51 protein-coding genes, 2 tRNA genes and 1 pseudogene (1 of these 54 running past the window's edge) are annotated in these 57671 nt (G+C 48.4%); 35 read left to right on the top strand and 19 right to left on the bottom strand.

Going from position 1 to position 57671, the window contains the following annotated elements; all coding sequences use genetic code 11:
* The 9 genes from Q366_RS14170 to Q366_RS14130 form a co-directional block, all read left to right on the top strand.
* On the top strand, positions 1–1096 hold the 3' end of the coding sequence (locus Q366_RS14170) for a type III restriction-modification system endonuclease (RefSeq protein WP_035240137.1). The gene continues 1910 nt to the left of window position 1, outside the view; 1096 of the gene's 3006 nt are visible here — the last part of the coding sequence; its start codon lies beyond the left edge, outside the window; its stop codon occupies positions 1094–1096.
* 22 nt (positions 1097–1118) lie between these two features.
* Positions 1119–3569, top strand: a complete 2451-nt coding sequence (locus Q366_RS14165) for an AAA family ATPase (protein ID WP_035240150.1) — start codon at positions 1119–1121, stop codon at positions 3567–3569.
* Positions 3566–4804, top strand: coding sequence for an exonuclease SbcCD subunit D C-terminal domain-containing protein (locus Q366_RS14160; protein ID WP_035240136.1), 1239 nt, complete (start codon positions 3566–3568; stop codon positions 4802–4804). The genes Q366_RS14165 and Q366_RS14160 overlap by 4 nt, the downstream gene beginning before the upstream one ends.
* Before the next feature lie 11 nt (positions 4805–4815).
* On the top strand, positions 4816–8067 hold the full coding sequence (locus Q366_RS14155; protein WP_035240135.1) for an AAA family ATPase: 3252 nt from the start codon (positions 4816–4818) through the stop codon (positions 8065–8067).
* Between the two features lie 16 nt (positions 8068–8083).
* Complete coding sequence (locus tag Q366_RS14150; protein WP_051958069.1) at positions 8084–8524, top strand: DUF6880 family protein; 441 nt, start codon at positions 8084–8086, stop codon at positions 8522–8524.
* 96 nt (positions 8525–8620) lie between these two features.
* Positions 8621–9931 (top strand): ISL3 family transposase, encoded by a 1311-nt coding sequence (locus tag Q366_RS14145; RefSeq protein WP_035240134.1) that lies wholly within the window; start codon positions 8621–8623, stop codon positions 9929–9931.
* Complete coding sequence (locus Q366_RS14140; RefSeq protein WP_245619968.1) at positions 9906–10871, top strand: tetratricopeptide repeat protein; 966 nt, start codon at positions 9906–9908, stop codon at positions 10869–10871. Before Q366_RS14145 ends, Q366_RS14140 begins: the two co-directional genes overlap by 26 nt.
* A complete protein-coding gene (locus tag Q366_RS14135) occupies positions 10868–11458 on the top strand; it encodes a plasmid pRiA4b ORF-3 family protein (RefSeq protein WP_035240132.1) in 591 nt (196 codons plus the stop codon). Before Q366_RS14140 ends, Q366_RS14135 begins: the two co-directional genes overlap by 4 nt.
* Positions 11455–12009, top strand: coding sequence for a RhuM family protein (locus Q366_RS14130; protein WP_084691838.1), 555 nt, complete (start codon positions 11455–11457; stop codon positions 12007–12009). Before Q366_RS14135 ends, Q366_RS14130 begins: the two co-directional genes overlap by 4 nt.
* 247 nt (positions 12010–12256) lie before the next feature.
* On the opposite strand, the gene Q366_RS14125 is transcribed toward Q366_RS14130, so the two are convergent.
* From Q366_RS14125 to Q366_RS14115, 3 genes are all read right to left on the bottom strand, one after another.
* Positions 12257–12982: a class I SAM-dependent methyltransferase gene (locus Q366_RS14125; RefSeq protein WP_035240130.1), complete on the bottom strand. Its 726-nt coding sequence runs from the start codon at positions 12980–12982 to the stop codon at positions 12257–12259.
* Entirely contained in the window at positions 12969–13733 is a 765-nt protein-coding gene (locus Q366_RS14120; RefSeq protein WP_051958068.1) for a class I SAM-dependent methyltransferase, read from the bottom strand. Before Q366_RS14120 ends, Q366_RS14125 begins: the two co-directional genes overlap by 14 nt.
* A gap of 67 nt (positions 13734–13800) precedes the next feature.
* Positions 13801–14682 (bottom strand): DUF1835 domain-containing protein, encoded by an 882-nt coding sequence (locus tag Q366_RS14115; RefSeq protein ID WP_035240125.1) that lies wholly within the window; start codon positions 14680–14682, stop codon positions 13801–13803.
* 115 nt (positions 14683–14797) lie between these two features.
* Here Q366_RS14115 and Q366_RS14110 point away from each other — a divergent pair, with 115 nt between their 5' ends.
* The 6 genes from Q366_RS14110 to Q366_RS14085 all read left to right on the top strand — a co-directional run bounded on the left by Q366_RS14110 (position 14798) and on the right by Q366_RS14085 (position 20577).
* Complete coding sequence (locus tag Q366_RS14110) at positions 14798–15466, top strand: MalT transcriptional regulator family protein (RefSeq protein ID WP_035240123.1); 669 nt, start codon at positions 14798–14800, stop codon at positions 15464–15466.
* 2 nt (positions 15467–15468) lie between these two features.
* A complete protein-coding gene (locus Q366_RS14105; RefSeq protein ID WP_035240121.1) occupies positions 15469–16899 on the top strand; it encodes an AfsR/SARP family transcriptional regulator in 1431 nt (476 codons plus the stop codon).
* 80 nt (positions 16900–16979) lie between these two features.
* A complete protein-coding gene (locus Q366_RS14100; protein ID WP_035240119.1) occupies positions 16980–18410 on the top strand; it encodes an amidohydrolase family protein in 1431 nt (476 codons plus the stop codon).
* 89 nt (positions 18411–18499) lie between these two features.
* Positions 18500–19639, top strand: a complete 1140-nt coding sequence (locus Q366_RS14095) for a Gfo/Idh/MocA family protein (RefSeq protein ID WP_035240117.1) — start codon at positions 18500–18502, stop codon at positions 19637–19639.
* A 199-nt stretch (positions 19640–19838) separates the two neighbouring features.
* Positions 19839–20249 (top strand): nucleotidyltransferase substrate binding protein, encoded by a 411-nt coding sequence (locus Q366_RS14090; protein ID WP_035240114.1) that lies wholly within the window; start codon positions 19839–19841, stop codon positions 20247–20249.
* The gene (locus tag Q366_RS14085) at positions 20221–20577 is read left to right on the top strand and encodes a nucleotidyltransferase domain-containing protein (protein ID WP_245619967.1); all 357 of its coding nucleotides are present in this window, start codon (positions 20221–20223) and stop codon (positions 20575–20577) included. The genes Q366_RS14090 and Q366_RS14085 overlap by 29 nt, the downstream gene beginning before the upstream one ends.
* A gap of 83 nt (positions 20578–20660) precedes the next feature.
* Here the strand turns inward: Q366_RS14085 and Q366_RS20415 are convergent, their stop codons facing one another.
* Both Q366_RS20415 and Q366_RS14075 read right to left on the bottom strand, forming a co-directional pair.
* On the bottom strand, positions 20661–21104 hold the full coding sequence (locus Q366_RS20415) for a DUF1850 domain-containing protein (RefSeq protein ID WP_245619971.1): 444 nt from the start codon (positions 21102–21104) through the stop codon (positions 20661–20663).
* 94 nt (positions 21105–21198) lie between these two features.
* The gene (locus tag Q366_RS14075) at positions 21199–22173 is read right to left on the bottom strand and encodes a TAXI family TRAP transporter solute-binding subunit (protein ID WP_035240110.1); all 975 of its coding nucleotides are present in this window, start codon (positions 22171–22173) and stop codon (positions 21199–21201) included.
* 280 nt (positions 22174–22453) lie between these two features.
* Here Q366_RS14075 and tilS point away from each other — a divergent pair, with 280 nt between their 5' ends.
* The 5 genes from tilS to Q366_RS14050 all read left to right on the top strand — a co-directional run bounded on the left by tilS (position 22454) and on the right by Q366_RS14050 (position 28289).
* Positions 22454–23551 (top strand): tRNA lysidine(34) synthetase TilS, encoded by a 1098-nt coding sequence (tilS, locus tag Q366_RS14070; protein ID WP_035240108.1) that lies wholly within the window; start codon positions 22454–22456, stop codon positions 23549–23551.
* Between the two features lie 77 nt (positions 23552–23628).
* On the top strand, positions 23629–25656 hold the full coding sequence (gene ftsH / locus Q366_RS14065) for an ATP-dependent zinc metalloprotease FtsH (RefSeq protein ID WP_035240106.1): 2028 nt from the start codon (positions 23629–23631) through the stop codon (positions 25654–25656).
* 33 nt (positions 25657–25689) lie between these two features.
* Complete coding sequence (gene folP, locus Q366_RS14060) at positions 25690–26562, top strand: dihydropteroate synthase (protein WP_035240104.1); 873 nt, start codon at positions 25690–25692, stop codon at positions 26560–26562.
* A gap of 49 nt (positions 26563–26611) precedes the next feature.
* On the top strand, positions 26612–27505 hold the full coding sequence (locus Q366_RS14055) for a CdaR family protein (RefSeq protein WP_245619966.1): 894 nt from the start codon (positions 26612–26614) through the stop codon (positions 27503–27505).
* A gap of 16 nt (positions 27506–27521) precedes the next feature.
* Positions 27522–28289: a type III pantothenate kinase gene (locus tag Q366_RS14050; RefSeq protein WP_035240100.1), complete on the top strand. Its 768-nt coding sequence runs from the start codon at positions 27522–27524 to the stop codon at positions 28287–28289.
* Between the two features lie 63 nt (positions 28290–28352).
* Here the strand turns inward: Q366_RS14050 and Q366_RS14045 are convergent, their stop codons facing one another.
* The 3 genes from Q366_RS14045 to Q366_RS14035 all read right to left on the bottom strand — a co-directional run bounded on the left by Q366_RS14045 (position 28353) and on the right by Q366_RS14035 (position 32152).
* Positions 28353–29180: an EFR1 family ferrodoxin gene (locus tag Q366_RS14045; protein ID WP_035240098.1), complete on the bottom strand. Its 828-nt coding sequence runs from the start codon at positions 29178–29180 to the stop codon at positions 28353–28355.
* Positions 29181–29254: 74 nt separating this feature from the next.
* Positions 29255–30010, bottom strand: coding sequence for an anaerobic ribonucleoside-triphosphate reductase activating protein (locus tag Q366_RS14040; RefSeq protein ID WP_035240096.1), 756 nt, complete (start codon positions 30008–30010; stop codon positions 29255–29257).
* 21 nt (positions 30011–30031) lie between these two features.
* The gene (locus tag Q366_RS14035; RefSeq protein ID WP_035240093.1) at positions 30032–32152 is read right to left on the bottom strand and encodes a ribonucleoside triphosphate reductase; all 2121 of its coding nucleotides are present in this window, start codon (positions 32150–32152) and stop codon (positions 30032–30034) included.
* Positions 32153–32309: 157 nt separating this feature from the next.
* Between Q366_RS14035 and Q366_RS14030 the strand changes: the two genes are divergently transcribed.
* On the top strand, positions 32310–32558 hold the full coding sequence (locus tag Q366_RS14030; RefSeq protein WP_035240091.1) for a hypothetical protein: 249 nt from the start codon (positions 32310–32312) through the stop codon (positions 32556–32558).
* Between the two features lies 1 nt (position 32559).
* On the opposite strand, the gene Q366_RS14025 is transcribed toward Q366_RS14030, so the two are convergent.
* Positions 32560–33135: an NUDIX hydrolase gene (locus Q366_RS14025; RefSeq protein ID WP_035240089.1), complete on the bottom strand. Its 576-nt coding sequence runs from the start codon at positions 33133–33135 to the stop codon at positions 32560–32562.
* Positions 33136–33405: 270 nt separating this feature from the next.
* Here Q366_RS14025 and htpG point away from each other — a divergent pair, with 270 nt between their 5' ends.
* The 6 genes from htpG to Q366_RS13995 all read left to right on the top strand — a co-directional run bounded on the left by htpG (position 33406) and on the right by Q366_RS13995 (position 39786).
* Positions 33406–35328, top strand: a complete 1923-nt coding sequence (gene htpG, locus Q366_RS14020; RefSeq protein WP_035240087.1) for a molecular chaperone HtpG — start codon at positions 33406–33408, stop codon at positions 35326–35328.
* The gene (gene rimO / locus Q366_RS14015; RefSeq protein WP_035240085.1) at positions 35325–36656 is read left to right on the top strand and encodes a 30S ribosomal protein S12 methylthiotransferase RimO; all 1332 of its coding nucleotides are present in this window, start codon (positions 35325–35327) and stop codon (positions 36654–36656) included. The genes htpG and rimO overlap by 4 nt, the downstream gene beginning before the upstream one ends.
* The gene (locus Q366_RS14010; RefSeq protein WP_035240083.1) at positions 36653–37636 is read left to right on the top strand and encodes a polyprenyl synthetase family protein; all 984 of its coding nucleotides are present in this window, start codon (positions 36653–36655) and stop codon (positions 37634–37636) included. The genes rimO and Q366_RS14010 overlap by 4 nt, the downstream gene beginning before the upstream one ends.
* A 2-nt stretch (positions 37637–37638) precedes the next feature.
* Entirely contained in the window at positions 37639–38955 is a 1317-nt protein-coding gene (locus Q366_RS14005; protein ID WP_084691837.1) for a hypothetical protein, read from the top strand.
* 54 nt (positions 38956–39009) lie between these two features.
* Positions 39010–39085: transfer RNA gene (locus Q366_RS14000), tRNA-Val, on the top strand.
* A gap of 155 nt (positions 39086–39240) precedes the next feature.
* A complete protein-coding gene (locus tag Q366_RS13995) occupies positions 39241–39786 on the top strand; it encodes a YkgJ family cysteine cluster protein (protein WP_035240079.1) in 546 nt (181 codons plus the stop codon).
* An 11-nt stretch (positions 39787–39797) separates the two neighbouring features.
* Here Q366_RS13995 and Q366_RS13990 read toward each other — a convergent pair whose 3' ends face one another.
* Genes Q366_RS13990 through ftsE form a run of 5 tightly spaced genes read right to left on the bottom strand, consistent with a single transcriptional unit; the run spans position 39798 to position 45399 of the window.
* Positions 39798–41042 carry a divergent polysaccharide deacetylase family protein gene (locus tag Q366_RS13990; protein ID WP_035240077.1) on the bottom strand — a complete coding sequence of 415 codons (1245 nt, stop codon included), beginning with the start codon at positions 41040–41042 and terminating at the stop codon, positions 39798–39800.
* Positions 41029–42339, bottom strand: coding sequence for a S41 family peptidase (locus tag Q366_RS13985; protein ID WP_035240075.1), 1311 nt, complete (start codon positions 42337–42339; stop codon positions 41029–41031). The genes Q366_RS13990 and Q366_RS13985 overlap by 14 nt, the downstream gene beginning before the upstream one ends.
* A gap of 3 nt (positions 42340–42342) precedes the next feature.
* Positions 42343–43839 carry a peptidoglycan DD-metalloendopeptidase family protein gene (locus Q366_RS13980; RefSeq protein WP_035240074.1) on the bottom strand — a complete coding sequence of 499 codons (1497 nt, stop codon included), beginning with the start codon at positions 43837–43839 and terminating at the stop codon, positions 42343–42345.
* Positions 43806–44681, bottom strand: coding sequence for a permease-like cell division protein FtsX (gene ftsX, locus Q366_RS13975; protein ID WP_035240072.1), 876 nt, complete (start codon positions 44679–44681; stop codon positions 43806–43808). Before ftsX ends, Q366_RS13980 begins: the two co-directional genes overlap by 34 nt.
* A 19-nt stretch (positions 44682–44700) precedes the next feature.
* The gene (gene ftsE, locus Q366_RS13970) at positions 44701–45399 is read right to left on the bottom strand and encodes a cell division ATP-binding protein FtsE (RefSeq protein ID WP_035240070.1); all 699 of its coding nucleotides are present in this window, start codon (positions 45397–45399) and stop codon (positions 44701–44703) included.
* A gap of 263 nt (positions 45400–45662) precedes the next feature.
* Here ftsE and Q366_RS13965 point away from each other — a divergent pair, with 263 nt between their 5' ends.
* Positions 45663–46469 carry a TatD family hydrolase gene (locus tag Q366_RS13965; RefSeq protein ID WP_035240068.1) on the top strand — a complete coding sequence of 269 codons (807 nt, stop codon included), beginning with the start codon at positions 45663–45665 and terminating at the stop codon, positions 46467–46469.
* A gap of 93 nt (positions 46470–46562) precedes the next feature.
* Here the strand turns inward: Q366_RS13965 and Q366_RS13960 are convergent, their stop codons facing one another.
* Both Q366_RS13960 and Q366_RS13955 read right to left on the bottom strand, forming a co-directional pair.
* Positions 46563–47756 (bottom strand): vWA domain-containing protein, encoded by a 1194-nt coding sequence (locus tag Q366_RS13960; RefSeq protein ID WP_035240065.1) that lies wholly within the window; start codon positions 47754–47756, stop codon positions 46563–46565.
* Positions 47757–47766: 10 nt separating this feature from the next.
* Positions 47767–48618: an AAA family ATPase gene (locus Q366_RS13955; protein WP_035240062.1), complete on the bottom strand. Its 852-nt coding sequence runs from the start codon at positions 48616–48618 to the stop codon at positions 47767–47769.
* A gap of 305 nt (positions 48619–48923) precedes the next feature.
* On the opposite strand from Q366_RS13955, the gene tatA reads away from it, so the two are divergent.
* The 7 genes from tatA to Q366_RS13920 all read left to right on the top strand — a co-directional run bounded on the left by tatA (position 48924) and on the right by Q366_RS13920 (position 55568).
* Positions 48924–49112: a twin-arginine translocase TatA/TatE family subunit gene (gene tatA / locus Q366_RS13950; RefSeq protein WP_211251902.1), complete on the top strand. Its 189-nt coding sequence runs from the start codon at positions 48924–48926 to the stop codon at positions 49110–49112.
* 390 nt (positions 49113–49502) lie between these two features.
* Positions 49503–52136 carry a [protein-PII] uridylyltransferase gene (gene glnD, locus Q366_RS13945; protein WP_035240144.1) on the top strand — a complete coding sequence of 878 codons (2634 nt, stop codon included), beginning with the start codon at positions 49503–49505 and terminating at the stop codon, positions 52134–52136.
* A complete protein-coding gene (locus tag Q366_RS13940) occupies positions 52123–52461 on the top strand; it encodes a P-II family nitrogen regulator (protein ID WP_035240060.1) in 339 nt (112 codons plus the stop codon). Before glnD ends, Q366_RS13940 begins: the two co-directional genes overlap by 14 nt.
* 82 nt (positions 52462–52543) lie before the next feature.
* The gene (gene glnA / locus Q366_RS13935) at positions 52544–53956 is read left to right on the top strand and encodes a type I glutamate--ammonia ligase (RefSeq protein ID WP_035240058.1); all 1413 of its coding nucleotides are present in this window, start codon (positions 52544–52546) and stop codon (positions 53954–53956) included.
* 246 nt (positions 53957–54202) lie between these two features.
* Positions 54203–55099 carry a lytic murein transglycosylase gene (locus Q366_RS13930; protein WP_035240056.1) on the top strand — a complete coding sequence of 299 codons (897 nt, stop codon included), beginning with the start codon at positions 54203–54205 and terminating at the stop codon, positions 55097–55099.
* Between the two features lie 76 nt (positions 55100–55175).
* Complete coding sequence (locus tag Q366_RS13925) at positions 55176–55391, top strand: PLDc N-terminal domain-containing protein (protein WP_035240054.1); 216 nt, start codon at positions 55176–55178, stop codon at positions 55389–55391.
* A 102-nt stretch (positions 55392–55493) separates the two neighbouring features.
* Positions 55494–55568, top strand: a tRNA-Glu gene (locus Q366_RS13920).
* A gap of 87 nt (positions 55569–55655) precedes the next feature.
* Here Q366_RS13920 and Q366_RS13915 read toward each other — a convergent pair.
* The 3 genes and pseudogenes from Q366_RS13915 to Q366_RS21595 all read right to left on the bottom strand — a co-directional run.
* Positions 55656–56582 carry a tyrosine-type recombinase/integrase gene (locus Q366_RS13915; protein WP_211251901.1) on the bottom strand — a complete coding sequence of 309 codons (927 nt, stop codon included), beginning with the start codon at positions 56580–56582 and terminating at the stop codon, positions 55656–55658.
* The gene (locus Q366_RS21760; protein WP_211251900.1) at positions 56569–56934 is read right to left on the bottom strand and encodes a hypothetical protein; all 366 of its coding nucleotides are present in this window, start codon (positions 56932–56934) and stop codon (positions 56569–56571) included. Before Q366_RS21760 ends, Q366_RS13915 begins: the two co-directional genes overlap by 14 nt.
* Before the next feature lie 348 nt (positions 56935–57282).
* Positions 57283–57671: pseudogene (locus Q366_RS21595) on the bottom strand (TraX family protein); the annotation flags it as partial.

The following is a 57671-nucleotide window of genomic DNA, read 5'->3' as shown; positions in this document are numbered from 1 at the left end:
CGGTGTCGAGGCCTCCAAAAAACTGTGGGGTCACCTGAAAACCGCCGGTTACATTGATAGCAAAGGCAAAGTTCAAGACGCCTTGAAAACAGCCTTGAAAAGCGGCGAGCTGGAATTGCCTGAAGAATTCAAAGCGTACGCCTCGCAAATTGCTGCGGTGCTGAAAAAAGTTTCCGGAAATCTCAACATCAAGAACCGTGACGACAAGAAAAAGGTAAAGCTGAATAAAGCTGTATTTTTAAGTCTGGAGTTTAAAGAACTATGGGACCGAATCAAGTACAAGACCACCTTCAGGGTGGATTTTGATGCGGAGGCTCTTGCCACAAAATGCGCTGAAGAGATCAACGCGAATCTGCAGGTGGGAAAAGCCAGGTTTATTTATCGAAAGGCCAGGGCCGAGATTGACCGTGGCGGCGTTCACGCAGAGCAGGTTCAGGAAACTGCCAGCGTTTATGAATCACGATCTTTTGATCTGCCGGATCTAATCACCTATCTCCAGAACGAGACCAATCTGACACGCCGGACAATCGTTAAAATTATCAACAACAGCGGCCGCCTTGAGTCATTTAAGAACAATCCGCAAAAATTCATCGAGCAGGTATCGACCATTATCCAGCACCAGATGCGCCTCTTTGTGGTCGACGGTATTAAATATCATAAGATCGGTGATGATCATTTTTACGCTCAGGAACTGTTCAGCGACAACGAGTTGTTTGGCTATCTGCAGAAGAACATGGTTGAAAGCCGGAAATCAGTCTTTGACCATGTGGTCTACGATTCCGATATAGAGTTGGAATTTGCCACTGCCTTTGAAGGAAGCGACGACATTAAACTGTACGCCAAGCTCCCGGGTTGGTTCAAAATCGACACCCCACTTGGGACCTATAACCCGGACTGGGCCGTGCTGATTGAGATAGATGGCAAAGATAAACTCTACTTTGTTGTTGAGACAAAAAGTACGTTGTTCACCGATGCATTACGCCCAACTGAAAAAGCCAAAATTGCATGCGGCAGGGAACACTTCAAGGCTCTGGGCAAAGAGGTTGAGTTCGCCGTGACCAATGCATTTGAGGAATTTTCAGGGAAGTACGTTTAATCAAAAGGGAGGCCAAATAGCGATGAGTGGTGAGATAAATAAAATTGAATCGATAAAAAACATGGCGGTTTTTAAGGACTTCCGTTGGGCGTCATCTGTAAGGGATGGCGGCAACAACATCGCAGAATTTAAAAAGATCAACATTCTTTATGGTCGGAACTACTCCGGTAAAACAACGCTTTCGCGGGTTTTCAGAGCTCTTGAAACCGGTTCTATCTCAGACAAATATAGTTCACCTGAGTTTCAATTGGCTTTTAATGGCGGCAGCACTGCCTCGCAAAATTCATTAAGCAATCATGGTCAGGTCGTTCGGGTTTTCAATGAGGACTTTGTCCGGGACAACCTGCGTTTCATTGTTGATGACGAACAGACCATCAATTCATTCGCTATCTTGGGTGAAGACAACACAAAGCTTGAGGAAGAAATTGAGAAGCATGAAGCCGAACTTGGCAGCGAAGAGGACAAGTCTGGACTGCTGGGGGAGTTCCTTGGTGCTGAGGAGAATTTCAAAAAAGCCCGAAAAGACCATGGCAACAAGTCGTCAGAATTGGAGGGAAAGTTACGTGATAAAGCCAATAAGGCAGGCACTGGTATCAAGCACAATAAAACGTTTGGTGATGCCAACTACAATGTTCCTAAAATAAAGACAGACATCTCGACTGTTACCAAAGACACTTACTCTCCGCTTTCTGATGAGCAGGTAGGCAAGTTTCATGACCTTCTAAGAGAAGAACCCAAATCGGAAATCCCTGAGTCATCAACTTTCAATCTTCAATACTCTGCAATCGCTTCAACGGCTAAAGAGTTAATCGAAAAAAAGATTCAGGCATCTGATCCAATTCAAGAATTGCTAAACGATGCGGCTCTGGCCACGTGGGTGAGGACTGGTCGGGGCCACCATCAAGAGAAAAGAGATAAGTGCGCATTTTGTGGCAGCGACCTTCCTAAAGATTTATGGGAGAAGCTGGACAAACATTTTAATCAGGAATCTGAGGCGCTTCGTCAAGCATTGGAGAATCTGCTTGGATCAATTGAACGTGAGAGCTCTCGAGTTCCCAATTTACTGAAAATCAAGAACTCGGATTTCTACTTCAACTTTACCGCTGACTTAGATGCGCTGGCAGAACAGCTATCGATCATATCAACGTCTTACTGTGAGAGATTGGACTCCATAAAAGAACAGATCGAGAAGCGAAAAGAAGATATATTTACACCTCTCGAATTTATTGTGCCTGAATCGGTTGAAGATGCTCTGAATGCAATTAGGTGTTCTTTTGAGCAACGCAGAAACGAATCAAACCAGTTTACAGCCTCGCTTAGTGCCGACCAATCAAGAGCTCGTGCGGCCCTCCGTCTCCATGAAGTCTATACATTCATAAATGATATTAAATATGGTGATGAATGTACGGCCATTGCTGCGCTGAATGAGGCAATGGGCAAGGCGGAAGCATCTAAGAACTCTGCAAAGGAAAAGGTCGATGCAAAGCGAGCAAAGATCAATGAACTGAAGGCGATGCTAAAAGATGAAAACAAGGGTGCTGACCGGGTAAACGACTATCTGAATAACTTCTTTGGCCATCAGTCCCTTTCCCTCAAAGCCATTGAAGAGAAGCCCGGGGATGCGTCATCTGGATATCGGTTTGAGGTAACTCGGAACGACAAAAAAGCATTCTACCTCAGTGAGGGAGAATGCAGCCTGATAGCCTTTTGTTACTTCATGGCAAAGCTTGAGGATATAGAAACTAAAGGCAACCAGCCGATCATCTGGATCGACGACCCTATCTCCAGCTTGGATGCAAATCATATCTTTTTTGTCTACAGCCTTATCAATACTGAGATTGTAACGCCTGAGAAATCTGAAGATGGGGGTGAGATAAAAAAACGTGATCGTTTTAAGCAGCTATTCATTTCGACTCACAACCTGGACTTTTTGAAGTATCTGAAGCGACTTCCAGGCGCTTTGAATAAAAATAACTCTCAATACTTCATCATTACTCGAACGAATCAAGTCAGTGACATTACATTGATGCCTCGGTACCTGAAGGACTACGTCACAGAGTTCAATTTCCTGTTTCATCAAATTTATAAATGCGCCCACGCCCAGATCGCGTGTGATGAGAATCATGATTGCTACTACAACTTTGGGAACAATGCCCGTAAGTTCCTTGAAGCATTCTTGTACTACAAATACCCCAATGCCGTAGAAAAAGATGACAAGTTGGCGCGTTTTTTCGGAGATGATGCATTGGCCGCGTCACTAACGGATCGTATCAACAATGAGTTCTCTCATTTAGCGGGTGTATTTGAGAGAAGTGTTTTACCTATTGATGTTCCAGAGATGAAGACTACAGCAAATTTCATCTTGCGGAAAATCAAGGAAAAGGACCCCGATCAGTATTCGGCCTTACTACAAAGTATCGGCGTGACCGAGGAACCTTCTGAAGATCTTCAAACAGCAGCGGAGGCTCAATGAAAATCCTTCACACATCAGACTGGCATTTAGGCCGCTCCCTTTACGGCAGGAAGCGTTATGAGGAGTTTTCAGCGTTTCTGGATTGGCTGGTCCAGACCATTGAAAGTGAAAAGATCGATGCCCTGCTTGTCGCCGGTGATGTGTTCGATACCAGCACACCCAGCAACCGGGCGCAGGAGCTCTACTATCGTTTCCTCTGCCGGGTTGCGGCATCCTGCTGCCATCATGTTGTTGTGATTGCCGGGAACCATGATTCGCCGTCATTTCTGAATGCTCCCAAAGAACTGCTGCGTGCGCTTAATGTGTATGTGGTCGGCTCCATGACCGAAGCCTTGAAGGATGAGGTCTTTGTCCTTCACGCAGACGATAAGCCGGAGGTCATTGTCTGCGCTGTGCCTTATTTACGCGATAAGGATATCCGCACGGTCGAGCCGGGAGAAACTATCGACGATAAAAACGCCAAGCTCGTTGAAGGGTTGAAAAACCATTACGCGGATGTCTGTACCACTGCTGAACAGAAACGGGCCGAATTCAAAAGTTCCGGGCATGATGGTATTCCCATCGTTGCCATGGGACACCTGTTTACTGCAGGCGGCAAGACGGTTGACGGTGATGGTGTTCGAGAGCTGTATGTGGGATCGCTGGCGCATGTCGGTGAGGACGTTTTCCCCTCGTCAATTGATTACCTCGCCCTCGGGCATCTGCATGTGCCTCAGGCGGTCGGCAGCACGGAGCACATCCGCTACTGTGGTTCACCCATTCCCATGGGCTACGGCGAAGCGACTCAGAAAAAGAAGGTTGTGCTCATAGACTTCAACAGCACCACGCCAAATATCCAAGAACTCCCTGTGCCGTGTTTTCAGGAGCTGGTCCGCATTGTCGGATCGCTGGATGATATCCATGCCAGGCTGGAGGAGCTCAAAAAGGAAGAAAGCTCTGCTTGGCTTGAGATTGAATACACCGGCAGCGACATCATCGGCAACCTGCGCGAGATGCTCAATGAGGCCATGGTCGACTCTGCCATGGAAATCAGGCGGATTAAAAACCGGCGTGTCATGGACATAGTGATCAGTACGCTCGCGGAAGATGAAACCCTCGATGATCTGGATGCCGGGGATGTTTTTACCCGCTGCCTGGATGCCTTTGGGGTACTGGATGAGGACCGAGAGGAACTGACGGTCTCCTATAACGAAATAATCAAGTCTCTCCATGAAGACGACATAAACGCAGAATAGAGAGGCTGATTATGAAAATCCTTGAACTGCGATTTAAGAACCTCAACTCCCTCTATGGCGAATGGGTCATAGACTTCACCGATCCCGAATATGTATCCAACGGGATCTTTGCTCTGACCGGTCCGACCGGTGCGGGCAAGTCGACAATTCTTGATGCCATCTGTCTGGCCCTCTATGGCGCCACACCCCGCCTTGGAAAAATCACCAAGAGCGGGAATGAGATAATGTCCCGCCAGACCGGTGAATGCTACGCCGAGGTACTCTTTGAATCCCAGGCTGGCCGGTTCCGTTGCCACTGGGAACAGCGCCGCGCACGGAAAAAGGCCGAAGGCAACCTGCAGGATCAGGAACACCAGATTGCAGACGATGCTACGGGCAAGCCTATCGAAACCAAGAAAAGCCTTGTAGGTGCGGTTATTGAGGAAAAAACCGGGATGGATTTCGACCGTTTCACCCGCTCCATTCTACTGGCACAGGGAGGCTTTGATACCTTCCTCAAGGCTGACGTTGAGCAGAAGTCCAAGACACTCGAGCAGATCACCGGCACCGAAATTTATTCAGAAATCTCACGACGGGTTCATGAACGCCAGCGTGATGAGCGGGAAAAGCTGAATATCCTGAACGCCGAAACATCCGGCATTGTAATTCTGGAGCCGGAACAGGAAAAAGAAATTCAGGATGACCTTACGGCCAAGCAGAAACAGGAGACTGAACTCGCTGGAAAAGCGACCGAAACCGGCAAAGCCATCACATGGCTGACCACCATTGAAGAGCTGAAAAAGGAGATCCTCAGCCTTACGGATGAAGCCACCAAACTGAAGGCCGATACCGAAGCGTTTAAGCCGGAGAGGGCTAAACTTGAAAAGGCCACCAAGGCCGCATCTCTGGACGGAACATACGCAACGCTCGCATCCTTGCGCAAGCAGCAGTCTGACGATGAGACCGCCTTGAAAATAGATGAAGCCGCACTTCCTAAGTTAGAAACTGCCGCAAACACACAAGCTGACGTTCACAAGGCCGCTGAGAAGCTCACCCTCAAATCCAAAGAGGATCTCAAAACGGCTGCCCCGTTAATCCAGAAAATAAGGTCCCTTGATCAAAAGATTGCGGAACAGACAAAAACTGTATCAGAAGGATCTGATGCCTGCACCAGGGAAGCGGCCAAGATTGAGACAGACAAGCAGGCCCGGGTCAAGGAACAGGAAAAACGGACTGCCGCAGAGAAAAAAATGGGGGCTGCAGAGCTGTACCTCAAAGAGAATGCGCAGGATGAATGGTTGATCAGTGGACTTGCCGGTATTGAAGAACAGTTCGGCAACCTGCTCACCAAACAACAAGAGATCACCCAGAAAGAAACTGACCTCAAAAAAGCCGATACGGCCGTAGCAGATGCCACAAAGAAACTGGAGAAAGCCGCCAAGCAGTGTTCTCTCAAAAAACAGGCGCTTGCGACCACCGGAAGAAATCTTAAGCAAGTCAAGGATGCCTTGATCGAATTGCTGGGTGACAAACTGCTCCGGGAATATCGCACCGAGAAGGAGACCCTTCTTCGTGAGATGGCTTTTATCAAGAAAATCGAGGAACTTGAAGATCACCGGGCCAAGCTTCAAGACGGCAACCCGTGCCCTCTCTGCGGCTCAACCGATCATCCATTTGCAAAGGGCAATGTTCCGGTTCCCGATGAAATCGAGCAAAAGATAGAATCGTTGACCAAGCTGATCGACACGGCAGACGAACAGGAAGCCGCCATCAAAAAACTGGAACAGGCAGAAACCACTGCTCGTAACAATTTGAATAATAGTGAGAAGCTGGAAACCCAAGCCGCCAATGACAAGAAGACCGCGGAAAGAACGCTCGTTGAATTGAAAGATCTCTTTACGAAGCTTCAGACCGGCTTTGAGCAATTCAAACAGACAGTTACCGGGAAACTCCACCCACTTGGTATTATTAAAATACCGGAGTCAGAGGTCGAGTCACTGCTCAAATCTCTCAAATCAAGACTGAAGGCATGGCAGGAGCAGGCAAAACAAAAGACTGACATCGAAAAACAGATTGCTGACATCAACAGCGAGCTGAAGCGTCTTGATGCCGTGATTGATACCCAGGTCAAGGCTCTGACTGAAAAGCAGGAAAATCTGAAACGGCTGAAAAAAGAACTGGCCGACGGAACAGAAGAGCGAAAGCAATTGTATGGCGACAAAAAGCCTGATGAGGAAGAAAGTCGTCTGAACAACGTTATCGCCGTCGCCGAGAAGGCGGAGAAAAAAGCCAGAGACCTGAACACCGCGTTGCAGCAGAAGCTGGCAACGGCAAAAATTCATGTTGAATCTCTTAAGACGCGCATTGAGCAGAGAGCACCCGAACTGAAAAAAGCGGAAACCGACTTTTCAGCGGCTCTGATTCCGGCAGGTTTTTCAGATGAGAAATCCTTCCGCGAAGCCAGACTGCCTCATGAAAAACGGGAATCCTTAGCCTCCCGGGCAAAGGAGTTGGATAATGCGGGGACAGAGCTCAACGCGAAACAGAAAGACAGGGAAACTCGTCTGGCCATGGAGACCGCCAAAAAGCTCACTGACAAGACGCTTGGGGAGCTTGCGCCGCAGTTTAAGGCGTATGACGAATCCCTGAAAACACTCCGCGATGCCATTGCCGGTCTCAAACACCGCTTAAGTGAGAATACGACAGCCAAAGAGCGGATAAAGCAAAAGCAGTTCGCCATCGACGCCCAAAAGAAAGAGTGTGCACGCTGGGACAAGCTGCATGGACTCATCGGTTCAGCCGACGGGAAAAAGTACCGAAACTTTGCCCAGGGGCTGACCTTCGAACTGATGGTATCCCATGCCAACCGGCAGCTGGAAAAAATGACCGATCGCTATCTGCTGATCCGCGATGGACAGCAGCCGTTGGAGCTGAACGTCATCGATAACTATCAGGCCGGTGAAATCCGCTCGGCCAAGAACCTGTCCGGCGGCGAAAGCTTTATTGTCAGCCTGACGCTGGCGCTGGGGCTATCTCAAATGGCCAGCCGAAAAGTCCGAGTGGATTCCCTGTTTCTGGATGAAGGCTTCGGCACCTTGGATGAAGAGGCTCTGGAGACCGCACTGGAAACACTATCCGGGCTTCAGCAGGACGCCAAGCTGATCGGAATCATCTCCCATGTATCTGCACTGAAAGAAAGAATCAGCATCCAGATAAACATCACACCTGTATCCGGCGGCCGGAGTTCAATGTCCGGCCCGGGCTGTACAAGGGTTGGAATATGAATTAGAGGACAAGCAAATGACTGATTCCCGCCAACAAAAACTGATTGATCTGGGGCCGCACGCCCTTGCAGATGCCTTATTGAATCTTGCAGTCCATTCCGAGGAGGCGGATGACCTGATTGAACAGCTGATTGCCACCCCAAAGGAAAATGTTCAACGATTTAATAAGAAGCTTTCCGGCCTGAAGCATTCAAACCGCTTTATTGATTGGCGGGGAGCCTCCAGTTTTGCCCGAGAATTGGAAATGCTGCTGCAGGATTTAAAATCCGGTGTGGATGATCCGCTCACCGGCATTGAACTTGTCGCAGCATTTTACGAGGCTGACAACACCATTTTTGAGATGTGCGATGACTCCAGCGGAAATATCGGCGATGTTTTCCGCTATGATGCTAAAGAACTATTTGTGGACTATGCCTCACGCTGTAAAGACAAAGAAAAAAGGCTCATCGCGGATTAGTGTGAAAAAATGTAAGTTGGCTAATTTTATGCGAGATATTTGTAATCAAATCATATAATAATGGGAAAGGCCAATAATAACTAATGAGGTTTTCCCATGAAATTACTACCGTACATACCAACTTTTATAAAGGACGCATCAAAAGCCGTGAAACGAATTAGCAAGTCAGAATTCAAAAAAACGGCGGATAACACACTCACTGAATTATTGGGCATTGCGACCTTATTTGTAACAATGTATGCCCTTCGTCGAGAAGGGAATCACGAAATACTGCATCTTTGGTGTGCCCATCGAGATGATGTTGCTTTGTGCCCTCATTGTGGTTGCCTTTCACAGGATGTCCATCAAGAAGAAGAACGATCAATCCGACATTTAGATGTGTGGGGGAAAAAGACTATTTTGCATTTTTTAGCCCGCCGTTTCAAATGCGAAGATTGTGATAAGATCTTTTCTGAGCAATTGCCTTTTGTAGATTCCCATCGCAGACAATCAATTGCCTTTGAACTACATGTTTACCAGTCCTGTCTTGAATCGACCCGTAAGGCTGTTGCTGTACGTAATGGGCTGAGCCACTCTACGGTTAAAGAAATATTCAATCGTTTTGCTGCATTGAAGCACAATTTAGATAGTTGCGATACAATCAGGGTTCTGGGAGTAGATGAGATTTCCCTTAAAAAACGTTACAAGCAATTTGTTCTTATTATTTCAGACATTTCAAGAAAATGTGTTCTTGCAGTACTGCCTAACAGAGAAAAAGAAACATTAGAAGCCTGGATTGAATCGTTGAGCCCTGAATGTCGAAAGTCAATCCGCTTTGTTTCCATTGATATGTGGAAACCTTATTATCAAGCTGCCCGTAGTAAACTTCCCCGTGCCAAAATTGTGGTTGATCGTTTCCATGTAATGAAACAACTCAATATGCGCTTGACGAAGCTCAGAACAACATATCAAAATCAATGTGGTCCCGAATTAAAAAAAGTACTTAAAGGCAGCCGCTGGATTTTAGTACGCAACCGATCTGAATTGTCAAACAAAGAGGAAGATCAGTTAAAACAGATATTTCAAGAATGCCCGGAGCTTCGTACTTTGTACTTGCTAAAAGAAGAATTCCGGACGATTTTCGAAAAAATAACATGCCGGGAGAAAGCTGCCCGGTTTCTTGATGCATGGTGTCGAAAGGCTATGCGAACAGGTAACAAGTTTATTGCAAAATTTGTAAATACTTTTAAAAACTGGCGAGATCAAATCCTTAATTATTTTATCGAACGAGTTACCAACGGATTTGTCGAAGGTACTAATAATGCACTGAGAGTAATAACACGCATAGCTTTTGGATACCGAAATTTTGAAAATTTTAGACTACGGGTACTCGCAGGGTTAGGTGTTTGTCACACTAATCCGCGATGAGCCAGAAAAAATTGCGGACATCATTCTCAAGGTAAATAAAAAGGACAATTACGGCATCCGGGACACTTTGATTGATTGTGCAGGAGTGTGTCTGCCTGAGGATGTTATCCGAACGATGATTACAACGCTTCAGCAAAGGGCGGACAAAGAAAAAGATGAATACGGCAAACGTCATCACCTGATGTTGATCGAATCACTGGCCCGCCAGATCAAGGATGCAAAGCTGTTTGAAAAGACGCGCATCGCTTCATGGGGAAATTTGTCCACAGCGGCGCTGATTGATATTGCCCGGGTATACCTTGAAAGCGGAGATGTTGAAACCGCCCATTCCTGGCTGAAGAAAATTTCGGAAGGTGAAACCTTTCAAGCATACGAGCGGGATAAGCTCCTTGAGGAGATCTACCATAAGCAGGGTGATTCTGAAAAGCTGACGGAGCTTCTGTACCAGAAATACAGATCCCATCATTCCACTGACACCTTGCAGGCGCTTCTCGATGTCATCGGTCATGACAAACGGAATGATATTATCAATGATGAAGTTGAGCAAATCCTGAAAACCGACAAACTCCGGGAATCCGATGCCAAATTCCTGATTGCAGTCGGGAAGATAGATGAAGCCGAAGAATATCTTCTGGGGCGTGCCGACCAGCTTGATGGTAATCATTACGGCAGTCTGCTTTCTCTGGCAGAAGCGATGGAGTCAGAAGATCGCCGTCTTGTCACCAGCCTGATGTACCGCAATCTGCTTTCCTCAATTCTGGAACGTGGGTACACCAAGGCCTATCCCCATGGTATTCGGTATCTAAAAAAGTTAGATAAGCTGGCGGCAAGCGTCGCCGATTGGAAAGAATTTAATCATCACGAAGCTTTCAAAGAGAAGATCATTCAGGCCCATGGCCGAAAACGAAGCTTCTGGTCAAAATATGAGGTGAAGAAATGAACGAACGATTTTATCTGCTAAAAATACAACTGATTGATATCGAACCGGCAATCTGGCGTCGTTTTGTGGTACCCGCCAGCATTACGCTGGACCGGCTGCAGGATGTCATTCAGATTGTCATGGGTTGGACCGACAGCCATCTGCACGAATTCACCATCGGTAATAAACGATACACGGAATACCCGGAATCGAAAGAAGACGGGTTGGTCTGCGGCAGATACCGTCTTGGAGATCTGATCAAGCAGAAAGGCCGCACCTTTCGTTATCTGTATGATTTCGGGGATAGCTGGGAGCATGAACTTGTTCTGGAGGAAAGCCGCTATTTCAATCCGGAACTGAGAACGGAGCTGGTCTGTCTTGAAGGCGAACGGGCCTGCCCTCCTGAAGATGTGGGCGGCGTACCCGGCTACTTTGAATTCTGCAACGCCCTGAAGGACCCGAGCCATGAAGAGCACGAAGGTTACATGGAATGGTCCGGTGGCGATTACGACAGTGATCGATTTGATTCCGATTCTATCAACTGGGAGTTGATGAAATACCTCCGTTGGTCCCGGGACAGGTATCAAAACTGGGGCGGCGTTGAATGAAGACGGATAAAAACAAGCAACTTCAAAAAGTTGGAAAAAAAGAGACTTCTATTGTTCGTTCCTCGGCGGCCGAGTATTTAACATTTGTTGCAGCCACAGGCAAGAGCGGTGTTGAGGCGGTATACGCAGACGAGAACATCTGGCTGACCCAAAAAATGATAGCCACGCTCTATGACGTTGATGTCAGGACGGTAAACTATCATTTGAAAAAGATATTTAGTGACAGCGAGTTAGAGGAGATTTCAGTTATCCGAAATTTTCGGATAACTGCCTCTGATGGCAAAAATTATAACACCAATCACTACAATCTCTCGGCCATCATCGCCGTAGGTTATAAGGTCAATTCGGAACGAGCCGTGCAATTCCGTAAATGGGCAACTCAGGTTATTCGGGAGTTCACCATCGAGGGGTATACCATGGATGATGAACGTCTGAAGAATGACGGCACTGTCCTTGGAAAAAAGTACTTTGAAGAACAGCTGGAGCGCATCCGGGAAATTCGCCTTGCATTATGGAGCGGAGACCTTTCCTATTTATACCGATGTATTTGAAATTTTGCAGCGAGGACTATGTCAAAATCGAAATTTTCTGAATACCGAATTCAACGCCCGGACTATTATTAATAGTTCTGACCATCAATCCACCGAAAAATAAAAAACCGGCACTCAATATTATCATCGCCCTCCTTCTGTCTTTGGCTGATCATAATTTGATAATCAAAATTGGCCGCAACGACGATCAAGGCCGGAATGTGCGTTTAAACACCCATTTGTCAAATAGACCATGGAAAAAACCAAATCACTTTGCGCAAATAATGGTGATGCACCCGTTTTCAACAGATTCCTCTGTTTTTTTAAAGCCGCTTTGGGATAATTGTTCAGTGATCCATTTTGGGGGCAACCGTAGTTTTCGGTAAAAGCTTTTATGAAGCGTCCAAGCGCCGTCTATTTTTTGATAGACAAGGTCATGCACCTTTACAGTGTCAGGCTCGTATTCAAGGAAGCATGTAAAAATGGTGTTCTCATCACTTTTCACAGGCAAAAACCTGTCTGTATCGGTTAATTCATAAGTCAGGTCCCGGAATGTCAGTATAAATTTGCCGCCGGGCTCCAATGCGGAAAATATTTTGCTGAACAGCGAGGTCACTTTTTCCTTTGATTCCAGATGAAGTATTGTATCTGTCATACAGACAATTAATTCAGCGCCGCTGTTAATTGTTTTGTCAAAATCAAGTAAATCAGCCTGCACCGTGGTGATGCCAAGGCCTTTTGACTGTCCTTCCAGTTCATGTATCAGCTTTGGGTCCAGGTCAATTGCCGTAACAAAATAACCTGCCTTTGCCAGGGGAATGGACTGGAATCCGCATCCGGCGCCAAGGTCAACAGCCACACCGGAACCTGTCGGGGCCAACCCGTGTTTATTGAAAAATTCGGTGTTGCGCCGGATACCTGTGTCAAATCCGCCGGACATCCATGAATAAATATCTGAAAGCAATTGCCCGTAATGTTCTTTAACACTTGCCATAATTTTTCCTTGGGTGCTGCTGGGTTTTTACCGCAGCCAATACAAGAACCGGTGGGCGTCTCAAATGATCTAAAAGCCCGGGCCTTTCAGCGACGGCATCCGGGGACGGCCCGGGTTCAAGGAGCCGTTGAATCGAAAAACCGGCGTCGATGAGTGTGTTTATGTAGGTTTCAACGGTTCGGTGGTATTTTATAACATCGTCAACAAACCAGCGGGATACCCGCAGGGTTTCCTTTTTATAGTCATCAACGGGCCAGTGTCTCTTGGTCCCGTCATCCAGGCTGCACCACCCCCTGAGCAACGAAGTGCAGATCGGATGTTCAACAGAAAAAATAAAATGCCCGCCGTCTTTGAGAGACAACGCCACTTTTTCACATACCGGCCGGATATCCTTTATGTAATGAAAACACATTGAAGAGACCGCCAAATCAAATGATCCCTGGTCCGCATCAAGATCTTCGGCCGCAATCTGTATAAAATCAGCCCTGGGGTCTTTTATGCGTTTTTTGGCTTCGGAAACCATATTCGCGGATATGTCCGTGCCCAGAACATATGCGGCTTTTTCTCCAAGACAATAAGAGGCAAATTTTCCAAAACCGCAGCCGATATCCAGGATGTCAAGCCCGTCAAGGGGCGGCAGAAGGCTGTAAATTGCCGGTTCTTCAACTGCGGCATTGAGGCCGCTTTCACTTGCCCGAAGCGCCATGTAATGTTCATAAAATTCCGGGTCATCATAAATATTTTGTTTCATACCATAGTTCCTCTTTTTCATGGCTGTTTAGGCGCAGATCAGTTTGATACAGGCCAACGGATCTGAATCAGGTATCAAACGCCTGGGATGTTTTGATGCTGAACGCCGTTAAAGGCACCTGGCTTTCCCACTGGGGCAGCCGGTTCATAGGCCCTTCAATGATGACCAACGGCGGCACACGGTTGGCAAGCCCATTGATCTTAGTCCACAATGTCGTATCTCCCCAGAATTGCGGGGGCGTTTCAGCCACGGTTACAGACCTGAAAATGTCGTCCGGTGTCTTGCAACCCGCCCGGATCGCTTCAAGAGCCAGGCTTTCCAGCCAGCCTAAACCGGTTACTGGGTCGGGCTGTTCTGCCAGCCACCGCCTTACTGCAGCCGGAATCCAGGGTAAAGACGGCGCATCCATCTTGGACAGTTCCGTGAACAAAACCGTGTCCTGGGTTGCAAAGGCCTTGTCCGCAAGGGCTGCAAGCTCAAATTGGTCGTCTGAAACAGGGCGCCGGCTCTCATAGAGCGACGCAAGCTGCCCGGGCTGCAACTGTCCGAGCCCGTGGAATGGCTCTATCCCGGGGAAAGCATCCACACAAAGAAGTTCAACTTTCCGGATCTCCTTATGGGACAGGCATGCAAGAATATGGACAAGCATGGACTGATCAAACAGGCACGCATCAAACCACAGAACAATGCGTTCATAAGACGCGGCTTGTGCAAGTTTTTGGTACTGATGATGAAAGGTTTCCAGAACAAGGTCTTTGGCCAGTCCGCCTGCCGTGTATTCTTCCAGGAACAATGCCCGGGCGTTGAGAACATTTTCATCCGGCCATCCCGGTTGTCTGGGACCGTCATAAAGAATATCATGCCAGACAAAGACCTCCCCCGGAAGGCCTGCCTTTGAAAGAAGTTCGCCTGCAATGTCCCCGCTTGTGAGATGAAGTATCCTGGTCATTCATTTTCCCCTTATTTCCAATTTCGATAAAAACAGGTTTATGATATCTATCTGCAGGCAAAAAATAAACTGAAAACATCCCCTCAAATGACTTGAATCCGGATGAATGACTGTGATGACCAACGCACACATACTGGCTTCCAAACTGTCCATTCCCATGCATCCGGATTTGTTTATTTCCTCCCGATTGTCGGGTATCCTGAAACATTTGACTGAAAAACGCCTGACCGTGGTAACCGCTGGTGCCGGGCATGGAAAGACCGCATTGACGGCCTGGGCCGTACGGCACAAGGATATCACGCCGGTATGGTACCATCTTGATGAACAAGACCGGGATTTTTCCCGGTTTATCCGGTATGCGGCAGCGGGTTTAACATCCTGCACCAAAAATCCGTGCCCCATGATGGAACGGCGCATTGCCCCTTTTTCAGCTATTCACAGGGAGCGGGCCCTGGCAGAGATTGTCCATGCCCTGGAAGCGGCTCCCGGCCCCAGGGTCTGCCTGGTTCTGGATGATTTCCATACTGTGCAGGAAGAAACGGCCATCTTGGAATCGGTTAAATTTCTGGTTGAAAACCTGCCCCCATGGTTTCATATCATCCTGCTGACCAGATCCACCCCTGAAATGGGGTTGTCCAGGCTTCATCTCACCGGCCAGGCCGTGGAAATAACCGAATCTGATCTTCTGTTTACATTGGATGAGACCCGCCAATTTTTGACCAAGCACCTTTGGCCCAGGCCACCCAAAAAGATATTTGCCGGGTACCTGATTCCCAGCACCTGAAGATGAAAAACTGGATCGGGTTTATACTTTGCTACCGGGACTTTGTTGCCGGGGATTTTAAGGCGGCTTATGCCGGTGCCTGCCGGAGTCTGGACTGGTATTCAAAAATGGATGCGGACATCATCATGCCCCTTTCATACCTGCATGCTGCATTGCCTGCCTATTTTCTGAACGAATTCAATATCGGTTACCGCTTGGCTGAAAAAGGGCTGGATCTTATCCGTGACATGGGTATTCGTGATAACCAGGAGGGATGGCTCAATTATGCGGAGGCACTTCACCTGTGCGGTCTGAAACGCCTTGATCAGGCCCTTGAAGGGATCCGAAAAGCCCTGGCCCGGTTTACACACCAGGCCAATTACTGGGGCCAGGCCCATGTTCATGATCTCATTCATTTTATCCGGTTAAAGCAGGGCGATTTCCGGGGTGCGGAAAAAGCCCTGGAACAGGGGCTGATGTTGCTGCGCCGGACAGGTCTTGGTATGACCCAAGGCATTCTTGAAACAGGCATGCTGGGTGTCTGGCTTGAAACCGGCCGGTTTGGCGCTGTGCTGGAAAAAACAGCCCAGGTCCTGGAAAAGGTCAGGGCGTCCGCTTTTTATACCTTTAAAATCCTGATGATATCCGCCCGGTGCCGGGTGCATTTAAATGACCGGACCACGGCACTGGCGGAACTGAACCAGGCAATTGATATTGCAGCAAAGTTCGGCTATGTGCACCAGGTGGCAGATGCCGGACCATGCATAGAACCGCTTTTATCGGCTTTGTATTCAAATGGTACCAAACAAGGGTTTATCCGGGAAGTTTTTCAGAAGATCAACCGGGTACATCTCCTGCCGGAACAAGGCATAAAAGAACCGGTTCCGCCCTTACGGATATCACTTTTAGGCAGGTTCCACATGATTTTGGGCGAACAGGATATGATGCCTGAAACATTTCACAATACCAATGCGTTGATGATGATTAAATATCTGGCGCTCAACCAGCGCAACGGATTTAAACACCGGGATGAACTCATTGAGCTGCTCTGGCCGGAACAGGATTTTAATAAAACGCGCAAGCGGTTCAACGTGGTGGTCACCGCTGTCCGAAAATTTTTTGAGCCCCACATCCGGCGCGGGGCGCCATCCCGGTATCTGAAAAAACAGGGGAGATCATTCCGGCTCTCCCTGGGCCACACAGGTACTGTTGATGTGCTGACATTCCGGGACGCGGTCCAAAAAGGAAACACGGCTCTTGAAATGGAGGCTGCCGTGCCCCATTATGAAGCCGCTCTGGCCGTCTATAAGGGACCGTTCCTGGCTGAAGATGCCTATACCCAGTGGTGTATTGAGAAACGGCAAAGATTACAAGATATTTATTTGTCGGTTCTGTGGAAATTGATCTGCTATTTTCTTGACAGGTCACAGAAAGTCACCCGTCTGGGTCCCTGATTTATTCCCGGTTTATCCGGTAACGCTATAATCGCGGTATGTGCAAGTTTTAACCGCTATTTTTACAAGGAGGCAGGGAATTGAATAAACAGACACACACACTTCTGGTCAAGAATGCCCGGTTGATCGACGGCCTGGGCAATGTGTACGAGGATCTTCAATCCATATACATCCATGAAGGGCAGATCGTGGAGATTGGGCACTGCACGTATCCGGACCATGTGCCGGTGCTGGATGTAAAGGGCGCAACCGTTATGCCCGGCCTGATTGATGCCCACGTACACCTGCAAAGTGTTCCCGGATCAGTGTTCCGCAAAGACGATGAATCACAGCTTAAAACCTACCGATACCATCAGCTGAAGTCATACCTGGCCTGCGGGGTCACCACTGTTTTGGACAATGCCATCTCCCCCCAGATGCTGGGTGAATTCAGCCAATACCTTAAGTCAGGCGGTGCGGGCCCCAGGATATTTGCACTGGCACCTGCGTTTTATCCGCCCAACGGATATCTGGACAATGACATGCTCACCGCTTTCTGGGGGCCCCACTGGCAGCCGGCAAAGACCCTGACAGATGTGGCAGTTCTGTTCCGGGAATATGAGGGGATGGACAATGTCATCGGCGTAAAAGCCATGATTGAAAGCGGATTTGGCAAAGCAAATATCTGGCCGCTGCTCTCCGGTGAAATACGAAATCTCATTGTTGATGAGGCCCGGAAAAGGAACCTGCCTCTGTATGTCCATGCGTATAAAAACAGAGAACAGGAAATCGGGCTTGATATGGGCGTTCACTGTTTTGTCCATTCCGGGTTTATATTCAAACAGCCCACGAACCGCTTTATCAGCCGGATGAAGGAACTGGGTACATACATGACCACCACCTTGTCCTGCACCTTTGACCAGATGCTGGTGCAGTTTGAGCGGGAACGGCTGGACAACCCGTATCTAAAATTGCGGGTTCCCGGAGAACTGCTGGAAACGGCAAGGGATGACCGGGCCTGGGACGATTACTATGACCGGTTTTTTAAGCTGTCATCTCCAAAATGGCTGCCCGGCTTTGTCATCCGGTCCCTGCCAAAGGTTGTGAACATCGAAAAATCAATCAGATCTTGTTTGAACAACGCATCCCGGGCAATCCTCACCCTTTATGAGGCAGGAATTCCCATTGTAGCCGGCACAGATGCCTCCAGCTGGCCCGCATTTCCCAATTTTTTCCACGGCACCAGTATGATCCGGGAAATGGAACTGCTCTACAAAATCGGCATCCGGCCCATGGACGTGATTTCATCGGCCACAAAAATTCCTGCCAGAATGATGGGACTATCGGACAGGATCGGCACCATTGAAAAGGGAAAATACGGAGATATGATCGTTGTCCGGGAAGATCCTTTAAAAAACCCCACCGCCCTGGAATCATTGATGTGGACAATTAAAGGCGGTGACGCCCGTACTCCAGAGGCGTGGATGACCGATAATTCAGCGAAATTATCAGACGTTGCTTTCATATCGTGAAAAACCCTATATAATTATGGGATAAAGAAAAAAAAGAAAGTAGTACGTGAAGCACAGCATTGCACGCACTGGAATCGTTAAGGAAAAAAATGGCTGGAAAAATTCTTCGGGTAGCACTTATCGGATGCGGTCGGATTGCCGCCAAACACATCATGGCCATAACAAAAAAAAACAGCGGCCTTTTGCTCTGTGCGGTGGCAGACACAGCCCCCGGGGCTTTCGACAAGGTGTTTGATTCCTGTAAGCTGTCGCTCAAAAGAAAGCATCAAATAAAGAAGACCGTAAAAACATATGCGGGTTATCACGAGATGCTTGACAGGGAAAAACCTGATATCACCTCAATAACGGCTCCGTCAGGACTGCATTATTCCATCGCAAAAGCGGCAATGCTCAGCGGCTCTCATATTCTCCTTGAAAAGCCCATGAGTATGAAAGCCAGCCAGGCCAGAGAGCTGCGTGATATTTCCGAACAAACAAACAGGCGCATTGCCATGGGGCATATCTTCCGGTATTTTCCCGTTGTCGGGAATCTGCAAAAAGATGTTGCTGCCGGACGGTTCGGTAAAATCAGTCACGGCTCGGTAATTGTGCGCTGGGGACACGATCAGGCATATTACGGCCAGGCATCCTGGCGCGGCACATGGAAACACGACGGCGGCGTGCTGATGAACCAGTGCGTTCATGCCATTGATCTTATCTGCTGGCTTATGAATGGCAATGCCATTGCTGCAAATGCCATGATCAGCAAACGCTTTCATGACATGGAGGCGGAAGATATCGCCCTGGGTACGCTTAAACTTGACAACGGCGCGCTGTGCCAGATCGAAGGGACAACCAACTCACCTCCCGGCGACCACGAGGCGGCGTTTTACCTGCTTGGAGAAAAGGGCGGTTTTCGCATGGGGATTCGAAGGGGCAGGCCATATTTTGATATAAGAATTAACGGTAAAAAGAAAAATCTCGAATACTTTATGAAAGAGATCCGGTCAAGGGGTCTTTCCAGCCTGTTATCCCTGACCAATCCCCATGCCGGAATATACGCCGACTTAAGAGGTGCCATCCTTAACGGAAAATATCCCATTGCCGATGCAAAATCAGGCATGATGTCTGTTGAATCTGTTCTGGCGTTATACCTGTCGGCAAAGGAAAAAAAGCAGATAACGATCCCCCTTGCAAAGGATTTCTCATCCCAGGAGATGTCGGAATATAGTTTTGGATCAATGTCATAAATTTAAGCATTGAGTATTTTATTTCACCATGAAGGACATGAAGAGCATGAAGAATATATGCCGGGAAATCAATCTTCATGTCCTTCATGCTCTTCATGGTTTTAATTCGGAAGCATCTTAACTTTATGACATTGAGTTTTGGATAACGGTCAAAATATTCACCTTTGTTCGAATCAGGTTCATCAAAAAAGGAAGAAAAATGAGTGAAGATATACGATGGAAACAACGGTTTTCCAATTTTAACAAAGCATTGACCCAATTGCAGAAGTTCATTGATAAAGGTGAATTGTCCGAACTCGAAGCACAGGGGCTGGTCAAAGCGTTTGAATATACATATGAGCTGGCCTGGAACACCATAAAAGATTTCCTTGAATTCAGCGGCCAGTCTGATATTTACGGATCAAGGGATGCCATTCGAAAAGGGTTTCAACTGGGTCTTATTACAGACGGTGACGGCTGGATGGATATGCTGAAAAGCAGGAATCAAACCTCCCATACATACAATGAGGATACGGCAAGGCAGATCAATAACGCCGTTGTCACCCGCTATTACGATCTATTTATCCGGTTAAGAACCAAATTTGAACAGCTCCGCGACAATGACCTGTAACCAGAAAAAAATCAGATTCGGGCTCAGCCGGGAAACCATAGAAAAAATCAATTTTGTTTTTCAGACATTTGACGAAATAGATGCAGCCGTTCTTTATGGTTCCCGTGCCAAAGGAAATTTTAGGCCCGGTTCGGACATTGATCTGGTGTTGAAGGGAGAACGGATAGACCTGCACCTGCTGAACAAGATCAGTCTTGCCCTTGACGACCTGCTGCTGCCTTATACCTTTGATCTCTCAATTTATCATCAGATCAATAACCCGGACCTGATCGACCATATTATCCGTGTCGGGAAAATGTTTTATACAATGAAGCGTTGTGATGGATAGGATTCTATCTTCCATATAGCGGCCCATCTTATGATCAACCCCGAAGACCTCTACCTGAGCTGGGTTTCTTCCGAACATATCGTTTATCTTGTGGGCTTGCGGCCCATGTGGGGTATATATAACAACAGGGCCTGGTCCTCCCACTGATTCAGGTTAATGGTCCGGCCCGGTACTTTGAGCCGGTTTTCATAATTTTTGTCTGTTCTGACCACCAGTTTCGGGATGGGACGCGCCATGTAAAGAACAAACCGGGACCCCTGTTTTTCCCATCTGATCCCGCCCGGTTCATCCGGGCTTGAGGGCAGTCCTGCACCATGGGCTGAAAAATATTCACAGGTCTGGATAATCTCTTTTCCCCGGATCTCATACTCGTCAATCACCCGGGTTTTGGATACGGAGTGAATAAAGGAGAGGGAAAACTGCGTTCCAGTTCCCAACGGAACCTGCATCAGCACCTCATTCCCCGGAAAGGTGGCAACAACAATCTGACCGGCTGCCGCAACCGGCCCGCAAAAACAGGAGCCCACCAGACACAAACATACAAGTCTCCCTAAAGCAAAATATCTCATTTTAAATCAGCGCCCAGGTTTGGCACAACGCTCCTGTTGGGACAAATATTACTTACTGAATAAGCCCTTTTTCCCGGTAGTATTTTTCTGCGCCCGGATGAAGGGGAATGGAAACAGACTCAAGGGCCTTTTCAAGGGAGATCTCCTTGCCTTTTACATGAACCTTGGCAAGCGTGTCTGTATTTTCATACAGGGCCTTGACAACATTGTATGCAATGGTGTCGTCCAACTGGTCATGGGTGGACCAGATGGCCCTGACAGCAATGGTTTCCACGTCTTCGGCTTGGCCTTTGTAGGTGTTGGCCGGCAGAATAACGCGGACATAATAAGGCTGAACCTTCTGCAGTGTCTTGATGGGGTTCCCGGCCAGGGGAAAAATCATAATGTCATGGTGATTGGCCAGTTCAAGAACAGATGCGGTGGGGGTGCCGGCGGTGATCAGGGCGGCATCCAGGTTACCGTCCTTGATCTTTTCAACAGACTGGGAAAAAGAAGAGTAGTCTTCTTTGATGTCGGTTTTGCGGTCCATGCCGTAAACACTTAAAAGGTCTCCCAGCAGCTGCCACTGGCCGGACCCCGGGGAACCCGAGGAGATGGATTTACCTTTAAAGCCTGTAAACGTTTTAATCCCGGCACTGGCCCTGACAACCAGCTGAACCGTTTCCGGATAAAGGGCCCCCAGGGCACGCAGGTTTTTCAATTTTTTGCCTTCAAACTGTTTGGTGCCTTTATACGCAGCGTCCAGGATATCAGCCGCCACAAATGCAGATTCAATGCCGTTGCGGCTTAAAAGTGTGGCATTGGCCACCGAGGCATTCCCGGTTTCTACCGTGGCAGACAGTTTTTTGCCGTCAATGACAACCTTGTTGGAGATCATCTGGGCCAGCATGCCGCCCAGAGGATAGTACGTGCCGCCGGTACCGCCGGTGGCAATGCCGAAAAAGATCCTGTCCCCCGCTGCAGCCTGGGATGAAAACAGGCAGGCCGCCATAAACAGTGTTGAAACAAACCATGCTATTTTTTTCATAAAACTTTCCTCCTTTTACTTCATATAAAAACATTTCCCGGGAGAAAATCTGTTTTTAACCCGGAAAACCTAACATCCGGTACACGATGGGGAATGGTATCTGTATTGAGAGCAATACAGTAACACCTTTCCAATCACGGATTCAACCAAGGCTGCTGTTTTCAAAACAAATGCGCAAACCCAAGGCCGCGGGCATTGCATATTAGGCCTGTTTTCTGTTATTTAGGTATCTATGACACAAACGAATTCACCTGTATCGCACAAGCAGCATCAATAACACATGACAGCCCAATCATCCTTTGCCCAAAAATTTACAGATCAGGTGCTTGGCACCATCCGGGAACACGACATGGTTACCCCCGGCCACAGGGTATTGATCGGCGTTTCCGGGGGGCCGGACTCCATAACTCTGGCACAGGTTTTGACAGATTTAAAAAAAAATCTGGACATCCGTATCGGCCTGGCACATCTGAACCACATGCTTCGGGGCAGCCAGGCCCTGGCCGATGAGACCTTTGTCCGTGAATTTGCCCGGGAACACAACCTTGACCTGGTTGTTGAAACAAAGAATGTAGCAGAACTTGCGAAAAACCAACGGCTTTGTGTTGAAGAGGCCGGCAGAAATGCCAGGTATGATTTTTTTACCCGGGTGGCCTGGGAAAAAGGATTTCACCGTATTGCCCTGGGCCATAACCGGGATGACAATATAGAGCAGGTTTTAATGAATCTTATCCGGGGGGCAGGTCCCCGTGGCCTTCGGGGGATTCCGCCGGTCAGGCAGAAAAAATTTATACGCCCCTTGATCCGGATGCCCAGAGCCGATATCCTGGCGTTTCTTGATGAGATAAACCAGGATTATCGGATTGATGGGTCCAATGAGGACACATCCTACCTTCGCAACCGAATCCGGCATTGTCTGATCCCGTTTCTTGAAAAGGAGTTCAATCCCGACATTAAAGCAGGGATAGAGCGCATGTCCGGCATCATCGGACAGGAAGATGATTTTCTGGACCAGATGGCCCGAACCGCCCTGGACAAGGCAGTAACCAAGCGGGGAAAAAATCAGATTGATTTGTCCATACCCGCGCTGAATAAACTTGACCGGGCCCTGGGTGCCCGGGTCATCCGCGCAGCATTGTTGTCGGTAAAACAAAATTTAAGGCGAATTTCCAACACCCATATCCGGGATCTCCTTTATTTTGCAGGCAAAAAAGGCGAATCAGGAAAGAGCCTGGACCTTCCCGGGCAAATCCGGGTATACAGACAAAGGGATCTTCTGCGTATAAAAAAGGAAGAAACAGCACTGAGGACACTTGGCAGGCATCTTAAGACCCGCCGGTATGAAAATGGGCCACCGGGCGAAAACCCCGGGACATAACCCTTGTATAAAATAAATTTATGTTTATATATATTCATTAATGTTTTTAGCCGGAATAATCTAAGAGAGGAAAGACATTGAATCAATTCTATAAAAATATTTCCCTTTGGCTGGTGATTGTCCTGATGATGGTCATGCTTTACAATATTTTCAACCAGCAGCAGGGCGGCCAGTCAGAGATCGGCTATTCAGAGTTTTTATCCCTTGTGGAAAGTGGCCGGGTTCAGAGTGTGGTTATCCAGGGCCGGGATCTGATCATTACAGACACCAGTGGTGCGAAGTTCAGCAGCTATGCCCCGAACGATACCCAGCTCATTGATACCCTGCGCAAAAGCGGAGTAGCCATCAAGGCCAAGCCGCCGGCTGAATCGTCCTGGTTTATGTCCATTATCGTTTCCTGGCTTCCCATGATTGTACTCATCGGGGTATGGATCTTTTTCATGCGTCAGATGCAGGGCGGCGGCGGCGGGGGTAAAGCCATGTCTTTTGGAAAAAGCCGGGCCAGGCTCATGGATGACAAGGGGGAAAAAGTAACCTTTGCCAATGTCCAGGGCATTGATGAGGCCAAGGAAGAACTCACCGAAGTGGTGGACTTTTTGAAAAACCCCAATAAATATACCCGGCTGGGCGGCCGTATCCCCAAGGGTGTGCTTCTGGTGGGCAATCCCGGTACCGGAAAAACCCTGCTTTCCCGGGCCGTGGCAGGGGAAGCCGGGGTTCCGTTTTTCACCATCTCCGGATCTGATTTTGTTGAAATGTTCGTGGGTGTCGGTGCATCCCGGGTCCGGGATCTGTTTGCCCAGGGCAAGAAAAACGCCCCGTGTATTATATTCATTGACGAGATTGATGCCGTGGGCCGCCAGCGGGGCGCAGGGCTTGGCGGCGGGCACGATGAACGGGAACAGACGTTGAACCAGCTTTTGGTTGAGATGGACGGATTTGAAGCCAATGAAGGGGTTATTCTCATGGCAGCCACCAACCGGGCCGATGTTCTGGATCCGGCGCTGCTGCGTCCCGGCCGGTTTGACCGGCAGGTGGTGGTGGACATGCCCGATATCAAAGGGCGTGAAGGCATATTGCGGGTACATATGAAAAAAAGTCCCCTGGCCGATGATGTCAATCCGTCCATTCTGGCCAAAGGGACGCCCGGTTTTTCCGGCGCAGATCTGGAAAACCTGTGCAATGAGGCGGCTCTTCTGGCTGCCAAACGCAACCATGAAAAACTGTCCATGCGTGACTTTGAAGATTCCAAGGACAAGGTTTACATGGGGCTTGAAAGAAAATCCAAGGTAATCAAGGAAGAAGAAAAAAAGACCACAGCCTACCACGAGGGGGGCCATGCCCTGGTGGCCCGGTTCCTGCCCGGTACGGATACCGTGAATAAAATTACCATTATCCCCAGGGGAAGGGCTGCCGGGGTGACCTGGTTTCTGCCCGAGGAAGGGGATTTCAAATACAAGGACCAGTTGGAAAACGAACTGGCCATTGCCTTTGGGGGCCGTGTGGCCGAAGAGATCATATTCAAACGAATCTCCACCGGGGCCTCCAATGATATAAAGCAGGCCACCAAGCTTGCCAACCGCATGATCAGAAGTTTTGGCATGGGTGATGCTCTGGCACCGGTCTCCTATGAAGACCATGATGACAATATCTTCATCGGCAGGGAAATGACCCAGGCCAAAGGCTATTCCGAAGCCACGGCCCAGAAAATAGACGCCGAGGTGGCAGGCCTGATCAGCCGCGCATACAAGACGGCCAAAACCATTTTAGAGGAGAACATCGACATCCTCCATGCCCTGACCGACCTTCTTCTGGAAAAAGAAACCGTTATGGGGCCTGAACTGGATGATCTTATTGTAAGCCTGCGTCCGGAGTTTGATTTCTTTGGACGCCGGAATATCCGGACTGAACAGGAGCCGCCCAAAGAGGAGGAGGGCCAGGTACACGATAAGCAAAAAAATGTTAAGGATGACGGCTCCGACAATACAGTGGCAAAAGGCCCTGATCCGGACACGCCAGATTCTGATGCCCGGATTGTTGAGATGACAAATCTGAACCCGCCGGAGAAGTCTGACGCGTCCAAGGACAACAAAGAAGATAATTAATTTTCAACAGGTAACCGTTACCCGGGGAATCTTTTGACCACCACAGCCTTTACACTTGAATTTGGCCGCTTTAAACTGGATTTGGGTCCAAGGGCCTGTATCATGGGGATTTTAAACACCACGCCGGATTCTTTTTCAGACGGGGGAGAATACACCAGCCTGGACAAAGCCCTGACCCGGGCCCGGGAGATGGTGGCAGCAGGTGCCCATATCCTGGATATCGGCGGAGAATCCTCCAGGCCGTTTTCCGAACCGGTGAGTGAGCAGGAAGAGCTTGACCGGACCATTCCTGTTATTGAGGCCATTGCAAGCCGGATTGATATTCCCATCTCCATTGATACGGTGAAAGCAAAGGTGGCAAAAGAAGCCCTTGCTGCCGGTGGGGCCATCATCAATGATATCTCCGCCTTTGAAAAAGACCCTGCCATGGTGGATGTGGCCGTGGAGACCGGCGCCTTGGCCGTTCTCATGCATATGCAAGGCACACCCCAAACCATGCAGGTGAACCCGAGCTATGATGATTTCATGGGTGAAATCATCACCTATCTGCAAAAAAGGATAGACGTTCTGCTTGAAAAAGGCATGGCCCCCCAAAATATTATTTTAGATCCGGGGCTGGGGTTTGGAAAAACCGTTGCGCACAACCTTGTGCTGATCAAGGAACTTCACCAGCTTACAGCCCTTGGGTATCCAGTGCTCATGGGACCGTCCAGAAAGTCCTTTATCCAGCATGTGCTGGGCAATGTCTCTGGCAAAAAGGCCGGACCCAGGGATGCAGGCACCGAATACGGGACCCTGGCTGCCTGCGCAGCAGCCCTGATGAACGGCGCACACATTATCCGGGTTCATGATGTTGAAGCGGTGTGCGCATTTTCACACATCATTGACGCCATCAGGAATGCTTAGGCCCCGGCAGATATCTTTACTTTCCCGCCTGGCTGTGTCGGCCGCGGTGATGGCGGTTTTTATTTTCACCGCCTGCACCCAGGAACCCAGGGAAACAGACCTGCTTCTGCCTGTGGATTATGCCAATGTTCCGGATGATATGATTTTGACCAATTTTCACACGGACAAAATCGAAGTCAGGATCAAATGCAGGCCCAAACACATTGAAAAACTCTCCAGTGAAAGCCTGGTCTATCCCGCAGACATTTATACGGACCTGGCCTTTGACCCGGCAGGCGGCTCAGATGCCATTGAACCAGGCCGTTACCTGCTGCCTGTGGATAAAAACCGGCTTCCTTTGGGCAGTTCTGTTTCCATTATTAACATCACACCTTCCTATTTAAGCATCCGTCTGGAAAGAAAAGAGACCCGGGTATTCAAGGTGACGGTTCCGTTTATCGGAGAAACGGCCAAGGGCTATATGGCGCTTTCTCCGGTGTGTGAACCTGCCACCGTGGCCCTGACCGGAGCACAATCCCTGATCAACCGGATTGAACAGCTCACCACCAAACCCGTGGACCTGACCAATGCCAATGAAGATTTTAAAAAGGAAGTCCCCCTGGACCTTAAGCAGTCTGAACTTTTCACCGTGGCCCAGTCCATTTTTGTGGTGTCCGTGCCGGTTCAGCCGCTCCCAGGAACCCGGACCATTGAACAGATTCCAATAGAACTTCAAAACCGGCCCGGAAACAAAGTCAGTATTGAACCTTCAAGTATTACCATTGATCTTAAAGGCCCCCAGGAAGATTTGAACAACACGTCCCTGACAGACAAAATTTATGCGTTCATGGATCTTGAAGGGCTTAAACCCGGGGTATATGCCCGGCATGCCTATATTGACATCCCCGTGGAACTGGTCATGACCAATGCCTCGCCCCGGGTATTTACCGTTAAAATTGAATAAAGGACAAGGAGAAAACATGCTGCTGGTAATTGATGTGGGCAATACCAATACGGTGATCGGTGTTTATGAAAACGAAGCGTTGACGCAGGACTGGCGTATCAGAACCATCAGGGAAACCACGGCCGATGAATTTAATATCCTGGCCCGGGCCCTGTTTGCCGACAGGGGCATCCGGCTCACGGACATCACAAACATCGTTATATCCTCAGTCGTACCTTCCTCCGTGAGGATCTTAAATGCTTTCTGTGAACGCTATCTGGGTCTTACGCCCGTGTGGATCAATTCGGCATCCGTAAAAAAACTGATGCCCATTCTCTATTCCAACCCCAACGAGGTTGGGGCGGACCGCATTGTCAATGCCGTGGCAGCGTATGAAAAATATAAAAGGGCCCTGATCATCATTGATTTTGGCACAGCCACCACCTTTGACGCCATCTCGGAAAAAGGCGAATACCTTGGCGGGGCCATCTGCCCCGGCGTGATGATTTCATCCGAAGCCTTGTTCCAGAGAGCTTCCCGCCTGCCCCGGGTGGAAATTTTCAAGGCCCCGGAACGGGTGATCGGCAATGACACCATTGAAAGCATCAAGTCCGGTATCATTTACGGCAACGCAGCCATGGTGGACGGTATGGTGGACCGGATGAAACTGGAAATGAAAACCACACCCATGATCGTTGCCACGGGCGGACTTGCCCCACTCATTGCCGAAGTATCCAATGCCATTGAATCCGTGGATTTGGCCCTGACCCTGGATGGTCTTAAAATCATCAGCCGGGTACTGTAAATAAGATACCCCATGCGTAATGAAACCCGGCCCGAAGGCCGGGTTTCATCGTTTTAAAAAAACTCAGGAGGGCGTGGCAAAAAATATCTGGGCAGATTTTGGGAGGGAACAGGTTTCGTTCAGCCACCTGGCCTTATCTTTGATGGGGCCGTCTTTCATCAGCCTTGCCTTTTCAGGACACGCCTTGATACAGGCGCAGCACAGGATGCACCGGGCAGTGATGGTGACAAATCCGTTTTCCGCATCAATGGCCTTTGACGGGCAGGCTGTGGCACAGGTTCCACAGTTTGTGCATGCCTCCGTCACCTCAATGAAGTCCGGGGCACCCTTGCCCATGCCATCCTTATATGGATAATTTCCCGGCACCGTTAAGGCGGAAAGATTCTTCAAATCATGGGTCTCTTTGATCAGATATCCGGTATTGCCGCCAAACTCTGCGGCCATTTTCAGATCGTTTTCATCCGGTCTGTTCATGGCAACAGGAATATCAGCACTTGCAAAGGAGTGTTCACCGATAAAGGCAGCCCCTGAAATCGGGATAAATCCGCATGCTGACGCAATATCCTTAAGTTCCAGCAGGGCATCGTCATATTCCCTGTTACCGTATACTACGGTGAGTATGGCCGGGGTGTCGGACCCTGTCAGTTTTTTAAAGAAATCAGCCGCGTCTGCGGGCAGGCGGCCGGCATATACCGGCGCCCCCAGCAGCACGATATCATTGTCGTCAAAAGGCGCGAGCCCGTTTTCCCGGATCTCCGGACGGGTGACGTTGACGGCGGTTATTTCGGAGCCACTGATTCCTAAGCTTTGAGCAAGGCCCTGGGTTATGGCTTTAAGCACTGTTTCGGTTGTTTTGGTGGGGCTGAAATAGACAAGGGTAATTTTTTTCATACCTGAAATCTCCATTTATTTCCAATCAATTGCCGGTGGGTAATACACCGGTCTGTGGTATCGGGTATCGGCTTTTATCGTATTCTGGTATTCCTGACAAAGGGCAAAATAGCTGCCTTTAATGCCTCCATGTCACCGACGTTTAGAAAATGATCATCCACGGCAGCAAAATCCGGATCCAGCATATCCATGTTCCGGGAACAGGGCTGGAGTACATAGGATGCTGCCCCCTGTATCATTTTGCCTATATTTTTCATGATAGCGGGCGTGAGGAATGGCTTTGCACAGGTGGTCCTGAATTCATAGGCCGGTGCTTTTTTCATGATCAGCGAAATACTTTCCATGACCCGGTCCAGATGTCCGGGGTTTTTCATCACCATGGGATAGTGGTCTGTATCTGTTTTAATATCCATGGCCAGATAATCCACAAGGCCCTGGTCAAAAAGCGCATCCAGTACCCTGGGAGCTGTGCCGTTGGTATCCAGTTTGATTTTATAGCCCATCTGCCGGACCGTTTGGAGAAAATCAGTCAGATCCGGTTGAAGGGTGGGTTCTCCGCCCGTAACGGCAACCCCCTCAATCATGCCTTTGCGTTTTTCCAGAAAGGCAAAAATCTCTTCCTGATCCGGACCGTCGCACGGGCTTAGGTCTAATTGATTCAACCCCGAACCACCGGAACTGCGGCCCCCGGCAGGGACAGCAGACCCGGCAGCAAGATCCGGATTATGGCAGTAGGGACAGGTGAAGTTACACCCCCGGGTGAACACCACACATGCGATGGTTCCCGGAAAATCGATCAGGGAGTTTTTTTGAAATCCGCCAAGATACATGGGATAATGATTTTCAAAAAACTATGATGCAATTTTTGTCGCCACATTCTGGGCCGTATAGGTCTTACGCATTTTAAATTCCGTCTGCTTGCCGTTGTTCCACTGGCTCACCGGCCGCAGATACCCCACCACCCTGGAGTAGATTTCCGTATCGGCATTGCAGGTTTTGCATTTGGCATGTTCCCCTGCAATATACCCGTGGGACGGACAGACACTAAAGGTGGGCGTCAGGGTGAAATAGGGCAGGCGGAAGGTGTTGGACACCTTGGACACCATGTGCTTGACCGCCTCAATATCTGAAACCTCTTCGCCCAGGAACAGGTGCTGAACCGTGCCGCCTGTGTATTTGGTCTGCAGTTCATCCTGCAGCTCCAACGCCTCAAACAAGTCTTCGGTATAGTTTACCGGCAGGTGGGTGGAGTTGGTGTAAAAGGGATCGGAACCGTTTTTGAATTCTTCTTCATTGGCGCAGACAATGTGCTTGAATTTCTTTTTATCCAGCTTGGCAAACCGGTAGGTGGTGCCTTCGGCAGGGGTTGCTTCCAGGTTGAATATTTCACCGGTACTTTCCTGCAGGCGTTCGATTTTGTTTCGGATATGATCCATGGCCCTGACGGCAAACGCCTGGCCCCGGGGGGTGGCAATGCCGCAGTCCGTGCCCAGGAAATTAAGGCATGCCTCATTCATGCCAAGGACGCCGATGGTGGAAAAGTGGTTGCGCCAGTAAACGCCGGTATTTTCCTTGATTTTTCTTAGATAGAATTTTGAATAGGGATACAAATCTCCTTCGGTGAATTTTTCAAGAATTTTGCGCTTGATGCCCAAGGATTCTGCACTCAGGTCAATCAGCTTATCCATGCGGCTGAAGAAATCAGCCTCATCCTGGGCAAGGCGCCCGATCCTTGGCAGGTTCAGGGTGACAACCCCGATGGAACCGGTCAGGGGATTTGCGCCGAAAAGCCCGCCCCCACGCTTGCGCAGTTCCCGGTTGTCCAGTCTGAGCCGGCAGCACATGGAGCGTGCATCCTCAGGGTCCATGTCGGAATTAACAAAGTTGGAAAAATAGGGGATGCCGTATTTGCCCGTCATTTTCCAGATATTTTCCAGTTTGGGATTGGACCAGTTAAAATCTGCAGTAATGTTGTAGGTGGGAATGGGGAAAGTGAACACCCTGCCCTTGGCATCTCCTTCCATCATCACTTCTGCAAAGGCTGCATTGATTATGTCCATTTCATCCTGGAATGCGGCATAGGTCTCTTTCTGGTGTTTTCCGCCAATGATGACAGGGGTGTCCTTGAGTATGGCGGGCACGTTCAGGTCCATGGTGATATTCGTGAAAGGCGTCTGGAAGCCCACCCGGGTGGGGATATTGATGTTGAAAACAAATTCCTGCAACGCCTGTTTGACCTCCTTGTACTCAAGGTTGTCATACCGGACAAAAGGGGCCAGCAACGTATCAAAATTGGACATGGCCTGGGCCCCTGCCGCTTCTCCCTGCAAGGTATAAAAAAAGTTGACGACCTGGCCCAGGGCGCTTCTGAAATGTTTGGGCGGACAGGATTCCACCTTGCCGGCCACGCCTTTAAACCCTTCAACGAGAAGGTCCTGCAGATCCCATCCCACACAGTAAACGGACAGAAGGCTTAAATCATGGATATGGATATCACCGCTATAATGGGCATCCCGTATGGTCGGGGGATAGATTTTATTGAGCCAGTACTCGGCAGTGATATCCGAGGATATGTAGTTGTTCAGTCCCTGGAGGGAGTAGCTCATGTTTGAGTTCTCCCTGACCTTCCAGTCCATGCGGCTGATATAAGATTCCATGAGGCCGACGTTTTCATTGATGGCAATTTTCCGGATCTGGTTGTGCTGCTCCCGGTAAATAATATACGCCTTGGCGGTTTTGTAAAACGGGGAATCCAGAAGTACCCGTTCCACAATATCCTGAATCTCCTCTACCTCGGGAATGGGCCCCAGTTGAAGGTCCCGGGCAAGGGTCAATGCCCGCATGGTCATTTTTTTGGCGTCCCTGCCGTTGAATTCTCCTGTTGCTTCACCTGCTTTGATCAAAGCATTTGTTATTTTAGAAGAATCAAACGCAGCTATCCGTCCGTCTCTTTTTTTGATCTGTTCAAACATCTGACTACCTCTTGAAATCTGATTGATATTCGCATACTCTGATGGGAATGTAGCCGGAAGGTTCCAAACTACGAAGCAAACCTAACACAATATGTAGTTGCGTGTCAAGAAAAAAAGACTATATATTGTGCTTTAACCCGAATCACACAAGAGCGCCATGCAGCTTGACCAGAATCCGTTTTTTAGAAAAACCATAACCCCTTGGTATGATTCCAATCTTGCCTGCTGGGGTCTGATCTGGTCCATGGTGCTGGTTTTCTGTTTTGGCGTGGGCGGGGTGATTGTGGCGAATAATGATCCGGCTCTTGGCCCCCATATATGGTTTCCGTTGCTGCTGGCAGGACTTTCAGGTTTTCTGGTTGTTAAAGTGTATGGGCGGTTAAACAACAGAATCAACAACGAGTGAGTTATTCTAAGATGTTTCCCACCACCTCTAAAAGATGATGAACAATCTGTGCCGTAACCCCCCATATCACCACATCTTTATATGGATAGATCAGTTCCATGACACTGGGTCTGTGGCCGGTATAACCTCTTTTCCGATGGGTCTGCCAGAGCGTATCAAACGGAATTTCAAGGGTCCTTGAAATTTCCTGGGTATCAAAAACAATGTCGTCTTTCCGGTTCCAGATACCTGTAAACGCCTGGATGTCCCGATTTTTCAAGGTCTGAAAATGGCCCAGCGATCCGATATACTGCACATTGTCAGAAACAATGCCTGTTTCTTCGTAAAGCTCACGAAAGGCCGCATGTCTGGCCGAAGCATCTGTTTTTTCCACATGCCCGCCGGGAAAAGCCATCTGGTTGCGCCAGGCATATCCTTCCCGGTCCGCTTTCTGGATAAAAAGCAGGGCAGGTTCCCGGTTGAAAAGAAAAAGCGCCATCACGGATGTGGGCTTAAACAGGTCCGGGTCCGGGGCCGGCGGATGGGAGGCCGAAACAATAGCACAATTAATTTTTTCAATATATGAAGGGGTGTTCATGAACCGTCCTAATTGAGTGTTTGAACGAAAAGTCACCCAAATGCGGCGTTGCAGAAAAATTTGCATCCGGACAATTTTTCGTTCAAACCCTGGCGTTTCATTCAGGCACTAGTAAAAATGCGCATGAATTAAACCTACAATCTTAATCGGCCCTTGTCAAACCGGGTCTTTTTGAATTTTAATCCGTTGTCTTGACAATCCGATTTTTGCGACAATTATTAGTTAAAAAATTTGATTTTAACCTAACCTGTTAAGTTATTAGGAGTTACAATGGCAGAAAAAGAAACCAGACAATTTAAAACCGAAGTCCAGCAGCTTTTACATCTGATTATCCACTCTCTTTATTCCAACCAAGAGATTTTTATCCGGGAGTTGATTTCAAATGCCTCGGATGCCATTGACAAGGCCAGGTTCACGGAGCAGACAGAACCGGATCTGTTTGCCGATGACAATGATTACCATATCCGCCTGGCCGCGGACAAGGAAGCCAAGACCTTCACCATCACGGATAACGGCATCGGCATGACCTTTGACGAGGTCAATGATAATATCGGCACCATTGCCCAGTCCGGTACTGCCGCGTTTATGGAAGCCCTGGAAAAATCAAAAAATGAAACAAGCCTGTCCCCGGAACTGATTGGCCAGTTTGGCGTGGGTTTTTATTCTGCCTTTATCGTGGCAGACAGGGTGCGTCTGGACACCAAAGCCCCGGGTCAGGAAAAGGGGGTACGGTGGGAATCCGACGGCAAGGGCGAATATACCCTTGAAGAGATAGACAAGGAAAAACGGGGGACACAAATCACCCTGTTTCTTAAAGACCCGGAAGAGGGGGGCCAGGATTTCACCGAAGAGTACACCATCCGCCACATCGTTAAAAAGCATTCCGACTTTGTAACCTACCCCATCATCATGAACGTGGAGGCCTCCGAGCCCATTCCTGAAAATGAGATTATCAAAGACAAGGACGGCAAGCCCATCGGGGACACCTATCGGAAAGTCAGAAAAGACGAGACCCTGAACTCCATGAAGGCCATCTGGGCCAAAGCCAAGGATGATGTTACCGAAGAGGAACACAAGGAGTTTTATAAACACATTTCCCATAACTGGGATGACCCCTGTGAAATTATTCACAAAAAGTTCGAAGGGGTGACCGAGTATGATGTACTGATGTATCTTCCTTCCAAGGCTCCCTTTGACATGTTCCGGCCGGAACGTAAACACGGTATGCAGCTTTACTGCAAACGCGTTTTCATCATGGATGACTGCAAGGAGCTTTTGCCCGAGTACCTGGGCTTTGTCCAGGGTATTGTGGATGCACCGGACCTGAATCTTAATGTCAGCCGCGAGATTCTCCAGGAAGACCGTCTGGTCAGAAACATCCGCAAGAACCTGGTCAAACAGATTTTTTCCGTACTCGAAGAGATGGAAGATGAGAAATATATTAAATTCTACGAAGAGTTCGGCCAGGCCCTCAAGGCCGGTATCCCCAGCGATTACGATAACAAGGAACGGCTGGCATCACTTCTGCGGTACAAAACTACCAAGTCCGGTGATAAATATGTGACCCTTGACCAGTACATTGAAAATATGAAAGAGGACCAGAAAGAGATTTACTACATCACGGGTGAAAATCTGGCCTCTCTTCTCAACTCTCCTTTGCTTGAGGCGCTCAAGGCAAAGGATTACGAAGTCCTTCTCATGGTGGATCCCATTGATGAATGGGTGACCCAGTCCCTGCCCGAGTACAAGGAAAAGAAACTGAAAAGCGCTGAAAAAGGCGATCTTGATCTGGAAAAGGTGGATGACGAGAAGAAAAACGCGTATTCTGCCCTGCTCTCTTTTCTTAAAGGCAAGCTGGAAAGCAAGGTCAAGGATGTGGTGGTCTCCAACCGGCTCAAGGACTCTGTTTCCTGCCTGACAGGCGACGAGTGGGCCATGAGCGCTTACATGCAGAAAATTCTGAAAGCTTCGGGCCAGAAAGCCCCGGATCAGAAACGTGCCCTGGAAGTCAATGTCAGCCATCCGGTCATGGAAAAAATCAAGTCCGTGTTTGAAGCCGATACTACAAATCCCGTACTTACGGACTATTGCGACCTGCTTTATGATATTGCCGTAATTTCCGAAGGAGGCAAGCTTGATAATCCGGCACGGTTTTCCGCGCTTGTGGGGGATCTCATGGCAAAGTCCATATGAAAATCTACCTTGAAAGCCTGGGTTGCTCCAGAAACCAGGTGGACAGCGAGATCATGCTTGGCCGGCTGACCGCAGCCGGCCACCAGGTCATAACAGACCCGGCCCAGGCTGAAGCCATCATCATCAATACCTGCGGGTTTATTTCAATCGCCTCCCAGGAGGCGGTTGATGTTATTCTGGAGATGGCGGAATTCAAAACAGCCGGTGCATGCCGGCGGCTGGTTGTCACCGGCTGTCTTGTCCAGCGGTATAAGGACGACCCGGATCTTCTGGACAGCCTGCCGGAAGTGGATGCTTTTTTAGGCACCGCAGCCTGTGACCACATTGTTAACGCCGTGGAAAATGATGGAAAAGTACCGTTTACCCTGTTTCCCGAGCCTGACTCCCGGCAGGTGGACATCCCTGTGCAGACCCGGGAACTTTTTTATGAAAAAACCGCCTACATCAAGGCGTCCGAAGGGTGCAGCCGCCACTGCACCTATTGCATTATTCCCAATCTGCGGGGACGCCAGCGTTCCCGGCCCGTTGCGCTGATCTGCGAGGAAGCCTGTGCCCTTCTGGACAAGGGGGTTAAAGAGATTATTATCACCGCGGAAAACACGACGGATTACGGCCTGGATCTGGACGGGCCAGCCTTTCATACGGTTCTTGAAAAAACTGCGGAAAAAATGGCTCAAAAAGATTCGTCTGCCTGGCTTCGATTCCTGTATACCCACCCGTGTACCCTTGATAAACGGGTCATTAAAGCGGTGCAACGCCATGCCAACATCTGTTCATATTATGATGTGCCCATCCAGCATGCCCATGATGAGGTCCTGAAACGCATGGGCCGTCCTTACACCCGGCAGGATCTTACCCGGCTTTTTTCCGACATCCGATGCCTGGACCCGGACGCCGCGTTAAGGACTACCGTAATCGTGGGGTTTCCCGGAGAAACAGACCCGCAGTTCAAAGAACTTTTGGCATTTATACAGGAAATTGAATTTGACCACCTCGGCGTATTCACCTATTCCGACTCCCAGGACCTGCCCTCCCACAAGTTAAGCAATCATATCCCCGAAGACCTAGCGGAACTGCGGCATGACACCATTATGGCAGCCCAGGCAAAAATTTCCGAAAAACGTAATGCCCGGCATGTGGGCCGTGTCTATCCGGTCCTTGTGGAAGAAAATCCTGAAAAGGGCGTATACATCGGCAGAACCCCGTTCCAGGCCCCGGAAGTTGACGGAATGACATTTATTTATTCAGATGGACTGGACACAGGCAGTCTGGTTCAGGTAAAAATAACCGACGCATTTGAATATGATATTGCCGGGGAGATGGTGTGACAAAAAATATAAAAAAAGAGATTATTTCACTGGCAGGCCCTGACCTTTTGCTGGTGGAACAGGCCCTTGAAGCCAATTTGACCCCTAATCTGGATCTGGTCAGGCAGGTGGCGGGCCATCTGCTGTTTGCCGGCGGCAAACGGCTGCGGCCGCTGCTCATGATCCATGCGGCCCGCATATGCGGGTTTCAGACCGGACAGGAAATCGAATTTTCCACTATTTTTGAGTATCTTCATGCAGCTACCCTGCTCCATGATGATGTGGTGGACGGCTCTGACACACGCCGGGGCAAACCCTGCGCCCACACCCTGTGGGATGCGCCGACTGTGGTGCTCACAGGGGATTTTCTTCTGGCCACAGCGCTTGTTATTGCCGCAAGAACAAAATCCCCCCGGGTCATTGAAGTGATCGCTCAAATCACAGCAGACATGTCCCAGGGCGAAATTCTCCAGATGGAAAAAAAGGGAAATCCGGACCTCACAGAAGCGCAGTATAATGAAATTATAGAACGCAAGACAGCTGTTCTGATCCAGGGGGCCTGCCGCACCGGGGCCATTGTGGCCAAGGCCGGCCAAGCCCAAGAATCAGCCCTTAAAAGTTACGGCTGGCACCTGGGCATGGCCTTTCAGATGGCGGACGACCTTCTGGACTATACTGCCACAGCCGACCAACTGGGTAAAAACCCCGGAGCTGATATGCGTGAAGGAAAGCTGACATTGCCCCTGATTTACAGCCTTGAAACCGCTGATGCCCCGGACCGCGAATGGATGCTGGCTGCCATGGCCCGGACGCAGTTTAATCCGGAAGAATTTCAAGGCCTTAAAGAGCGCCTGACCCGTCTGGGCGGTATTGAATATACAAACAATCGGGCTTTTTCCCATGTTCAGTCAGCCCGGACCGCTCTGGATATTTTTCCAGAATCCGCCTCAAAACATCTGCTGGAACTGATTGCTGATTATTCTATCCTCAGAAAGGTATGACCATGATACCCAAAATACGATTTTTGTTGACTGCATTTATCATTGCGATTTTTTGTTTTCCCTTGGCCAGGGCAATGGCAGCCCGGCAGGATAGTGTCCACATTACCACAGGCCAGCATAAAATAAGCGACCAGGATACGTCAGGTGCCCAAAAGGCTGCCGTGAGAGATGCCCTGGAAAAGGCTGTTCAAAGTGCATTTGCCACGATGGTATCCCCGCAGAAACTGGGCGAAAATCTTGACTTTATTTATGACCGGCTTCTTGCCAATACCATGGATTTTGTCTCCTCTTACCGGGTCATCAATGGCATGGTCCACAACGGGGTATATCTTGTGGGCGTGGAATCAAAGATCAGCCTGGAAATTATGGAGAAACGACTGTGTGATGCCGGCATCTTTAACCCGGTCCGGAACAATCCAAAAGTTCTCGTACTCATTGCAGAACAGGGACCCGAAGATACGCATCCCCGGTGCTGGTGGTGGCAGCCGGAAGGCCAACCCTATGCCTCTGTTGCGGAAAAAAGCCTGGAAGCCGTATTTGAGCAGGCCCGTATCCCGTTGGTGGTTACAGGAAGTCATTATCCCGACCCTGCTGCCTACAATGTTGTATTTTCTGCCATGGATGACCAGACAGCTGCCATGGCCCTGGGGCAGGCCCTTAAGGCCGACATGGTCGTCCTTGGGACGGCATTGGCCCAGGAGTCCGCCAACCGGATGGAAAATGAAAAAACCTTTGAGGCTGATGTTTCATTTACAGTGCTGGATATGGCTTCCCAGAAAGGGGTGATCCATACCACCTCCACGGCCACGGCCAAAAGCATAGATACCCGGGGTGCAGGCCAGGCACTTGTCCAGGCCGCAGAAACCGCTGGGCAGGCATTGACGGAAAAAATTGAAGGGTTCTGGGCCCAGGCCATGAAAGAGAAAAGAACTTTTGATCTTTATGTGGAGGGAGACACTTTTCTGGCCCGGTTCATTGCCCTGAAACGTCAGCTCAAAGATATCAGAGAGATTGAAGATATTTCGCCCCGTGAGCTTGGATCTTCCCATGCCATTATGGAGGTCAGCTACAAAGGCACCCCTGCAGAGTTTGCCAATGCCGTGATGCTGAGGACCTTTGAAGAATTCGGCATTGAAGTTTCAATGGTCTCTGATAATGCGGTGAAAATAAGATTTGTGGCATCCCCGAACAGCAACGTTGCCCCGCAGTCACCCCAGGATGGTCTAAACGTTATTACCCCGCAGCCGGACACATCTTTCCAGGGATCAGCCAACAGCACGACCGGCCAGGGAATTGTTCAGGAAATACCGCAAGAATAGCGCCAATATTCTTGACATAATTTCACAGATCTGTTAAAAGCCATCTAAGTTTAATGGCGCGTAACTCAGTTGGTAGAGTGCTACCTCGACACGGTAGAAGTCAGCGGTTCAAGTCCGCTCGTGCCAACCATAAAAATTAAGGGCTTACGGTTGTTTTTCGTAAGTCCTTTTTGATTTTTACGACCCAATGCAACCCATCACCGACTTAAAATCGACTCTTCCAACCTCTCCATATATCCCTTATGGCAAATAAGATATAAGTGACGCTGAAAACAAGGGGGCACAATGACTGAGCATGTGTTTGACACGCTATTGAAAAATTATACGGATCTGATTATACGGGTGGATGAACACATCCAAAGGCTTGCCCGGGTCCATAAAGACCGGCTTGCCTGCAAAAAAGGGTGTGATCTGTGTTGCCGACACCTGTCTTTGTTTCCGGTTGAAGCATTTGCTTTGTCACGGGCCTTCAGTCGCCTGGATGCCCCCTGCCGGGAAAAAATTTTGAAGCAGGCAGAACAGGCCGATCGCCAATGTCCCCTGCTTGTGGACCATATCTGCATGGTTTATGAGGCCCGTCCCATCATCTGCAGGACACACGGATACCCCCTGTACATGGAAAAAGAGGGCAGGGCCCTGGTGGATTTCTGTCCGAAAAATTTCAAGGGTATAAAAAAACTGGACAGGTCTGATATGCTGGATCTTGACCGGATGAATACCCTTTTAACCGCTGTAAACAACCATTTTATTACCTGCTTTGAAGACGGGCTTCCCGGGCGGATACCTGTGGATCAGGCCCTGGAATTATACCAGGACCTTGAATTATCCTGACCCCACCGGTCCTAACGTGAAGGTATCTCCACAAGCCTGCTGGCCGGGACCAGCCGGACTTTGTTCTCTAGCTTAGGAAGTTCGCGTTTCAGCGCATCAAGGGTGGCCTGGTGAGGATGGCCGATACCGATGGCGCTGCCATGGGCCTGGGCCTGCTTGATAAGTTTTTCGATCTGGCCTGAAATGTATTCAACATCCTGGAAATTATCCAGAAACACATCCCTGTGGGAAAATTTAAGCTGAAATATACGGGCGGACTGCTCTCCTTTGGATTCAGGAGATGTCCTGGAATCAATAAAAAACAGATTGTTTTTTTTGAGTACCGTGAAAATCTGGTTCATTTTGTCTGAATCCGCCGTGAGTCTGGAACCCATGTGGTTGTTTGCTCCCACCGTGCCGGGAACCGCATGGATGTCCTTTCGAAGCTGGGCCAAAAGCTCATCCGGGGACATGGAAGACAATAACGCCCCTGGCCCGGGGTTGACCTTGGGGTACTGGGTCGGTTCCATGGGAAGATGCAGCATCAGTTCCGCCCCTTTTGCCGACAGACTGTGGGCAAGCTGGGTTCCGGCAGGAGAAAAGGGCAGAATGGAAAAGGTAATATTCTTATCTATGTTGAACAGACCCACGGCCAGATTTTTGTCATATCCGATATCATCAATGATAATGGCAATCTGGGGCATAACGTTATTTTTTGGGGGCGGCACAATCTTTTTAGGAGGTGTGGGCGTTACATCATCATACACTTCATAGACAATTTTAGAGTCCTTTTTGAGCACGGGTGTCCCGGTCATACCGCTTTTGCCTGGAGTATGCTCTTTTTCTTTAAGGCCTTCGACTCTGGTTATGTTTTTCGGTTCAATGGCCGACTGGTCCTTTATTGCCGGGGGCAGGGGCTTTGGGCGGGGTGCCGTCGCCGGGGCCGGAACCTGCGGCTGGGTCACCGGGGGCTCTTTTCTGTCCGTTGTCTGGACTTCCGGGGCTACGGAACGACCAGCGTTAACAAAAATATCAATCAGCATGGCCGCTGTCAAACAGACCGCTACAAGAATGGCAATGCCCAGAATCGTTTTTTTCAACTCATGGAGAACCCCGGGACTTTTTTTCTTACCAGGTCTCTTTGCTCCGGTCTTTCTAGCCGTTCCCGATTTTGTTCTCGTGCTCGTCTTTTTGGCGGCTTTGGGTGCTTTTGGGGAGGCAGGAGCTTTTTTGCCCTGGTTTTTTTTTGTACCGCCTGTGGATTTAGTTGGTGCCATTTATTTTACTGAACACACCATAGCTGATGAGAATATCAAGTGCGCGCTTTACCTGGATATCTTTATTAAGTTTTTCAATTTCAGCATCTTTTTGGGTTTTTTTCTTATTTTTAGCCTCTTCTTCGGGTTTAAGGCTGTTTTTTAAATCTTTTTCTTTGAGTATCAGGTCAAAGGCAGAATCATCTTTGGGGGCTTGCTCTACGGTTCCCGGCTCCACCCGGATGTCCGGCTGGATACCCTTGGCCTGGATGGAATGACCGCTGGGCGTGTAGTACCGGGCAATGGTATATTTAAGCCCGAATCCGTCTTTGTTAAGTGGCCGCACGGTCTGGACCGACCCTTTACCAAAGGATGTTGTGCCTAGGATCAGGGACCGGGAATTGTCTTTAAGGGCTCCTGCCACAATTTCGGAAGCTGACGCAGAACCGCCGTTGATAAGCGTGACAATCGGGTAGTTGCGTTCCGGGAAATTGGGATGGGCCTTGAATTCCTGGTTGTTTTTTTTAATGCGTCCCTTAATGGAAACGATAATTCCCTTGTCTATAAACAGATCGGAAATTCGGATCGCCTGATCCAGCAGCCCTCCCGGATTGTCCCTAAGGTCAATGATCAGGCCTTTAAGGCCGTTTTCCTGCTTCTCCAGTTCTGACAACTGTTCTACCACATCATCCAGGGTGTTCATTCTGAAATTGGTGATTCTTAAATACCCGAAACCCGGTGCCGGTATGGCCGAACGCACACTGGTCATGGGGATCATGTCCCGCTTGAGCGTAAAGACCAGGGGGGCTGGTGCCCCTTCCCGGATGATTGTTATTGTAACCTGCTCATACCGTGGCCCTCTCATTTTTTTTACCGATTCCCACATGGCTATATCCTTGGTGGATACATCATCAATTTTGACAATGATGTCCCCGGCGGTGATGCCGGCCTCGTAGGCAGGGGTGCCTTCAATGGGGGAGACAACAGTAAGAATGCCGTCTTTCATGGTAATGACAATGCCGATACCGGAAAACTCCCCTTTCGTATCATCCTGCAGATCCTCAAAGGCATCAGGGGGCATGAAGCTGGAATGGGGATCAAGATTGCCCACCATACCCATTATGGCATTGCGTACCAGCTCTTCGGGCTTGACCTCGTCCACATAGTTATTTTCAAGTTCTTCCAGGACGTCGGCAAACAGTTTTAAGGCTTCATAGGTTTTTTCTTCAGCTCCATACACTGAACCCGCAGTCAGCATCAGAATCACAGCAGCAGTCATCCAGAACTGTATCAATTCGACCCAATTCGTTTTTTTCATTTGTCATGCTCCTTTTTCCAGCCATTTGAGGGGGTCGACGGGTTTGCCATGGTGACGGACCTCAAAATGAAGGCACGGGCCTTTGATGGAGCCGGTGTCTCCTGCCGTGCCGATAACTTCTCCAGTGTCCACCCGCTCGCCCTTTTTTTTGTACAGCTCTTCCACATGGGCGTAAAGGGTATAATAATTGTTTCCATGGTTGATGATCATCAGGTTTCCGTATCCCTTGAGCCACTGGGCAAACATGACTTCACCGCTGAAAACGTTTTTCACGGGCGTACCCCGTTCCGCCTTTATATCAATTCCGGTTTGAAATGTGAAGGCGTTGTAGTCGTCTTTGCGTTTGGTGCCAAATTTTGAAAGAATTATACCCTTTACCGGAGGCTTGAGGCGGCCTTTCTGTTCGGCAAAGGTGGTTTTCACACAAAAGGAACCGGCCGGAGGCTCCATGGCGGATATGGTCTGGTCCAGGGCCCTGGCCGATGCTTCAAGGGAGTCCATGGCTGCCAGGGACAGGCGCTTGCGGCGCCTGATATCCATAAGGATTTCTTCCTTTTTAAGGGTCTCTTTTTTACGGATTTCAATCTCATAGGCCAATTCTTCCTGCAGGCCTGATTTCAGCTTGTGCTGACTGTTCAAATCCTGTTCAAGCTTGCTGAGTTCATTCATGTCCCGGGCCTGTTTATCCAGCAGGGCAAAATCCGATGTTACCACTTTTTTAAGCGCATTCTGGGTGATGACAAAATTAAACAGAGACGACGGGGGGCCGACCATTTCAAGGCGGCCCATCATATGCATGCGGAAAAGGGCATTCAGGCGTTTTCCGGCATAGTCCCGAGTGCTTTCCATTGATTTGTTCAGGTTTGCAATGCGCGCCTGTGTTTTTTCAATTTCCTGGGAAATGGCAATGGCATCGCGCCTGAGGTCCCGGGCGTTTATCCGTGCCCGGTTCAGGGCCATATCAATTTCGTTAAGTCCGTCAAGAATCAGCATCTCCTGCTGGGAGAATTCTTTGACTTTCTGGTTCTCTTCACGGATTTGCCTTGCAATGGCCTCTTGTCCGGCTTGATCTGTTCCGGTCGTCTCCTTCTGGAACTCCGGCTTGTTTTTTATGATGTTGTCCGGCGTTTTTGCTGGCGGAGTAGTCGTTGGTGGCGGGTTCTGCTTTTGCTTTGGATGCGAAGACACCGGTTTTAAAAGAATATAGCGGCTCCGGTTTCTGATATATCCTGTCAACCCCTTGTACTCTATCGTCAGCCAGCCGCCGACGCCACCTTTCATTTCCAGGACATCAACCCGTTCGCCTTTGTTGAGAACCACCACCACTGGAGAGCTGTTATCCGGCCCGGAGCGGATATTGAGCTTGGCTGCATTGATTTTGCCCTTATACAGGACTTGTGCGCAACACAGATCTGCCAGGCCAAAAATGACGGCAACAGCCGTAATACAGGCAAAAAAGAAAGGCCTTATTTTAAAATCTGTTTCAAGGAAATGAAACATCCGAACCAACCTAAAAAGGTACTGGAAAATAAAATTATTGCCACGGCCTGCCAGGAAAGAAAATGAATATCCAGATAAACATAGGCGTCCAGGTTCCTGGAAATGCCGGAAGACAGTGTCAGATATCCTGCTAAAAGGATGATCATGCCCAGAACCCCGCCTATAAATCCCTGGAGGAGCCCTTCAACGTAAAAAGGGGTTTTGATAAATCCGTCCGTGGCACCCACCAGGCGCATGATTTCCACTTCGGTCTGCCTGGCATAAAAGGCCAGGCGTACAGTATTGGCCGTAATGAACAAGGCAATCATTAAAAACAGACCACTCATGGCATACCCGGTCATTTTGAAAAGATTGAACAGCTTGAGGAAGCGGCCCAGCCATCCCTGTCCGTACTCTACGGTATCCACAATGTCCAAGGCCTCAATCCGGGCGGCTGCCTTTTGAATCTGCTCAAAGCTTGAATGGGCGGTCATGGTAATCTCAATGGCGTCGGGGAGGGGATTTTCCTGAAGCGTCGACAGAAACTGGATTTTTGATCCCATCTCTTTTTTCAGCCGTTCCAGGGCCTGGGTTTTGGGTATAAATACCATTTTCTCAATGCTGCCCATGGAGATAAGTTGTTCTTTTACATTGGGCAGCATGGCCGGGGTGAAAGAATCGCTTAAGTAAACCATGGCCCGTCCGCCATGATTCCACGCAGAAAGGATCCGGCTGGCGTTTTCAAAAAAAAGAATGAAAACCGATACCAGAAGAATGGAAAGGGCAATGGTCATGATGGTGATTATGTTTAAAAATCGGTTGGACCGGATATCTGTCCTGACTTTATTTAAAAATCGCATCATATCGCAATCGAATTTTTCTTCAGCATAGAATGGTTGATATCCCTTTAAGCGTTCCGTCTTCCAGGATGATATTTCGTCCTTTACTAAACCGGTTCATCTGCTCTATGTTATGGCTGGCCATGAGAATGGTGGCCCCGTTTTGATGATATCCTAAAAGCAGATCAAGCACACGCTGGGCAGATTCTCTGTCCAGGCTGCCTGTGGGTTCATCTGCAAGGATAATGGATGGTTCGCCCACCACCGCCCTTGCCACCGCCACCCGCTGCTGTTCTCCGCCCGACAGGGGCTGCGGCAGGTGATTGGCTTTTTTTTCCATGCCCGTGACCCTGAGCACGTGCATTACCTTTTTTTTGATGTAGGACGGTTTTTCTCCGGCAACCCTGAGTACCAGGGCAACATTTTCAAACACGGTGCGGTTGGGGATCAGCTTGAAATCCTGGAACACCATGCCGAAACGGCGCCGCAGAAAAGGCAGTTTTGCCGATGAAATCCGTGCCAGATTCATGCCGTCAATCAGAATCTGTCCTTCGGACACCCGTTCGGCCAGGTATAAAACTTTGAGCAAGGTGGATTTGCCGGCCCCGGAAGGCCCGGAAATAAAAATGAACTCACCGGGCTCGATATCCAGGGTGATGTCGTTTAAGGCCAGCTTGCCGCCGTAGCGCTTGGTCACATTAAACAGCCTGATAATATTAGCTTTTCCGCTATTGGCCCTCATCTGGGATTTGCCTTGTGGTCTTTTAGGGATAATTGACTGCCATTGAATTTACTGATATAAACCGCCTGTGTCAAGGAGTGCTGAAAACAGTTTTTCTTACACAAAGCCTTCACTGAACCCGTAAACCGGCTTCTTCCAAATCAGTGAAGGCTTAAAAATTTTACACCTGCTTAATATTTTGACGTCTATGGGTATTTTGCTGCAAACTTAAGTTTGCTTTTCAGAAAGAGGAGAGGAAATCCCCCTAGGATAGGAATAGATGAATGATTCTTTTTGACTCCCATTGCCATATTAATGATAAATGCTATGATAATGATCTGGCCCAGGTCATGGATAGATCCCGCCAGGAGGGGGGCCTGGCCGTGATGGTGGTCGGAATTGACAGGACCACCTCCCAAAAGGCCATAGATATCGCATCCCGGTTCGATCATGTTTATACGTCTGTGGGGGTTCATCCCCATGATGCGGTTCAGTGTTCTGCCCAGGTGCTCAATGAACTTCGACACCTGGCCCTGACCCATGACTGCGTCAAGGCCTGGGGGGAAGCCGGGCTGGATTTCAACCGCATGTTTTCACCACAGGAAGACCAGGAAGCTTGTTTTTCGGCCCAGCTTGCCCTGGCCGGGAACCTGGACCTGCCGCTGATTTTCCATGAACGGGATTCCAGGGGGCGGTTTTATGAGATCGTGAAATCAGACGGACCCAAGTCCAGAAAAGGAGTGGTTCACTGTTTTTCCGGCACAAAAGAAGAGATGTTTAATTACCTTGATTTAGGATATTATATCGGCATTACTGGTATTCTTACCATTCTCCAGCGAGGGGAGTACCTGCGCAGCATTGTCCCTTTGATTCCCCGGGACCGGCTGCTCATAGAGACCGACGCCCCGTATTTGACGCCCAAGCCTCAGAAAAACAAATACCGGCGCAACGAACCCGCGTTTGTCCGGTCCGTGATGGATTGTCTTGCCCGGGTGCGCGGAGAAGACCCGGACCAGCTGGCCTCTGCCGTGTTTAGAAATACCCTAGACCTTTATAATATCCCGGCAGACCCAGACTGGCCGGATAAATAGAGTCTGAGCAGATATCGGTGTTTGAGCGAAAAGTTGCCCAGATGCAGATTTTTTTGCAACGCCGCAGATGGGTGACTTTTCGTTTAAATAAGATTATTTTTTTTCCATCAGCTTTGTCACTGCCTGGGCCAGCCCATCCAGGGACAATTCATACATGGGAAAAATCTTGGAAATGGCCAGGATGGTGTGGGTATAGCCCCACATGGTTTCTGATACCGGGTTAAGCCAGACTGCACCCCGGAAGGTCTGGGCCAGAAACCGGAGCTGTTCAATGCTGGGGCGCCCGCTGCGCTCCGTAATATGGATGGACCCGTCGTGTGCCATGAGTTCATAGGGTGCCATGCTGGCATCCCCCACAATAATGAGTCTGGTTTCCGGATCCAGCCGGGAAAAGTCCATTATTCTCTTGGGTTTTTTATACCGGGACGGGTCTTCCCATACATAATCATAGATGGTGTTGTGGAAAAAGTAGGTTTTCACTTCCTTGAACTGGGCCCGGGCATAGTTGAAAAGCGTCTGGACGACCTGGATATAGGGATCCATGGACCACCCGCCGTTGTCAATGGCAAGGATGACCTTGAGCCTGTCCTTCATGGCCCGGTTAAAGATCAATTCTATTTCCCCACCGTTGCGAAGGGTCGCCCGGATGGTTTCATCCACATTAATCACGTCCTTGGGACCTGCCGGAATCATATTGCGAAGACATTTCAACGCCTCTCCGATTTTTGCCTGGGTCAGCGGGCCCCGGGTGGAATAATCCTTGTATCTGCGTTCATTGGCCACTTTTACCGCAGATTTGTTTCTGGATTCGCCGCCCACACGCATGCCGCCGGGGTGATATCCGGAATGGCCCACAGGTGACGTGCCGCCGGTGCCGATCCACTTATTTCCGCCGTCATGGCGGCCGTCCTGATCCTTGAGCCGTTTTTTGAAATAGTCAATGAGCTCATCCGGGGTCAGTTTTTTTAAGGTGGCTTCATCCACGCCCAGGGCATTGGCCATCTTTTTGGGGTTTTTCAGCCATTCATCCAGCATGGCCTGTGCCATCTGGTCGATTTCAAATCCCGCATCCTCGGGCAGGGGCACCCCGTCAAAGTGATAGGCAAACACCTGGTCATAAAGATCAAAGTACCGTTCGCTTTTCACGAGCACAGCCCGGGCACAGGTGTAAAAATCGTCCAGACTGGTGATCAGGCCTTGGTAAAGAGCCTTCTGCAGGGTCAGAAAAGATGTTGGGGAAACAGGCACGCCGACATCCTTCAATGTATAGAAGAACTTGAGAAACATGGATACGTCCTTAGAACCGTTTGCGCCGGCCAATCATGTTTTGGGTTCGTTCATAGTCCGGGCTTTTTTTGAACAGCACCCCTAAAAACGGCATGCTGCCCTTGAGAAGGTCCCCGGCCCTGAAGTCGGGGTCTGCCTGAAGGGCCCGTATCCAGTTGATCAGTTCCCGGGTAGCTGGCTTTTTCTCTATTCCGTCAATGTCCCTGACCGCATAGAATGCGTTAATGGCGTTTTCTGCCAGTTTTGAATCAATGGCCGGGAAATGAATCTGGATAATCTTGCGCATCATTTTGGGTTCCGGGAACGCAATGTGGTGGAAATTACACCGTCCGAGAAAGGGATCGGACAGATCTTTTTTGGCGTTGGATGTGATGATGATCACAGGTCTGTGGATGGCAGATATGGTTCTGTCGGTTTCAATGATATCAAACTGCATCTGGTCCAGGACATCGAGCATATCATCCTGGAAGTCCGTATCTGCTTTGTCAATCTCATCAATGAGGAGTACGGTCCGTTTTTCTGCGCAGAATGCCTGGCCGATTTTTCCCATCTTTATATATTCGTCAATATTGCTGACATCCCGGGTGGAATCCCCGAACCGGGAATCGTTGAGGCGGGTCAGGGTGTCATACTGGTACAGGGCCTCCACAAGTTTCATGCTGGATTTTACATTGAGAATAATCAGCGGCATGTCCAGGGTGTCGGCAATGGCATGGGCCAGCATGGTTTTGCCCGTACCAGGCTCCCCTTTTAGGAGCAAGGGCATTTCAAGGGTCATGGATATGTTGACAATGGATGAAAGTTCAGGGTCAAGTACATATTTATGAGCCCCTTGGAACCGTGCGTCTTGATGCTTTGTCATTGGGTTCTCCGTTATGTCGGGTTTGTTGAAAAGCATAAACTTCAGCTGGTTGGTTAGCAGGCTCAGTTTTTAGAGTCAATGGTTAATCTATTCTTTCATCAAGGTTTTGTCGGTTGAGGGAAAAAGGAAATACCACCGGGGCAAGGTCTGCATATAATTAAAATGCAAATGGTTTATTACAAAACTGAAACATTACGACAAGTTTACATAAATCCTTAATGATTGACTTCGTACAGGTTAAATGCTAATGACCTGATTTAATAAATGTTGTGCTAACGCCATGAACAAAACGAGGAGCTTGAATCATGATTGGTGGTATAGGAATGCCGGAGTTGATAATAATCCTGGTGATTATCCTTATTATATTCGGCGCGGGCAAGCTGCCTGAAATCGGTGCCGGTTTAGGAAAAGGCATTAAGAATTTCAAGAAGGCAACAAGTGAGCCCATTGATGACGGCAAGGAAAAAGAGCCTGAAAAAATAGATAAAAATTAGTGGTGTTTGTTCACCGCTGTTTTTTAGTTTTTCCACAGCCAAGCACACCATGTGCCTGGCTGATTATCCATGCTTTTTCAACGATTCGACATATCATATATCCGTCTGCCGATTTTTAGCCCCTACCCAGGAGATGGTTACAAAAAAGTAATATACCCCGTTTTCAAGCAAACATTATTGTAATAAATTTTGTTCTTTCCTTTGGTTCGCAGGCTTCGGCCGCATGTGTGCTTTATAACCTGTTGAAAATAAAAGACTGGCACATCCATTGCAATGATCACAACAAGTAATGAAGATCGTTTTAGGGTATTGGACGGGCAGTATGAGAGAGATATTCTGCCGGAAACAGGGCATATATTAAAAGGTCAAAAATCAAGATATCAAACAGATATGGACAGTCCTGAAGCCAAATTATTAATTGAACAGAGACAAGCGCTGGTAGATAACTACCTCCAGGGACAAGAAACCAATTTCCTGGAAAAAATGACCACCCGTCTTGATGAATACTTTTATAGGGTATTTGAGAAGAGTATTGCTGCCAGGAAAATGGTTATCTCGGGCAGTCCTTTTGCCATCATTGCCCTGGGGGGATACGGAAGGAAAGAGCAGTGTATTCATTCCGATATTGATCTGCTCATCCTTTTTGATAAATCCATTCCGCCGGATGTGGAGGCCTTTGTCCAGGAACTTTTGTACCCCTTATGGGACGCAAGGTTTGAAGTCGGGTATGCGGTCCGGAACGTCAACGAATGTATTAAAATGTCCTTTGAGCGCTTTGATATTCTGACCACAGTGCTTGATGCCAGGTTTATCTGCGGTGCCTCCCTGATATATTCCGCATTCATGGAAAAATTCAGACAGCAGTTAGCCTCAAAACACTTAAAGCCCACACTCAATTATTTGTACGAGAACGGAGAAAAGCGCCTGGCGGATTTCGGGGACTCTTCTTACCTGGTTTCCCCTGATTTAAAATCAGGATTTGGCGGTTTACGGGATTACCACACCCTGCTGTGGTACGCCAAAATTAAATCCAATATTAAATTCCGCCGGGATCTGGAATATTACGGGTTTCTTTCCCATTTTGAATACGAAAATCTGGAAGATGCGTTAACCTATATCTGGGATGTGCGCAACCGCCTGCACTATATCAGTCAACGCAAAAACGATACCCTGCATTTTGAACACCAGGCAGAAGTGGCTGGTTTGATGGATTGTGCGGATATGTCGGGTTTGCCCCAGGTGGAGGTTTTCTTGGGTGAGCTGCATGAGAAAATGGATTTTTTAAAGCAGATTTACCAGATCACTTTTGAAGATATCGTATCCACCTGCCGGGTTAAAAAAGACGCTGTTGCCGCACAACCCACCAAAACGGATGGTCTGGTCGTAAAAAAACGCCGGCTTTGCTTTGCCAACACCGTTTCAATTCTTCAGCACCCTGATTTACTGCTTCGCATTTTTCTTGAAAGTGGTCAGACCCGGATACCCCTATCCGTTGAGGCCAGGCGAATCGCATCGGAATTCCGCCACCTTGTGGATGATGATGTCCGCACGGATCCCGGATGCGTTAAAATTTTCAAGCGGATTCTGGGCCTGTCCCTGTGGAAATTCAATGTACTCAATGTCATGCTGTCCACCGGCATCCTGGCGCAGTTTATTCCGGAATTCTTGCCGTTAGTACACAAAATTCAGTACAATCAGTACCACCTGTTCCCTGTGGACAAGCATTCCATCCGCTGCGTACAGATCCTCAACAATTTCAAGGATCCCGGCGACACGATGATGGGAACCCTTTATAACTCTGTGTTCAAGGAGATCAGGAATAAAAATGTTTTGCTTGTGGCAGGCCTTCTCCATGACATCGGTAAATCCGACCCTGCCAAGGAGCACTCCCGCAGGGGGGCCAGAATAGCCGGACCTGTTGTAGACCGTCTCGGATTCAGTCCTGCGGAAAAAGAAGACATTCTTTTTCTCATTGAAAACCATTTGTTTTTGGCAAAAACCGCCACCCGCCGGGATATTTTTGATGAGGAAACAGCGGTTTACACAGCGCATAAGATAGGAAAAATCCGGTTGTTGCGCATGCTTTTCCTGATCACGGTGGCAGATTCCAAGGCCACCGGACCCAAGGCCTGGAACGACTGGACGGAAAATTTGATCAAGGACCTGTTTTTTAAAACCATGAGCATCATCAAAACAGGGGAGCTGGCGTCCAAGAAAACCCAGCGTCTGATTGAAAAAAAGAAAAAAGATGTTCTGGCCCTGCTGCGGGAAAGCTGGCGGGAAGAAGAGGTTACCCGGCAGTTGTCCGTCATGTCCCGGCGCTACCTGCTTTATGTACCGCCCCAGAACATCGTGGATCATATTAATTTATTCAGAAATCTTGGAGACCGGGAATATATCTGGCAGATCACAAAGGCAAATGAGTCAGATATGAGAACCGTTTCCATTTGCGGCAAGGACAAGCCCGGGTTCTACTCCAAGCTTTCCGGCGTCTTTTTCCAGAATAATATTGATATTGTCGGATCCCAGGCCTATTTTCTGGGCGACAGCCATTTTTTGGATATCTTCAATGTCCGTCCGCCCCAGGACCGTCTCTTTGAAAAGGAAAAATGGGAAAAGGCCGGACAGGATTTGAGCATGGCCCTTGAAGAGGACCATTACCTGGACAGCGTACTTGAGAAAATTCCCACTGAAGTGACCATATCCAGCGGAGGCAGGCCTGAACCCAATCAGGTCCGCATAGATAATGAGACATCCAGCTTTTTTACGATTATTGAAGTTTTAACTTATGATTTCCCAGGACTCTTGTTTGCCGTCACCAATACCTTGTACCGGGCCGGCATCAATGTCAATGTCGCCATGGTCACCACCAAGGTGGACCAGGTGATGGACGTTTTTTACGTTCGGGATATTGAAGGGGACCAGAAAATAGAATCAGAAGAGAAATTGAACCAGATAAAAACCGCTATTATTAACCGTCTTCCACAGATACAGTCAAAGGAGGTTATGAATGAAAAAAATTGAGGCGATTATTAAACCCTTTAAGCTGGACGATGTCAAAGAGGCCTTGAGCGAAATCGGCATCTACGGCATGACCGTTACAGAAGTTAATGGATACGGTCGGCAGAAAGGACATAAAGAAATCTACCGAGGCGCTGAATATGTTGTTGATTTTGTTCCGAAAATAAAGCTTGAGATTGTTGTGGTCGACGACCGACTTGACGAAACCGTGGAAACCATCCGGTCTGCAACCAACAGTGGTAAAATCGGAGATGGTAAAATTTTTGTGCTGCCGGTTGAACAGGCTATCCGGGTCAGAACCGGTGAAAGCGGAGATGATGCAATTTAAATGACAGGGCGCTTTTGCGCCCCATGACAAAGCACCCAAATACAGGGGTAACCCATAATATTTTTTATAGAAAGGGATAGAAATGACACCAAAAGACGTATTGGCAATGGCAAAGGAAAACGATGTTAAAGTCGTTGACATCCGCTACATGGACTTCATCGGCACCTGGCAGCACTTCAGTGTGCCTGTATCGGAACTGACAGAAGCTTCCTTTGAAGACGGGTTCGGATTTGACGGTTCTTCCATGAGAGCATGGCAAAACATTGATAACTCCGATATGAATGTAATTCCTGAAGCAGGTACGGCAAAAATAGATCCGTTTTTCAAAGTACCGACCCTGGTTGTTCTCGGCAACATCCATGACCCCATCACCGGCGAAGGTTACTCCAGGGACCCCCGCGGCATTGCCAAAAGAACGGAAGCCTATATCAAGAGCACCGGCATCGGCGACACCATTTTTGTCGGCCCCGAGCCAGAGTTCTTTATCTTTTCCAACATCCGTTACTCTTCTGATCCCCATGCTTCCTTTTTTGAAATTGATTCCCGGGAAGCATACTGGAACACTGGTGACGGTTCCGAACCCAACCTTGGCTACAAAATCAAACCCAAGCACGGCTACTTCCCCCTGCCGCCCACAGACACCTACCAGGACATGAGAACCGAGATGATGCTGACCCTGCAGGATCTGGGTATTGACATGGAATGCCAGCATCACGAGGTTGCTACAGCCGGACAGTCTGAGATTGATCTTCGGTTTGACTCCCTGCTGAATATGGGTGACAAGCTTGCCTGGTTCAAATATGTATTGAGAAATGTGGCTGCAAAATACGGACATTGCGTTACCTTTATGCCCAAGCCCCTTTATGGTGACAATGGTACCGGCATGCACACCCACATGAGTTTCTGGAAAGACGGCGATCCCACATTTGCCGGCAACAAATATGCGGGTATGTCCGATAACGCCCTGTGGGCCATCGGCGGCATCATGAAACATTGCAAAGCGCTGTGCGCCATCACCAACCCCACCACCAACTCCTACAAACGTCTGGTGCCCGGTTTTGAGGCGCCCATTAAACTGGCTTACTCCAGCCGGAACCGTTCTGCTGCCATCCGTCTGCCCATGTACTCAGGATCCCCCAAGGCAAAACGCCTTGAATTCCGTACCCCTGACCCTAGTGCCAACGGTTATATGGCATTCTCCGCCATTGCCATGGCCATGCTTGACGGTATCCAGAACAAAATGGATCCGGGTGATCCCATGGATAAAAACATCTATGATCTGCCGCCTGAAGAACTGGCTGCCATTCCGTCCGCACCAGGCTGCCTTGAAGAAGCCCTTGAAGCCCTTAAATCAGATAATGAATTTTTACTCAAGGGTGATGTTTTCACCAAGGACGTTATTGACTACTGGGTTGACTACAAAATGGAAAACGAAGTTAAACCGGTTATCAGCCGTCCGCATCCCCATGAATTCTATCTGTACTTTGATATTTAAAAAAAAGATATTTAGAAAACCAGCCTCCTGTTGGGGATTGATCTGACAAACGAGCCTGGGAAGCCTTGACTGTTTCCCAGGCTCGTTTTTTTTTGTTTTATCTGCCTGTCTGCACCGGGTCTTGGTGTCTGCACTTTTTTAATGCAATCAAAAATAAAATACGCTATATAAACATTAGCGAAACAGACTCTGGAACCCAAAATGTCCTGCCTCAAACTATTACAGCAAGGGAGCAGATACGCAAATATGAAAAATTCCGACTTATCCACGCAATGCATCCTGAAAATTGTTGTGACAGTAATTATCAGTTTTTTTGTTAATTTCTGCTACGCCCAGCAGGCTGCTGGGCCGGATAACACTGAACAGGCCAATGAATTTGACTCCCTTACCCTGCGGCTTATCCAGGATGGCTTTGATCCGGAAAAGACCAAATCTCTGTTTGCCAATAAAACGGTTATTTTTGATCCCGGCGGTGTTTCTCTATTTTTCATCCATTCGGAATCCAGTCTTGACTATGACCAGTTTTCTTCCCGGAAATCCATCGCCAATGCCCAAAAGTACATGGTCACGCATAAGGAGAGCCTTGATAAAGCCCAGGAAGAATTCTCAGTGGACAAAACCATTATTACAGCTATCCTTCTGGTGGAAACCCGCCTGGGCGCGTACCTTGGCAAACGCACGGTGATAAACACCCTGTCCACCATGGCAGCGCTTACCAACAAATCTCTTGCCGAAAGGGTTTGGCGGGCTATTGCAAATAGTAAAAAACCTGACCGGGCTAATTTTGATAAAAAGGTGGATCAGAAAAGCAGGTGGGGATATGATGAGCTTAAGGCATTGATCCGCTATGCCAATCGCGAAGGTCTCGACCCGGTTAGTATTAGAGGGTCTTACGCTGGAGCGATGGGTATTCCTCAGTTCACGCCTTCCAACGCTCTGAAACTGGCAAGAGACGGCAATAAGGACGGACGTGTAGATGTGTTTGACCACGATGACGCCATTTTTTCCGTAGCCAACTATTTAAAACACCACGGCTGGAAATCAGGCCTCGGTCGTCAGCGCCAGCATGAAGTTCTGTTTCAGTACAACCATTCCAACTATTATGTTGATGCACTGCTCAAAATTTCAGATAAGTTAAAATAGCGGCAAATGTCTGCCCCGCAACAAAAAAAAGAAAGACCAGCAGCAGTTGGTTTATAAAACATCGGAAAAAAATTAAATGACACCCAAAGAACTTCTTTTATATGTCCTTCTCATTGTCGGACTCTCTTTTGTCCTGACCATGCTTGCCCTGATAGACCTGTTAAAAAAAGATTTCCCCACACCAAAAGAAAAATTTATTTGGCACCTTGTGGCGATTGTTCCGGTCATTGGCTGGCTTTTTTATTTTGGCCTGGGATCTAAAAAGGGCACTCGTAAAAACTTTGATTCATAATAAAGACTCATGGGTGCCCCATAGGCTTAAGATGCTTTGATTTTAATTTTTATTGACTTTTACCCCCAACTATTATAGATAATTCCACTCAAGATGATTTATGGTCCCATCGTCTAGCGGTTAGGACGCTGGCCTCTCACGCCGGAAACCCGGGTTCGATTCCCGGTGGGATCACCACTAATACAAAGGCTTTCAGAATTTTCTGAGAGCTTTTTTTATTGGTGGATACAAAATCCGGATACAAAAAACTTTCGCACTATCTTACTAAGCTCTTTTTGTTTTGAATGGAATAACTGTTCTTGGACCACTCAAACCTTTTTCAAGCGCATCCCTGGTTGCCTCAAGCCCAAGAGATTTCAAGTATCTATTTGTTGTTGTCGGACTTTTATGCCTTAAAATGGACTGAATCACGGACACATCATATCCTTTATGATATAGAATGCTTGCTGTCAGGTGTCTGATAGCATGAAAACCAAAAATTTTAACACCAGCCCTTTTACAAAGTTTTTTCATAAAATGTTGCCGGTTTTTATATGGCTTCCCAAAATATGCCTCACAAAAATTTTCTGTATTTAAGCAGATAAAGACGTATGATGATTCCTTGACAGGTCTTTGCAGCCACCATTCCGATAGGACCATTCTTAGTTCAGAGGTCATAGGCAGCCAATCAAACTCTTTGGTTCCACCTTTCCTCTTGCTTGTCCAGATCCGAATCAGACTATTTTCAAAATCAATATCCTCCCATGTCAGATTAAACACTTCTTTTCTCCGGGCGGCCAGATGGAGGAAGGTCAGCAACATCACTTGATCTTGCCCTTTTGTCTCACTATATATTTTCCAGAAATCCCTTTCTGGTGGTACATACCTGGGAGAACGCTTTTCGGGAAATTTATCAACCAATTTAAACGGATTTTGGGTCTCCAGGGGAAAACCGCTGATATATTTTCGACCCCACTCCCAACCGGCTGCAAGATTTTTTCTGTCCTTATTTGCGGCATTCCCGGACCGATTGTTTGCCTGTTCCATTAGATATTTCATCGCCACACCCGGCGTTATACTATCTGGGCTTAAATCAGCATCCATTCCTTTAAAAAGTCCGGCAAAAGCACCTTTCTTTTCTTTGTATGTTTTTAATGAAAAATTGCTTTGGGAATAATCCAAATATTCCCCAGCCCAATCAAGCAGTGTCAAGCAATCCGTGACGATCTGTTCGGTTTCTAACTTCTCTTTTTCCTCCTTTTCCCATAAAACTGCTTCCCGAAAGACTTCCTTTGAATTGTCTGGGAACAATTTGTCCTTTCTTTGGCCGTTGACCATCACTGTGGCCCGCCACCTCTTCTTTCCTCTTTTCGTTATTAAACTGGGCATCAATCTTTCTCCTGATTAATTTTTCGAAAAATCTGTATTTACCGGGAGAAACTTCGATACCACCCCACCTGTTTGAATACTTAATCACAGTTCGCCGGTCAACCCCAAGGAATGTTGCAAGCTCCTCCGGTTTAATCGCTCGACCATAATCTTGCTCAAGTGTGGCGTGGCTCATTAGTTTATGATCCTTCATCCCTTTTTCAGCAGAAATGTTAATATTATGCAATTTGTTATAATTCCGAGACATAAGAAGGGTTCAAAGGCTTGTTCCTATTATGGCCAGCAGATCCTTTTATCATATTTTATCCTCGAAGTGTGGTTACGATCCTATTGATTATTTCCTCTTTTTTGACAAACGGCCTTTGGCATAATCCGAATAGCAACAATGCAGATAGGTGTTGTAATCAATTTTGCCTGCCATGTATTCATGCTCAAATTCCGTTATGCTGCTTTTGCCGTTTTTCTTTACCAGCCGGTAAAGGTGGTTTTTTAATTCTCGTGGGTTCATTTGATTCATTCTTTCTTAAGTGGTGGCCGGGTATCCTGATGAATTGATCAGGATAATAATCAGAAAATGCCCGGGGTAGGCCACATAATAAAAGTATTTTTGGATCATTCTTGGCAAAGGAATGGTGGTCCTGGAGTACATGAGAAAGACAGCAGCAGGACCGAACAAAACATAGGGGGCTCCGGATAAATAATACACCAGGAGATAAAAGGCGGTCATAGCGCCCAGGAGGTGGACCGGCCGATGGTGCAAAAAATAAATGGCAAAGACTATGAAAATATAGATCGAAACGACGTTGGCCAAAGCGAGAAGCAGAGTCAAATAAAATGCCTGAAAGCCGTACCGTTCATAAAGGACAAGGATAATCAAACCGAAAAGCAGGGTGTAGAGATCATTGAGTCTAT

This window comes from Desulfobacter vibrioformis DSM 8776, from assembly GCF_000745975.1.
GTDB classification, from domain to species: domain Bacteria; phylum Desulfobacterota; class Desulfobacteria; order Desulfobacterales; family Desulfobacteraceae; genus Desulfobacter; species Desulfobacter vibrioformis.
Note: the sequence above shows the minus strand (reverse complement) of the source record. Positions and strands in the feature narration are given on the sequence as shown.

What these genes read in the sequence shown, in the direction of transcription:
- Q366_RS14075 (WP_035240110.1), bottom strand. Translation starts at nt 22,173, where the DNA reads ATGAAAAAAATAGCATGGTTTGTTTCAACACTGTTTATGGCGGCCTGC.
- Q366_RS14125 (WP_035240130.1), bottom strand. Translation starts at nt 12,982, where the DNA reads ATGGCAAGTGTTAAAGAACATTACGGGCAATTGCTTTCAGATATTTAT.
- Q366_RS14130 (WP_084691838.1), top strand. Translation starts at nt 11,455, where the DNA reads ATGAAGACGGATAAAAACAAGCAACTTCAAAAAGTTGGAAAAAAAGAG.
- Q366_RS14115 (WP_035240125.1), bottom strand. Translation starts at nt 14,682, where the DNA reads ATGACCAGGATACTTCATCTCACAAGCGGGGACATTGCAGGCGAACTT.
- Q366_RS14120 (WP_051958068.1), bottom strand. Translation starts at nt 13,733, where the DNA reads ATGAAACAAAATATTTATGATGACCCGGAATTTTATGAACATTACATG.
- Q366_RS14045 (WP_035240098.1), bottom strand. Translation starts at nt 29,180, where the DNA reads ATGAAAAAAATTACCCTTGTCTATTTCAGCCCCACCAAAACAACCGAA.
- ftsE (WP_035240070.1), bottom strand. Translation starts at nt 45,399, where the DNA reads ATGAGGGCCAATAGCGGAAAAGCTAATATTATCAGGCTGTTTAATGTG.
- Q366_RS14110 (WP_035240123.1), top strand. Translation starts at nt 14,798, where the DNA reads ATGACCAACGCACACATACTGGCTTCCAAACTGTCCATTCCCATGCAT.
- Q366_RS14035 (WP_035240093.1), bottom strand. Translation starts at nt 32,152, where the DNA reads ATGTTTGAACAGATCAAAAAAAGAGACGGACGGATAGCTGCGTTTGAT.
- Q366_RS13930 (WP_035240056.1), top strand. Translation starts at nt 54,203, where the DNA reads ATGAAAAATTCCGACTTATCCACGCAATGCATCCTGAAAATTGTTGTG.
- Q366_RS14040 (WP_035240096.1), bottom strand. Translation starts at nt 30,010, where the DNA reads ATGTATCTTGGCGGATTTCAAAAAAACTCCCTGATCGATTTTCCGGGA.
- rimO (WP_035240085.1), top strand. Translation starts at nt 35,325, where the DNA reads ATGAAAATCTACCTTGAAAGCCTGGGTTGCTCCAGAAACCAGGTGGAC.
- Q366_RS14165 (WP_035240150.1), top strand. Translation starts at nt 1,119, where the DNA reads ATGAGTGGTGAGATAAATAAAATTGAATCGATAAAAAACATGGCGGTT.
- Q366_RS14095 (WP_035240117.1), top strand. Translation starts at nt 18,500, where the DNA reads ATGGCTGGAAAAATTCTTCGGGTAGCACTTATCGGATGCGGTCGGATT.
- Q366_RS13980 (WP_035240074.1), bottom strand. Translation starts at nt 43,839, where the DNA reads ATGTTTCATTTCCTTGAAACAGATTTTAAAATAAGGCCTTTCTTTTTT.
- Q366_RS13940 (WP_035240060.1), top strand. Translation starts at nt 52,123, where the DNA reads ATGAAAAAAATTGAGGCGATTATTAAACCCTTTAAGCTGGACGATGTC.
- Q366_RS13925 (WP_035240054.1), top strand. Translation starts at nt 55,176, where the DNA reads ATGACACCCAAAGAACTTCTTTTATATGTCCTTCTCATTGTCGGACTC.
- Q366_RS14030 (WP_035240091.1), top strand. Translation starts at nt 32,310, where the DNA reads ATGCAGCTTGACCAGAATCCGTTTTTTAGAAAAACCATAACCCCTTGG.
- Q366_RS14105 (WP_035240121.1), top strand. Translation starts at nt 15,469, where the DNA reads ATGAAAAACTGGATCGGGTTTATACTTTGCTACCGGGACTTTGTTGCC.
- tatA (WP_211251902.1), top strand. Translation starts at nt 48,924, where the DNA reads ATGATTGGTGGTATAGGAATGCCGGAGTTGATAATAATCCTGGTGATT.
- Q366_RS14160 (WP_035240136.1), top strand. Translation starts at nt 3,566, where the DNA reads ATGAAAATCCTTCACACATCAGACTGGCATTTAGGCCGCTCCCTTTAC.
- glnD (WP_035240144.1), top strand. Translation starts at nt 49,503, where the DNA reads ATGGACAGTCCTGAAGCCAAATTATTAATTGAACAGAGACAAGCGCTG.
- tilS (WP_035240108.1), top strand. Translation starts at nt 22,454, where the DNA reads ATGACAGCCCAATCATCCTTTGCCCAAAAATTTACAGATCAGGTGCTT.
- glnA (WP_035240058.1), top strand. Translation starts at nt 52,544, where the DNA reads ATGACACCAAAAGACGTATTGGCAATGGCAAAGGAAAACGATGTTAAA.
- Q366_RS14145 (WP_035240134.1), top strand. Translation starts at nt 8,621, where the DNA reads ATGAAATTACTACCGTACATACCAACTTTTATAAAGGACGCATCAAAA.
- Q366_RS13985 (WP_035240075.1), bottom strand. Translation starts at nt 42,339, where the DNA reads ATGAAAAAAACGAATTGGGTCGAATTGATACAGTTCTGGATGACTGCT.
- Q366_RS14025 (WP_035240089.1), bottom strand. Translation starts at nt 33,135, where the DNA reads ATGAACACCCCTTCATATATTGAAAAAATTAATTGTGCTATTGTTTCG.
- Q366_RS14155 (WP_035240135.1), top strand. Translation starts at nt 4,816, where the DNA reads ATGAAAATCCTTGAACTGCGATTTAAGAACCTCAACTCCCTCTATGGC.
- Q366_RS21760 (WP_211251900.1), bottom strand. Translation starts at nt 56,934, where the DNA reads ATGAGCCACGCCACACTTGAGCAAGATTATGGTCGAGCGATTAAACCG.
- Q366_RS14005 (WP_084691837.1), top strand. Translation starts at nt 37,639, where the DNA reads ATGATACCCAAAATACGATTTTTGTTGACTGCATTTATCATTGCGATT.
- ftsX (WP_035240072.1), bottom strand. Translation starts at nt 44,681, where the DNA reads ATGATGCGATTTTTAAATAAAGTCAGGACAGATATCCGGTCCAACCGA.
- Q366_RS14050 (WP_035240100.1), top strand. Translation starts at nt 27,522, where the DNA reads ATGCTGCTGGTAATTGATGTGGGCAATACCAATACGGTGATCGGTGTT.
- Q366_RS14090 (WP_035240114.1), top strand. Translation starts at nt 19,839, where the DNA reads ATGAGTGAAGATATACGATGGAAACAACGGTTTTCCAATTTTAACAAA.
- Q366_RS14135 (WP_035240132.1), top strand. Translation starts at nt 10,868, where the DNA reads ATGAACGAACGATTTTATCTGCTAAAAATACAACTGATTGATATCGAA.
- Q366_RS14150 (WP_051958069.1), top strand. Translation starts at nt 8,084, where the DNA reads ATGACTGATTCCCGCCAACAAAAACTGATTGATCTGGGGCCGCACGCC.
- htpG (WP_035240087.1), top strand. Translation starts at nt 33,406, where the DNA reads ATGGCAGAAAAAGAAACCAGACAATTTAAAACCGAAGTCCAGCAGCTT.
- Q366_RS13960 (WP_035240065.1), bottom strand. Translation starts at nt 47,756, where the DNA reads ATGTTTCTCAAGTTCTTCTATACATTGAAGGATGTCGGCGTGCCTGTT.
- Q366_RS14055 (WP_245619966.1), top strand. Translation starts at nt 26,612, where the DNA reads ATGGCGGTTTTTATTTTCACCGCCTGCACCCAGGAACCCAGGGAAACA.
- Q366_RS13995 (WP_035240079.1), top strand. Translation starts at nt 39,241, where the DNA reads ATGACTGAGCATGTGTTTGACACGCTATTGAAAAATTATACGGATCTG.
- Q366_RS13955 (WP_035240062.1), bottom strand. Translation starts at nt 48,618, where the DNA reads ATGACAAAGCATCAAGACGCACGGTTCCAAGGGGCTCATAAATATGTA.
- Q366_RS13965 (WP_035240068.1), top strand. Translation starts at nt 45,663, where the DNA reads ATGATTCTTTTTGACTCCCATTGCCATATTAATGATAAATGCTATGAT.
- Q366_RS13990 (WP_035240077.1), bottom strand. Translation starts at nt 41,042, where the DNA reads ATGGCACCAACTAAATCCACAGGCGGTACAAAAAAAAACCAGGGCAAA.